Below are 57671 nucleotides of genomic sequence, written 5' to 3' on the forward strand. Positions count from 1 at the left end.
ACTGTCGCCATGTCGTAATTGAGTTTGGTCACTACATTTAACGACTTTCATGGCTATGGGTGAATTTCCTCTATTTTCATGAATGTTTTATGCTTAATTCAATGCCTTCTCCAGGCTTTCTACCAATTTCTTGGACACTGACCTGCTGTTCTGCTCTCTGGCTTCTTTAAAAAGCGTTAAAGCCTGCTCAGATTTTTCGATCAGCCCTACAGGATTGTTATCATTCTTGAAACTTCCCCAGCACCACGTTAGCTCAGCAGCTAAGGTTTCGCCTGCTTTCAACTTGGATAATTTCTGTACCACTTCAGGTACCGTCTTTTCTAATTTCTCAACTTGCATGGTAAATAATGGTTTAATGGTTTTTCAATATTTCGACAAAAATGCAAAAATATTTCTGATTACACAACACAACCCACTCAGTGTTAACAATATCATAATTAAACAGACTATTCATTCTGTTTTCTGAAATCGCAATTTCTCATCCACAGTGATTTGCTACACCCACTTTTCTGCCAGTGTACATTATTTTTTAGCAGGATCTCGACAAGCTCAATACTGAGTTTATCATAGTATGCCGAGCTGAACCATAAATTACTTCTTCACCAGTATCCAAGTAAAAAAATCAGGTTAATGAATTAGAGAAATATCGCTTACAAGATTATTTGACAGTATTTTCAACTGATTCAAAGGCAATTAGCCTAAAAAGGCAAAATTGTTTAAATACAGGCTTGGAAAAAAAGAAGCAAGACTTTACCTTTGTGACACTTTAAGGGAGACCCGAAAGGAACCCGAAGTAAAACTGGCTTATGGTGTAACTGGCAACACGTCTGATTTTGGTTCAGAAGAGTCCAGGTTCGAGCCCTGGTAAGCCAACAAGTTCAAAAAAAAACCGCTGAAATTCAGCGGTTTTTTTATGCCTATATTTTCAGATCCTCAGCCCTTACAAGGCACTTGGGTAAGCAATAGGCAAACCCGTTGCTTTTTCTATTGGCATCTGCGCTTCAGTATCTTTTAGAAGCTTTGTCATCAGGACTGCTAATTGACTAGTCTTATCTGCAAGCTTTACACTCAAATCATTTGTCTCCCCAATATCTTCAGCTAGGTTAAATAATTCCAATTGACCGCTAATATGATGATAAATCAACTTCCAGTCTCCTTGCCGCACGACGGTGTAAGGAGGATTATAATAGGTGTTAGGGTAATGCCATAATAATGCTCGATCAGAATCTGTTTTCCTATACCCCTTCAATAAAGACACGAAACTTCTTCCATCAATACTTTTATTGATATCCTTATTCAATCCAGCCATTTCTAAAAAAGTAGGATACACATCCTCAATGATCACATAGTCCTTAGTGACCGATTCAGGCTTAACAACACCAGGCCACTTGACAATCATAGGCACACGAATCCCTCCTTCATAAGGACTCAGCTTATATCCTCTCAGCGGAAGGTTTTGAGGCACTTGCTTGTGAGCGCCATTATCGGAGGAGAATATAATAATGGTATTCTCTGCCACCCCAAGCCGGTCAAGCTCATCCATAATATCTCCAAGGGATTTATCCATGCCCTCAATCATTGTAGCATAGATGGCTTCACTTTGACTCAAGCCTTCGTCAATATACTTCTGATAGTATCGCTCATCTTTTTCCCAAGGCGCATGAATTGCGTAGTGCGACATATACAAATAAAATGGCTGTTTGTCTTTTACAGCCATTTCTACCGATTTGATAGCTTCTCGGGTCAAAGCCTCCGTTAAATAGATATTTTCCCCATGATATGCCTCTAAGCCCGGAACATCCCATCTATGATCACCAGCAACTCTCCAATCTGCACTATAATCATGAATCCCTAAATAACTCCCTGGTCCACCCGCAGCATGTCCACCAATATTCACATCGAAACCAAAATTCAAAGGATTCTCCCCGGGCGTTCCTGCTGCACCAAAATGAGCCTTCCCAACATGGATGGTTTTGTAGCCTGCCTTTTTCAATAGAGCTGGCAATGTATTCGCATAAACAATAGTGTGTGGAATCCCCGATACTGGACTTAGCCCATTCAAATTCCAATCAGGTGATTTTACTTTAGGATTATCCTCATCAGGAGATACGTTCTTAGTTAATGTCCAGTTGGTTACCCGATGTCTAGCAGCAGTCAAACCAGTCATTAAACTCACTCTAGAGGGAGAACACACTGCACTGGAATATGCTTGCGTAAATTTCATCCCCTCCGAAGCTAGTCGTTCCATATTTGGAGTTCGGTATCTCTTATTGAGCTCTGTCACCTCAGTGTAAAATGGAACAGAAGTGTCCTGCCACCCCATATCGTCTACTAAAAAGAAGACAATATTGGGCCTTGCTTTTTGCAAATCAGCAGAATCACTTTTGACAGAAGCCTTTCCAAAAACTGGGGGAATTAACAGAACAGTCATTACTATTAGTATTCCGCGTTTCATGGTATGCTTGGTTACTTTAATAGGTTATAAAAAAAGAATTGCTGAATTACTACTCTTGCACAGGAATAGTTACGATGTAGGAATCATCACCTTTTTTGATCGCCAAACCCAAGACTCGTATCTCTCCATTTTCTCTAAATACAAATGGCCTTTCCATTCGATCAGGAATAATCGAAGTCCCATCCTTCCTTTTGATTTCCTTAGGCATTATTTCATATTCCTCTGCCTTTTCCCAGTGAATACCATCGGCAGAACTTACTAATCCAATGAAGGTATGTGCATGAAAGATTCCGTAATACTTGTCTCGCTTTTGATCATACCAAAGTGACATATCTTCTGTATCCATATAATCGATTACAGGATCTGGTTGTATGATAAATGGACCGGTAGGGCTATCCCCAATCCCCATAGCCTGATTCCTTACGAAATTAGGTTCATTTGGCTTATCGCCTTTTACAATAAGGTAATATCTTCCGTCTTTACCTTTATCAATCGCTGGGTTGACTGTTAAAGTAGTGATTGGACCCGAAGGTTCAATTAAAGGGTCATCAAATCTTTTCCATGGACCTGTCAGTGAATTTGCCACCGCAACTCCTGTTCTCTGATTAGGTCGTAGGATCTTCCATCGTGGATGGGAATACCCCTCAAGGCTAATTTCCATCAGCTCATCCTCAGTAAAGCTGGAATCTCCCAAATTGCTAGATATATAATACAGGTAATACTTTCCATCGAAATATTTGATCTTAGGATTATGGGCAGTAATAGCATCCCAATACCCAGCGCCCCGACCTTGTAAAACCGTCTCCTTATATTCCCATGGACCACTAGGGTTCTCGGACACCGCATGCGCTACTTCAGAAAAGAGTAGCCAGCCAGTAAATTTCGTGGCTCTTGGCCATCTGGAATAGAAAAGATGATAAAGACCATCCTCTGCTTTAACTATTGAACCTCCCCAGTTAAAATAGTCTGGCGAGCGAAAAATATTATCCTCATCAATCTCCCCAATTTTACCTTCGAACAAAGCTGTCTCAGGTCTTGTTTGCGCAATGGACATTTGGCTAAAGCAGCTAAGTAATAATAGTATCAATCCCGATCTAAGCATTTCTTGGGGCAAGTTTTAAATTCAATTCAGTTATAATCTGCACTTTGAGAAAATCCTCCTGCGGCATCAATTTATCAAGACTCCAAACTCAGCTACAGCGGCATGCTTTTGACCTCCTGCGATCTGAGTAGCTTTTAGCTGTATAAAACGCCCTTTTACTGGAGCAGAAAACTCATGGCGTCTTTGGCTAGGATCATTGATAAGATTGCCAAATTCAAAAGCCTCCACCAATTTCCAATTGCTGCCATTATCGCTCACATAGATCTCTCCTCTTTCGATCATTCCTTCCGAATCGTTTCCAGGAGGAGCGTAAATGAACCCAATGATATTTTGCGAAGTACTCAGGTCAATAGAAATGGATTGCCCAGAGCCATTAGGCTTGGATTTCCAATAAGTTTTGTCATTTGAGTCAAAAGCTTTTTCTGCCTCATGCTTCACTGATTGACTGCTCATTTTATCCAGTTTCCAATCTTTTTTGATCGCGCCAAATTCCCTTGTGCTTACTGCACCTTTATCAGTTTTGCTGAACGCCACAGCTTTCACAGAACCATTCTCTAACGGAAATAAACCTTCGTAGCTAGATGATTCTTTGGTAGGCTCAGAGCCATCTAGCGTATAGGTGATATGCATATCCTTATTCAGATCACCAGCGATGTCCTGCTCATAGGTATTCCATCCAAAATCTTCTTTTTTAGCCGCAATCATCACTTCTCCTTCTTTGTTTCGACTAATCTCCAATTGCGGTGGACGATTTTCAGCATAAAAAGCAGCTACGCGACTAACCGCTACCGGAAAGAATCTAGCCTCAACAACCTTAATTCTAATTTTATCGGTAGTCACTTCAGCAAAGCGCAGAATGTTTTTATATCCGATATTTTTGCCATTGGCTACCATCTTCCATTCGCCATTTACCCAAGCTTCCACTTCAAAAGCTGAAACCCTTTCACTATGACCAAGAATATCCTCCTGAAGCATCAACCTGTTAATCGTAGCTGGCTTGTCAAGCTCAATGACAATTCCTTCTGCTCCTTTTTCTAGCAGTAAATAGCTCTCTTCATCATCTTCCAATACTTCTGAAGGTCCTGAAGCTGAAGCCAGCAAATTATCTCCATAGGTCGCCCTGATTCTTTCCCCAACTTCTTTTAGCACCTTCACATCTCGTTGAGCAAACAAGCCTTCTGTATTTGGCGGTATGTTCAATAGAAAAATAGAATTACCTCCAACAGATCGCTCATAGATATCAAAAACATCGTCAGCTGACCTAACACCTTGCTCATCATCATTCCTGTAAAACCATCCTTCTCGAATAGAAGTATTAGTTTCTGCTGGTTGATAGTGTAAGAAATTAGCTTGGTATAGCTTATCCAAACCTGCGACATTTTCTCCAGTGATATCTGAGAAACGGTTCATCTTATTGGGATCCTCCTCATACGGAATCACATTCCACTCTTCATCACGTGTCATCCCTGCTTCGTTGCCACACCAGCGAATATCCTGGCGACCAAAAATCACCGCTTGAGGAGCCAAAGTTCTAATCAATTCCTTCCAAGCATCATAATCATAGGTCTGCCCTCCTTTTGTTTTGGGATGAGCTCCATCAAACCAAACCTCTTCTATTCTTCCATATTCTGTCAACAATTCAAATAGCTGATTCAAAAAATACTCGTTGTAATCATCGACCACAAAATCAAAACTTGTCTTATTCTCAAATGGAGCACCATCCACAGGCCTTGGGACAGTTCTTGCAGTCTTTTCACTCAGATTACCATACAGTCCGTCTGGACTCTCAATCTGAAACAAATCTGCCGGAGACAAGTAAACACCCAATTTCAATCCATACTTTTCACATGACTCTGAAAGCTCCTTGAGCACATCTCCTTTGCCATCTCGAAAGCCAGTAGACATAACACCATGTTCGGTGTAGCGTGATTGCCAAAGCACAAAGCCATCATGATGCTTCACCGTGAGAATCACCTTTGTCATCCCTGCATCCTTCATGGTCTCACACCACTGATCGGTGTCCAAATTTTCAAGTTCAAAAACAGCAGGATCTTCCATCCCAGAACCCCATTCTTTTGCGGTAAAGGAGTTCGGGCCAAAGTGCACAAAAGCAATAAACTCATCCTTCAGCGCCTGGTATTGATTGGCAGTGGGTACCACATGAGCAGCCTTGATACGAATGCTATCTTCAGTATCGTCTTCGTCCACAGCAATGGTGGAAGCGGTGGGCATGTATTCTTGCTCTATTGGTTTAGCACAGGAAAAACCTAGGATTGCAATGGCAATCAGTAGTTTATTGAATTTCATAACAGGGTATTTGTTCTAATCTCCAATATAGGCAATACCTTAATTTTTATTCAAAAGAGGGGTGATTAATTAAAAAATTTAAGAAACTGCTACTCCCAAATTCTGTGATTAAAAATAACTTTCATTAACCCCATTACAAGGCAAGGAGATTCTATTCTGATATCTAAGTAAAATGGATGAAGTCTAAGTTTTAATTCCTTTTCCAAAACTATCTTCTATTCCTTCCTGCTCATTTCCAATACCTCGATCAATTTCTCAATATCCGCAGCAGTATTAAACACATTCACCGATACACGCAAATTGCCTCCACGATTGGATACTGAAATCTTATTTGCATGTAGATTGCTTTTCAAAAGCTCCGAGTCAAAAGCTTCTGAAAGCTTCAAACCGAAAAGATGCGAAGAGGTAAACTGCTTTTCTTCGAGTAGCACATTCCGGCTTTTCAGATAGTCATAGAGTGGAATAGTGAGTTTATGGCAATAGCTCTCTATTTCTGACACTCTCCATTCATTGATTTGCTTCAAAGCTTCATTCAGCATAGGAAGCAGAATGAAACTGCTCATCTCCCCCACATTATAGCGACCAGAATCCTCTGTGTACTCATGATCGTAATTGGTCAAATTGCCAAAATCTTGTGAATTGGTACGGTTCATCCATGATTCCTCCAGCGGCTGACCTCCGTCAAAGGCAGGCCCGAAATAAGAGATCCCCAACCCATAGGGGCCAAAAAGCCATTTATAACTAGCACAAATCAAGGCATCGATCTTAAAGCGTTTCACGTCCATCTCAGCCGCCCCAACAGACTGAGTTCCATCGACAATGAAAATCGCCCCCACAGATTTACATTTTTGCCCTATGCTTTCCAGATCGAATTTCAATCCATTCATCCAATGCACGGAGGACATCAGCACCACAGCAGTCTCTGAATTGATACTTTCCAGTAAATTCTTGTTCCAGCTTTCTGCAAGAGTCGACGCATCCTTATCAGGACCAACTACTTTCAGCGAAGCATGATTCTCATCACACCAGGATTTCAACGAAAAATATCCGCTAGGAAACTCATCTTCCAACACAATCGCATGCTGGCCTGGATTACAGGAAATATTGCGAAGTGCGGTGGCAAAGCCATAGGAACTTGAGGGTATCAAAGCAACTTGGAATGGATCACAATTCACTAAGTCAGCAAATCGAGCTTTCGCTTCCTTGGGTAAATTGAAAAAATCCTCTGGAGCAATACTCGTAGGATTCCTATCTCGAATGAGTGCTCCAATGGCAGCTTGCTCAGCCGATTTCAAAAGTGGCCCTTTATAGCCACAATTGAGGTAATGAATATCCGGATCAAGGCTAAACAGATGTTTCTGAGAGTCCATAGGTTTGAGTTAATTCGTTTTTTGAAATTGCAACAATCTGCCTTAGCAGCTCATCATTCTAACACACGTAATCTATAAGCGTTCATTGCATACTTACCCAAATGCTCAGTCAAGCGGTAATTTGCAATTGCCCCCACTCCTGCTCCTACGATAGGGATCAACTGAGCCAGTTTCGCGAGATCTATATAATCTCTATAGTCCAATTGAAAAGTCTTCCAATCGAAATCATTGAGGTCAGTGGGTAGGGTATGTCGATACTCATCCCAATTTTCCACCAGACCGATCAACTCATTTCTTCTCTGCTGGGAGGAAAAACTAAGCTGAAAAACATAGAGTAAAAAAAGACGCTCGTGGTAATCCTTGGTATCAAAACCATAAAGAGCAGCTATGTCGAAAAGCATTTTCATCTTGATGCTCAAAAAAGCGGGAAAATCGGCAAAGCCTAACAAAATCCCTCCAGCTCCAGTTACTGCCCCTTCCGCAGAAGCCGTATTTCTATACCATTTGATTCGGCTTCTCACTTTAAACTCGCGCTGCTTGAATGACAGACTTCCATTGGGCCTAGGAACAATCCAACTCGAACCAGTAAGCACAACTTTGACCATATGTTCAACGGCCGTAGTCACGACGGTGTGGACCTTTTCAGGAATCCACTGATTGATTTTGTTCTGGATTCCATGTGTCAGCTTGCCGCCAAGACTTGGTTTCTTCTTCATTCTATACTGCCAAAGCGCGAGTTCAGCATGGGCATAATGTAAATAGGAGTCCATAAAATCAAATTAGTTTACCTTAGTATCAAACGAGATCCTGAGGAATAGTTACTAAGATCAAACACTTTGGCGAATCATTCATCAAAGCCAGGACGAATAAATTGAGCATAATTTGGAACTAAGGCTACCATGAGCTTCCTGGATTTCTCCAAAAGCACCAGCAAATTCAAAATCGAATCCTGCTCAGATTCAAGCAAGTCGAATAATATTTTCCAAGCTTGCATACTTCGCTCAATTGAGATCATCGCAATCTTTGCAGAACCATTACAACTTTTCTCTGATTCTGGATATTCCTCCCAAATGTCATCAGCAAGATCATGCAATACTCGCTTAGACTTTACATGAATAAAAAATAAATACCATTGTATCACTTCAAGAGCTTCTTCAACTTTCGCTTTTTTAGCCTCTGCTTCTGAAATCTCCATCGATCCAAGATTTACTTGACGAGCTAACTCTTCCAAATAGGATTTGATCTTTGGTGACTCTAGCCAATCCTTCCCTTCAAATAAATACTCGTCAGTAATCAGGCTCAAGGGATGCTCATCCAACATTCTATCCTCCTCCTCAATCGAAGTGTCAGCTGCATTATCTTCTGAGATCTGCGAGAGATCAATACCATGCTTTTCTGCCATCGCATGAAGCATGGATAATGTCTCCTTGAAGTTATCAGATAAAGTTTTCCAAAAGTCTTCTGGATTTTCTAAATCTCTTTCTTGCTCCTTCTCAAACACTCTACATCTAGCAGTAAATAAACAGCGCTCACACCAACGATCGCACCAGTTATGAATTCCTGAGATAAAAGTTGAGTTGGTTTCATCCATGATTTATAGGGCTAGGAAGAGCTATGATTTGCATAGGTCTAAGATAAAAATATTTCCAAAATAAGAACTCATCACCGGTCCTGCTTCTGGAGAAGCAGGACAACAGAATAATACAAGCTAAGCTCTAAGCTCCCACTTAAGCCACCGTTCCTCTCATCACGCAAGCCAACAAATACTACTAACTCAACCTTCCTCCCCAACCTAGTCAATGAGCCCACAAAAAAACCGCCTCTCTCAAGGCGGTTTCAAATTTCAAGTAGTCATTCTTATTTATACAAACCATTAAACAGCATCTTAAAAGTGCCATGAGACTGAGCTCTGAAGGTAATCTCCGGCCCGAAAGCATAGAACTTCCCTTTGCCCATTTGAGCTTCAAAAGCCGTCACTCCATTTTTCAGGTACGACTGTCCCCATGCCCATCCACTTCTCAATGGCTCTTCCTCACCAAACCAGGCGATTGGCTTCACTCCATTATTTCCTGCGCTAGGAGCAAGCTTAAATACAGGGCTTCGATTGAACATGATGTAAGCACTTTCGCCCATACCATAATTCATCGGCACAGAATTATCTACATGCATTTCCAACACTGAACCTGGCACATAATATTTCTCACCACTTAGAGATTTGGCTTCTCCATTAGCATCGATTTCTACCAAGGCATCTTCCACCGGCAATCCAAAGTGATACGCAAGTTCAGTAGCTGAACCAACAGAAATCACTTTCCCACCGTTCTCTACAAATGATTTCAAAGCAGGCACTGACTTATCTACGGAGAAGCTCCCTAACATATGTCGGTATTTTTCATCAATTTCGTCAGGATTAGGCTGAGAACGAGAATAGCCTCTAGAACCAGCAGAAGGGATCCCAGAACTGATAAATAGCATCACATCATAGTTATCATTCAGATTACCTGCGTCAATTTCTTGTGGGAATACCAACTGATATTCAAAGTGGAATTGCTCCATCATCCAGCGAACCCATCCAGAAGGCATAGAACCTCCATAGTAGTCATACAGACCAATACGAGCGGGTTGGATTTGAGTGGCTCCTTTTGGCATAGAAGCAGATACAGGATAGACACCGTATTCTTTGGCCGCCAATTCCAATTCTTTTTTTCCTCCACTCACATAGAAGGAACCTGCTGGTAGCCCATCCACCATAGTTGTGGTTCTGTACACTTTCACCTTAGCTTTCAGCAAATCATTCACAGCCATGAAGCTATTGTTATTTCTAACATCAAGTAAATGACCTGAGCCATTTGCCAAGGGTTTGGCAGGAGGAGACTGAATTTCACCATAAGGAATTCTAGTAAATGGACCATCGAAATCTTCCATTACCTTATCCACTTCTACGCCCATTTGTAGCGCCAATGTCCAACCAGCGGCATCATAAGGACGAATCGGAGGTCCTCCAGGGTAAAGAAAATCATTCGGGTGATCCTGCGGCTCAAACATATCCAGCACATGAGGTCTGAAAGCCTGTGCAGTTTTCACGATGAAAGAATTAGCTGGATAGCTTTTGCCATTGACAGTGAAATCAGCTGTTGCTTTTTCTACTAATATCCCCGACTTGATCAAGGCATTCATAAACTTGACAGCCGTTGGGAAATCAGGCTGATCTGCTGACAGCACATAACCCCTAGGATCTCTATTGGCAGGATCTGTGTAAACCGAGTCATAGAACTGAGTTGGGTATCTTGATCTCGAACCATAGTTATTTCCGCCCCCATTACTCCCATTCGTGTTCTTTTGTGATTTTTGGTATGCATCTTCTACCGCTTGCGCATACTTTGGATACATGGTCCAATTATCCTGACTTCCTTTTTCGATAGACTTTCTACCCATCAGGTAGATGTTCAACAGTAATTCATCGCCATGACGCACTGCATGATTTAGTATCGCATAATTCAAGGAAACTGAATAATCAATGGATTGTCTGAAATGCCATTCCTGTGGAGTTACTGGATATGGTGTTCCATTATTTGGAATTAAACGCTCTGGCACCAAAGGAATATTTGTTGGCGTAGGATTACCGATGATTTCAGTAAGAATACCGATGATGTTGTGATAATAAGGAGTCGTTCTCAACCCACCATTCCACCAGGTAGAAAATACCGAGCCATCCAGCCTAGTATAGCCTGGACGATCTTCCTGATTCATTCTATTGATCATCGCTGCTCCTACTGCATCCAAACTCGTGATGATCAGAGGATCAAACACGTGATTGAAAGGATCTCGGTAAGGAGGTCCAGCGACCACAGTTCCCGCAGGACCTGTCTGATGATGATTGTAAATAATCTGTGGAATCCACTCCACGTACTGCTGAAGCGACATATTAGCAGCTTCGCTCATATTATTCATGTAAAAATCACGGTTATTATCGTGCCCCACATACTTCTGATAAAGAATCGGAATATTCTGATCGCGCTCTTCCGGGTTATCTTTTCTCATATACCAGTCAGACATGATTTCCATTCCATCTGGGTTGGCATGCACTAGCAAAATGATCACATCGTCTAGGATTTTCAGCGTTTCCGCATCGTCTCTAGAAGCCAGTTGATAAAGTGTTTCGATCAATTGATGTGGCCCCACTACCTCATTGGCATGCAAACCGCCATCAATCCACACGACCGGCTTTCCAGCTATAGATAGCTTTTCAGCTTCTTCTCTGCTGATTTCAGCATGGGCAAGTTTCTGAGATATTTCTCTGTATTGCTCGAGCTTCGTAAAATTAGCCGGAGCAGTCACGATCATCATAGGCTGAGATCTACCGTACTCGGTTTTACCTATCTCTACCATCTGGACACGATCACTAACCTCAGCTACTTTCTTGAAGTATGCCTCTGTCTGGGTGAAATTGGCAAGTTTGTAATCTTCACCTATATCAAAGCCAAAATGTGATTTTGGCGTTGGTACATTTTGCGCGAAACTGCCAAAAGAAAAGGCAAATAGCAGCAATAGAAAAGTAAATCGTAATCTCATAAGCATAGGGGTTGGTTTATAATCCGACAATGATCAGTCTAAAATAGCATGAAAAAAGAGGCTATCCCTGCGTAATAGCCTCATTTATTGAAATTTTACAGGAATGGAAACTAACATAGCATCTATTACTAACTATGAATCTGAAATCTTCACAAAGTCGGAATAGCGAGCATCATTCTTATTTTGCTTGGATTGAAAGCCTTCGTTATTAAACAGAGCAGGTATTAACTCCCATTTTTTGAAATCAATTTTCAAGGCCCCAGTTGGATAGGCTGTATTAACCATCAAGCCAGCTTTGCCATTCTGACCCTTTAATTCCAAGGATTTCGTTGCCATGAATTTATCCTGAACAACCAAGTTAAATCCCACTCCAGTATCTCTGCCGTTATCGATAAAGTTCTCCGATTTCAGTCCATTTAAAACTATATCGCCGTTTCCCTCTAGGTAAAGGTCAGAACCTAAAACTGAGTTACTCAGGTCAATTTCTTTCCCATCTCGAACTACTACACGACTTAACACAAAAATCTCCGCCTCTCCTGCTTGCTTGTATTGGTACCCGAAATGAATGCCTTTTTTATCAGAAACCACAGGATTCAATAATACTGGAACCACTGATTTCGGATTGATCATGTGTGGGTGATTAGTGATCTCCACCTCTGGCTCAAACCTGTTATCCAAGTTGCTGTACCAGCTAATTCTACCTCCATTGATTTTCACGCGACAGGAATCATTTTTAGTGATCATTTGTCTCAAACGCAATCCTTGTGGCCGATAATCAATGCGCTCTGAATAGCATGGCCTCAAATCTTCCTCTACAAAATTTACGTTTTCAAAGCTTGCTTCTTGGCAAAGAGAATACAAAGCTGTCAGAATTGATTGTGCAGGGAATTCTCCAGAAAGTTTAATTGGTTTTATCAGCAACTTACCTGCATTACCAGAGAAATCAGTGATCAACTCCACCTCTGTCACCAAGCCGGACTCAGGATCTGCCAACTGTAGTTTATCGCCTCTCTTCCAAATAGTAGCACCTAAAGGACCTACGGGAATGGACGAAATATTCCCCGACAATGCTGTGCTGGTCTCAGCCCAAAGTGGCTTAGAAGTACTTCGAATCATTCCGTGAATTCGCACATCCTTCATTATCAGATTGACATTGTAGTCAATGTACATCAAATGACCTGGCGCATCGTTTCCAAAATTCCAAACCGCCGAGCAACCTGAGATCTCCTTTCCATCCAAACAAGCTGTTAAACCTCCTTTTACTACCTGGAATTCCAGCTCAGCTAATGAAGCTGATACCGGCTGATTCAATTCAATCTCTGTATAAGTAATCTTCCTATCTGCTCGTTTTAGTCTCTCTGGAGGGTTAGAATATTGCGCTGCAAACTGCTCCCAAGTCTTCCACTTTCGCTCTGTTTTCTTTACTGTAAAATTCTTTCCTGCATAACTCAACTGGTCACCTTCTTGAATCGCCCAACCCCAAACTTCGAAGTTTGTATCCGAAAGCTTGGCGATCAAACTGTTCTTTTTTATATCCTGAAGATCCTGAGAAATGATATCTCCAGGCTTAGGTATCTTATCGAAAAAACTGAGACGATGTGCAGAAAGCCCTCTTGAGGCTACATCTTCATCTCCATAAACCAGCCAAAAATCCCCATTGGTATTTAAGCCGATGGTCTTACCATTTACTCGAAGACTTGATGCTTCGTACCCTGTACTATTTCCTCCAGTCCATTCCTGAGATGCCAGATGATACCAAGTGAAGTTTGGGTCATCCACCTCAAGGCTAGCATTTGAAAGAAATTTGAATTTCAGTTCATCAAACCTATAAGCTTTCAAAGACTCCATCTCAATGAAATTCCCTGGATTCTCTTTGGACTCGCCTATCCATTCTACGCGCAAGCCACCGCTCGTGCGAGCCTTCATGTTGTTTGGATTCTTTCCGAGCCAATTGCCCTCGAATCTATAAGTGCAGAATTCCTTGATTTCCCTGCCATCATGGATTCCACCCCCATTGCAATAGCCTTGATTTGGCATCGAAAAAGCAACTCCTGGCCTGACAAAGCCAAGTGCTTTTTTCATTGCATCTCTAATTCGAAATTGATTCTTGTTACTCACTCTTTTCAATCCATATTGCTGACTATAGGCCGCCTTATCATAGAAAAAATAACAATCGGGAACTCCGTATTGAACCACTTTTTGGGAATAGGTAGGAGGAATAAACTGCCAATCAAAATCAATAGAAACTTTCCCTTGAGATGGTAAGTCAAAAAACACATAATTTTCACCAAAGGTCTCCTTGAAGCTAATTAGCACCCCTTCACCTTTACCGTCTTTATCTCCATTGAATGCGTCTGACATCATCAGGTGAATTGCTGGTTGCTCAGCACCGCTAATACCTGCAAAATTCAAGGTCGAATCTTGTTTTACATTTATTCTTGGCATTCCAAGACAGGCATAAATCTGCCCAGCATTGGCCTTGAGCACATCCTTTCGCATTGCCGCTCCCGACCAGCTATTAATCGCAAGTTTATTATCAAAGAAAAAAATACCATCCTGATTGGTTGCTGTTTTTGGGCTGGAAGCATTTCCTCCATTGTAGGCAAAATCCACAATCAAATGCTTACCGTCGATGACCTCAATCACTCGTGAGTAAACTACTGCCAAAGCTCCGGGAAAATAATTTCTTCCCGTTTCAGGGAAATCGAGAGCACACTTATGTATACGCGACGGCTCTAGCCACTTACCTACAAAGCTGGCATCAAATACATCTTCTCCACCTTCATAACTTACGGTTGTTTGCGAATCATTCAGTTTGGTATAACTGAGCTTCCCCCAAAACATTCGGTAAAATGAGTTACCTCCAAACTCTTCCAAGGTATTGAAGTCTGCGCTAGGCTGAAGAGGCTTCTGAGCTTGAGTCTGAGGCACGGATTCTACTGGTATTGTATGCTGTCCCTCGGTATTCAACTCAAGGACTTCAGGCACAATAGCGGTGGTAGCTAGAGGTATATCTATGCTAACTTTTTCTTCATCTTCTGTGTCAGGAGAATATTCATCGTCCTGATTTTCAGGAACAAAAACCTGATCATTTATCTGAATTGATTTAATATTAATTGGTGCTCCATCTTCAGATTCAATTTGAATAGAGAGCTTAATTGGTTTCTGCTGGCTCATATAAAAATTATTTATTCGTAAAAATGCTCCTCCACACAAGTTACAAAATACAGAATGCTATTTAAGCTAATTAGATTTTTCTTTAGAGACAGAATAGTTTCTATTTTGAAATTTATCTTCTCAATCAGCCCTTATCAGCCTAGCCATCCATTCAAAAATTACTACTTTTACTGTCAAATCCATTCCAACCCTTTCCCGAAAAAAAACTACTAACCATGTCCGAGGTTAAAATATTTTCAGGCACTAACAGCCAATCACTTGCAGAAAGAGTCGCCAAAAACTATGGCAAAAAGCTAGGTGATCTTACACTTTCCAAATTCAGCGACGGAGAATTGTCGCCAAGTTTCAATGAATCTATCAGAGGATGTACCGTCTTTTTGGTTCAAAGCACAACTCCCCCAAGTGATAACCTTTTGGAGCTTTGTCTGATGATAGATGCTGCCAAAAGAGCCAGTGCATATAAAGTATGTGCTGTGATCCCTTATTTCGGATATGCTAGGCAAGACAGGAAAGATAGGCCTAGAGTATCAATTGCAGCTAAGGCAATTGCAAATATGATCACCTCTGCAGGAGCGGATCGAATCATGACCTGTGACCTTCATGCCGGACAAATTCAAGGTTTTTTTGATATACCTTTGGATCATTTGAATGGATCAGCTATTTTTGTGCCCTATTTGAATTCGCTAAGGCTTCCGAACATGCTTTTTGCAGCTCCAGATGTAGGAGGAGTAGCTAGAGCAAGGGCTTATGCCAAGCATTTTGAAGTAGAAATGGTCGTTTGTGATAAGCACAGAAAAAGAGCCAATGAGATTGCTTCTATGCAAGTAATCGGGGATGTTGAAGGAAAAGATGTAATTCTAGTGGATGATTTGGTAGATACAGCAGGCACGCTCTGCAAAGCCGCTCAGATCGTCATGGAAAAAGGAGCTAATTCAGTAAGAGCCATTGCAACACATGGAGTACTTTCAGGGAAAGCTTATGAAAACATCGAAAACTCCGTTTTGGAAGAATTGGTAATCACAGACACTATTTCCCCAAAACAGCAATCATCCAAAATCAAAGTATTGACAGTGGCTGACCTGTTTGCCAAGGCTATTCATGCCGTAACAGGAAATACCTCTATCAGTTCTTTGTTTATCTAAGAAACAATTTCATTACACATACAGTATGAAATCGAGCAAGGAAACAGCCTCTCAGAATGGGATGCTTTTCCGTAATGCAAGATTCCATATGACAATTAAAAACTAATTAAAAGCATATGAAAACACTAGAGGTTATAGGGTTTAAAAGAGCAAATCTCGACAGTGCCAGTCTTTCTGAATTGAGAGAATCAGGTAATGTTCCCTGTGTGGTTTACGGACCTGGTATCAAAGAGCAGATTCACTTCTACTCTCCAATCATCCTTTTCAGAGACTTGATTTATACTCCAGAGGTTCACTTGGTAGAATTGAACATCGAAGGTACTATCATCAAAGCAATATTGAAGGATGCACAGTTTCACCCAGTAAGTGAAATGCTAATGCATGCTGACTTTGTTGCCTATTCTGACAATAAGGCTATCAAATTCGAAATTCCTGTGAAAGTTGTAGGTAACTCTCCAGGTATCGCTAAAGGTGGTAAATTGGAATTGAAAACAAGAGTATTGAAAGTAAAAGGTCTTGCAAATGACTTCCCTGACTTCATTACTATTGACATTTCAAAACTTGACTTGGGTAAATCTTTCAAAGTTGAAGATTTAGCTGATCAAAAAGGATTTGAAATCTTGACTAGTCCAAACGTTTCCATCGTGACTATTGGTGTACCAAGAGCACTTAGAGGAAAGAAAGGCGAAGAGGAGGAAGTTTAATTTCCTTTTTGAATTCGACATTAATCCTGCCCATAACTGGGCAGGATTTTTTATTTTAAAGCCAGAATACAGTAGAAACAATGAAATACCTGATAATTGGACTGGGAAACATAGGCCCTGAATACGAACTCACCCGCCATAATATTGGCTTCCTGACTGTTGACAGACTTGCGGATGAAAAAGGCTGTACTTGGAAAAGTGATCGACTAGCTTTCAAAACGGAGTTTAAGCACAAAGGAAGAACGATCCACATGATCAAGCCTACTACTTATATGAACCTCAGTGGTAAGGCGATGAATTATTGGATGAAAGATCTTCAAGTAGCCAAAGAAAACACCTTGGTCATCGTAGATGATGTAGCCATTCCATTTGGTAAACTCCGTATGAAACCCAAAGGAAGTGCCGCTGGACACAATGGCCTGAAAAACATCGAAGAACTCACAGGAGGCCAAAATTACCCTAGGCTTAGAATGGGAATTGGCGATGACTTTCCAAAAGGCAGACAGATTGATTTTGTACTAGGCAAATTCACTGCTCAGGAATTTGATGAATTACCTATCACCATGGACAAAGCGATAGAAATGAGCCTAAGTTTTTGCGCTATTGGAATAGACCGAACAATGAACCTATTTAACGATTGATCGAATAAGATTTGGAAATCATCAAATCTCGGTCTTTCTTTGCATCACTTCAGGCAACTGATTTATAAAGAAGAGGCGAGAGATTAGGCTCTATAACCCTCTGGCAACCATCCCGAAACGGAGAACGGTGCCAAATCCTACCCTTTGCGGGAACTATAGATTGGCTTAATTTACAAATAATCCCTTTTTAGTTCGTTCTTCGCCTCTGGGTTTGATTTTCTCAAATCTGCTTGATTAGTAGTATCAAAATCTAAACTGATCAACAAATGAGTACCCATTTCGAAACGAATTCTGTACGGATCGCCCCATCCAAATCCAGTCAACGAGAGCATTCTGCTCCGATCTACCTTACATCTAGCTTTACTTTTGATTCAGCAGAAGAAGCAAGAGCTACTTTTGCAGATGAGATTCAGGGAAACATCTATTCTCGATATGCCAATCCCAATTCCAGCGATTTGATCGAAAAAGTCTGTGCTGCAGAGGGCACGGAAGATGGTTTTGCGACAGCCTCAGGGATGGCCGCGATGTTTGGTAGCATAGCAGCGCTACTTCAGCAGGGAGATCATGTGCTAGCTGCACGCTCACTTTTTGGATCTACTCATCAGTTATTGACACGGGTATTTCCCAAATGGGGTATCAGCTCGACTTACGGTGATATTTCAGATTATTTAAATTGGGACAAACTCGTACTACCGAATACCAAAATGCTTTTTATCGAAACTCCTTCCAACCCTGGCTTGGAGATCATCGATCTAGAATGGGCAGGGAAATTTGCAGCAGCTCATAATCTGATCTTAGTAGTGGACAATTGCTTTGCCTCCCCATATCTACAGCAGCCAGCAAAATGGGGCGCTCATATCGTGACGCACAGTGCCACCAAATACATCGATGGGCAAGGGCGTGTGCTAGGAGGATTAATCTTGGGTAAGGCAGATCTGATGAAAGATGTACATTTTTTCGCCAGACATACTGGGCCTTCTATTTCTCCATTCAATGCTTGGATACTTGCTAAAAGCATGGAAACACTCGGGCTAAGAATGGATAGACATTGTAGCAATGCACTTAAACTAGCGGAGTATTTCGAAGGGAACTCAGAATTGCTTGCAGTAAAGTACCCTTTCTTGAAATCCCATCCGCAGTACGAAATCGCCAAAAAACAAATGAGTCAAGGCGGTGGAGTAATCACCTTGGATTTGAAAGGTGGAGGACAACGTGCTCAGCGATTTATCGATCAGCTGCAAATGATCTCCATCACAGCTAATCTTGGCGATAGCCGAAGTATAATCACTCATCCGGCTTCCACTACCCACAGCAAACTTTCAGCAGAGGAAAGAGCGCAAGTTGGGATATCTGATGGATTGGTGCGATTATCCGTAGGACTGGAACATTATGAAGATATCATCCTAGATGTGGAGAGAGCGATTGAGGGCTCAAAATGAAGCTGAAAGTGCTCTGTTAAGCGTATTATCAGTGATCAGGAAGTAAGAAGGTAGGGGTGAAAAGTAGGATCTGTATGACAAACCGCAATTCCTGCCCCCTCCTAATTCTAGTTCAAGGCTAGGCTAGCAGAGGAAACACAGATTTTAAAAAAATGCCCCCATTAAGATTTTTATCTAATGGGGGCATTCCCTTTTGGGACTCTTTCTTTTACCAAGTAGTATGCTTCATGGTTGGAAATGCCCTGATGATATCACTGAGACTGATTTGTCCCAAAAGCACTCCATCTTTCATCACTGGGAATCTTCGGATTTTGTAGTCCAAAAATCTGGATGCAGCATCGAATATTGATAGATCTGGCGAAAGTGTCAGCACATGCACAGACATATGCTCGCTTACTTTTGCAGGGAATTTCGGTGTATTGGTATATTTCCCCTTAATGATCTCTTTGAGGCAATCCACCTCCGAAATAATTCCAACCAATGCTCCTGAGGCATCAATCACAGGCGCTCCAGAAATCCTTCGTTTTGTGAGCACTTCCATCACCTGATCTATGGTGTCATCTGGTTTGAAAGTAATCAAACTAGTACTCATATATTCTTTGACAAGAATTTGCGGAATCGGGGATTTTTTTGGTTCTGCTTTTCTAACCCCTTGAAAACTTTTTACCATGGTTTAAAAATTAAGGATGAAAGAATAAATTACTGAAAAAACAATACAATAAAAAATTATAGTTTATTAAATATGTTTAATCAGTACTATATTTTTAAAAATACAAGAAGACCGAAATCTTAATTCATTTCGTTTTCTAAGTAAATAAAAGGTGTCCAAGTATTTTTTGCTCCCCTGTAAAGATCCTCAAATTCGAAGGCCCCAACTACCACATCAATGTCACCATCCAAATCAGTGTCACCGGAGGTTATGGTCAGCCAATGTGCTTCAAAACTTTCCACCAACACAAAAGGATCATATCCTCTCTTTTCATTTTGTTGGAAGAATACCAAGTCCTGCTTTGGCAGCTGAGAACCATCAGGAAAGAATGATAGCACAAAGAAATCCTGGTCGCCATCACCATCAAAATCCGCTATTTCTATCCCACTTGCTCCATGCATAGGATAGAACCAAGATTCTTCAAATTCATTTTTCCCATCGTTCAAATAGATATGAACGCCATGGTAATTCTTGAGAACTTGAGACAAATCTGCGTTATCTCCATTCACGATAATGATATCCTTGTGTCCATCCTTATTCAGATCCACAAACCGAAAATCACTCGCGCCAAAAGCAGGCTGAAAACGTAGCGAGGCTTTCTCCTTGAATTGCCCATCACCTTCATTGAGCCAGACATAGACTCCCTCCTGAGCCTGCGCCATCAGGCCAAGCACATCCAAATCTCCATCTTGATCAAAATCAACTGCTAGCGCCCGCCTAGCTCCGGGCTCTGGACGTAAGATTAATTCAGAGGCTCCAGTAGCTCCTGAAAGGTAAATACTCATCTTCCCAAAGTGATCGCCAAATTGAGAAACCACGTGATCCTCCTCTCCATCTCCATTCCAATCTGCTACAGCAAGATTGACAGGACGTATTAGCTTGTTCAAAAGTTCCTCACTTTTCCATTCTCCAGATTCATTCCAAAATTTTGAAACCTTACCCAAGGTATCACTCGCTGGATCCATTCGGCCCATCGTCAGTAATTCGAAGGAATTATCATCCGACCAGACTATATCCACCGGAGCTACTTCAGTTGGAATAGAATCCTTGATAAGAAAACCATTTTTGGAATCTAGGATATAGATCATTTTTAGGCGATCTCCTAGCCACAGGTCACCCGTTTCGGGCTGAACTCTTAGCATGGTAGATAGATTGCCCTTTATTCTATGAAAGTCAGGTCTAGAAATTGCAAAACCAGGAATACCCTTTCTAGGCTCCGGTTTTTTCACCTGTGGCAAAGCAGACTCTGGCGCATTATCTAAATAATATGTGAGGATTTTCTCCCAGTCTGTAGCTCGAATAAATTGTTTCTTGGAATAAACTCCCGGAGGAACGCCGGTATCTTCAGGCAATGCCTGCCCAAAATCCTCTGCCAAAATGAGCCCCATCCGCTTCCTCATATCAGGAAGCACCTTTTCCCTCCAGATAGACTTGTCAAGTATATCGGGTTCAGGCTTGATATGACAGGTTGCACAGTAGGCATTGGCTAGCTGCTCTCCATTTAGATTCAGATCCGTTGCCGCCAGCAATTCCAAACTAGGCGGAGGCTGCTTTCGCTCTGAAATCGGATTGCATGAAAACGATAGCAACAGGACAATTAGCACTATCAAATTTCTCCACATCATTCTCCTATCACTTCCAAAAACTGATTGACTACTTTTTGATCTATTCTAAGGTGATGAGTAAAGGATTTTGGGTCTTCGGAGAATGACAAATCAGGATTGACATATTGATTTAAAGAAGGCTTCAGCGTTTTGCAGGAAGCATGAATTTCTTTTAAGAAACCGGTTTTTCTCAACTCCAATACATGCTCAGGCTTGGAGCCTCCACCTGGCATTACACTGATTCTATCCTGAGCTTTTACAAGCAATTCTTTGAGCAAATCCAGTCCTTCAGTGACAGAATTCCTTCCTCCGGAAGTCAGGATCCGATCAAAACCACAGGAAATGATTTTCTCCAAAGAATCAAAGTAATCTGCAGAAGCATCAAACGCACGGTGAAATGTACAGGGTTTGCCAGAGGCAGTTCTCAGCAGGGATTCACAGGAATCAGTATCTACCAAACCTTGATTATTCAAAGCACCAAACACAAAACCATCCGCTCCCTGAGCACCCAGCAACTCAATATCCCGTTTCATGACCATCAGCTCTTTTTGAGAATAAGAGAAGTCTCCACCTCTAGGTCTAATCATGACAAAAACAGGGATATCAATCTCAGTTTTCAAAAACTTGAGCATTCCTGCGCTTGGCGTTTCACCCCCTTCAGGAAAATTAGCGCATAGCTCCAATCGATCAATCCCAAATTCAGCTGCTTCTAGCGCTGCTTCCACATTGAACACTGGAGATTCTAAAATTATTTTACTCATCCGGTGAATTGTGAGTTTGAATCAATCATCTCATTCTTTTGTAGCGTTGCTTTCGCATAGTTAAAGCCTGGATGAACCGCATAAGCACCCACTTCACCATCTTTATTCATCGCAAGGAAACCTGCCTGAATATCTTTTATATCCTTATTCTTTGCTATCAATCGCTTCACTGCCTCTTCACAAGCTTCCTGCGGAGTACGCCCTTGACGCATTAGTTCTACTATCAAAAAGCTACCGCAGATTCGAATAATTGATTCTCCAAGACCAGTTGCCGTAGCAGCACCAACCTCATTATCTACAAATAGACCAGCGCCAATAATTGGGCTATCTCCAACTCTACCATGCATTTTATAAGAAAGACCACTGGTGGTACAACTTCCGGCCATATTCCCTTTGGCATCCATCCCGATCATGCCAATAGTATCGTGATTCTCAATATTTATGATTGGCTTATACTGGCTAGTCTCCTTCCACTTCAAATATGCCTTTTTCGCATTTGGACTTAGCTCCTCCTTTTCGATAGGAAAACCTTCGGCAATAGCCAATTGTCTGGCTCCTTCTCCTACTATCATCACATGCGGCGTCTTTTCCATTACCACTCTTGCTAGGGAAATAGGATGCTTTACCTGTCTCACAAAAGCTACAGCGCCACAGGAACCATCTCCTGACATAATGGATGCATCCAGAGTAGTAATTCCTTCTCGATCTGGTAAGCCTTGCAATCCTACAGACAAATTACTCAGGTCCAATTCCGTGTCACGAACTCCCGTTTCCACCGCATCTATGATAGTCCCACCAGCTTTGAGCTTTGCCACAGCCGCAGCATTTGCTGGCAATCCATGATTCCATGTTGACAAAATAAGTGGCTTTTCTCCTTTGATAAGAGCGGGGGACTTTGCTTCAGCGATGTTAGAAACTCCTGGTATAAACAGGGCTGAGCCCATGAGGGTTTGCTTTATAAACTTTCTTCTTTGAGACATTAGAGTTAATTTAGAGTCAGGCCTGAAATTATTAAAAATGGGGCTATTTTGACCTACTTTCTTTCATTTCCTTCAAAATCAATTTTGTCTGAGCAGCTTTGAGCTAGGCTAACTAGGAGTAACTTTCAGTTTTGCGAAGCTCATCTCTGTACTCAAAAACAATTATCTACCTATGAAACCTTATTTGCTAGCAGAATCCAACTGGAAAACTCTTAAAAACCACCGATTTGACTTGGCTGTATTGCCTTGGGGAGCAACGGAAGCGCATAATTACCATATGCCGTATGGCACTGACGTGTATGAAGCAAACGCCGTAGCTAGCGAATCAGGTAGGAAAGCATGGGAAAAGGGAGCAAATGTCACCATTATGCCCACCATTCCTTTTGGTGTAAATACTGGGCAGTCCGACATCTATTTGGATATCAACCTAAATCCAAGTACGCAGCTTATGATCCTGCAGGACATCATTACTGTTCTAGATAGGCAAGGAACTAAGAAACTTTTAATCTTAAATAGTCATGGTGGAAATGATTTCAAAACTATGCTCCGAGAGCTGGGCTTGAAGTTCCCGGACATGATGCTTTTTACCTGCAACTGGTTTCAGTCTCTGGATAAGGCTAACTATTTTGAAGAAGCAGGAGATCATGCAGATGAAATGGAAACTTCCATCGTAATGTATTTGCATCCAGAATTGGTGTTGCCACTGGAGCAGGCCGGAGATGGTTCAGAAAAAAAATCTGTCATCACAGGAGTACAAGAAAAATGGGCTTGGGCCGAACGAAAATGGTCTGAAGTATCAGCAGATACAGGTATTGGTAATCCAAAAAAATCCTCCCCAGAAAAAGGGAGGAAATATTTTGAAGATGTCACGAGTAAGGTGGCTGAGCTTATGATTGATATCTGTGAAGCACAGCCTGGAAAACTATATAAGTAATCAATCCAAGGAACTCATATCAACAGCCTTGAAATCACCTTTATAATCTTGTAATTGGATCCCTTTGATTCTCTTAGGCAGGGATATTTCTCTGCCTGATTGGGAAAGGAATCCAGCACCAAGACTAGTTTCTATTCGTTGTTTTTGACCATTTTCCAATTCCAAAATCACAGCCATCACTTCCTGACCCAGCGTAATAGATTGGCTTGCTTGAGCACTTTGCTGTTGAAACGCCAGGAGCTTTCCTCTGTTTTGCGAAGCTACCAGCAATGGTCCTCCTTGTGCTGAAGCTATTTTCACCAAAGCTTTACCATCTCCTGGAACCACAAATCCACTTTCCTGGGGACTCATTGGTGTAAAGTTTCCTTTTCCATCTCCTAATAACACCAAGCCTAAATGAGCGTCAAGGCGACCTACAAAAATCTCATTGCCGTAGTCATTACCAACCATCACTACATCGAGAAAACCGTCTCTATTGACATCCTCTGTGCTAAGCCCATTTACTGGAGCTATCTGTGCCAATGTCGGAAGTCGCTTAACCTGAAACTTCCCGCCACCAAGGTTTTCTATATAGGCAGTTTTGTCATAATTCCCTGTGAGAATCAACGCATCTTTCTTCTCTTCTTCTGAGAAAATACTCGCTTCAGTACTCAAAGCATACAGTTTGTATCGTTCGAACTTCTTTCTAAATAGCGTGCTTTGCCCATATAGATCTCCCCAGAAATGACTTGGGAAGGAGTTATAATTCCCTTCACGATCCTTGTAATAAGCAAAAGTAACTGGATCCACACTGCCGTTATTATCAAAGTCCTTCGCGTAGATTTTTACCGGCCTTTCCGCAGTTGGGTGATGAGAATTGTTTTCACCTAGATTTCCTACCACAAAATCAGTATCTCCATCTTGATCAAAATCACCTGAAACAATGGAGTTCCACCAGCCCAAGTAATTTTCAAGACCTGTGTTTTCCAGCTTTGAAAGTTTGTCTCCAGTATTTTTGAACACGGAAATCTCCATCAATTCGCCTACTACCACCAAGTCTACTAGTCCATCAGCATCTACATCTGACCAGACGGCGTCGGTCACCATTCCAACTTTGCGAAGCTTAGGAGCAATTTCATCTGTTACATCCTGAAGTCGCCCATTTATGTTTTTGAGAAGGAAGCTTCTATCAGGAAAAGGATATTTAGCCACGGGAGTTCTCCCACCAACAAACAAATCCATAAATCCATCTCCATCGAAATCAGCTCCACGCACCGTAGAACCACTTGCTTTTACTGAAGAGAAATCCTTATCAATTGTGAAGTTCCCTCTCCCATCGTTTAAAAATAAGCGATCAGAGTACTCAGTAGCATCTCCTAAAAACTCATTGCTACCTCCAACCAAGTACATATCTAAGTCAGAATCATTGTCTACATCAAACAGTAAGATCCCCATCTCTTCAAAGAAATTACCTTCTTCAGCGATAATATCACTTGCGGAAAATACCCCATCTATATTTTGGGTAAACACCTGCGGAGCAAAGCCAGAAGCTGAGCCCACCACCAAATCTTCCAATCCATCACCATTCACATCTCCAACAGCCAAGCTAGGTCCATACTGACTCAGCTTATGTGGTATTACTCTTTGAATATTGAAATCAACCTTATCCTCTTCCTCATGGGTATATTCCAATCCTTTGGCCGAGGACACCTCTTCAAAAATCACATTGGTCAAATCCGAGTCTACTATCGCAAGCTGATTCTTTCCTGTTTTTGCATCAGCATGGGCAAATTCAAGTTGTTGATTTACTTTCACATTAGTCTGAGAGCTCTCTTTTCCGTCGGGCCAAATCACTCGGATTTCAGGAATCTCAGAAGCCTCTGCTACCCCAAAATGCATCACTTCATCTATGGAGGACATATAGCCTCTTACTACCTGCTGCTCTTGGTAGAGCTGCCCACCATCTGGAAGTGAAATAAGAACTTTGGCTCCCAATCCTTGTGGATTTAAAGTCGGACCATTGAGTTTAAGCCTGATATAATTGTTCTTATTTTCAGCGTTATTGAGCGTATTCTCAAATACAAATGCTGGATCATTGATATTATTTACCACATAGTCTAGGTCGCCATCAGCATCCAAGTCTACGAAAGCGGCCCCATTGGAAAAGGAAGGTTTGTTCAGGCCCCAAGCCTTTCCTTCATCAGCAAAAGTCAAATCACCGTTATTCTTAAAGGCGTAATTTGGGATTTTCACAATTGGAATAGAATCGAGCAACTGCCGAACGGTAGCTATACTCCCTACATCGGCTCTATAGTTAGCAAAATCCTTATCTGTGATATCTCTTGGAAATCCATTGGTCACTAATAAATCTCGGTAGCCATCATTGTCCACATCTCCGAATAAGGGCGCCCAACTCCAATCAGTCTGATATACGCCCGCCATCATCCCGATCTCACTAAATGGCACATCTGTCCCATTATTCATTTGAAGCATATTCCGAACATATTGGTATTCATAGCCCCATTGTTCATTGCTGATGTATACCTGATAGGAGTTGTTGCCAATGGTAGTTTTCTTTCGGTAATTGTCTTCCCCTAGCATATCTAGGGTGATGATATCTGGCTTACTGTCGTTGTTGAAATCAGAGATATCAGCTCCCATCGAAAATTGACTCTGATGTCTCAGCATCTCTTTGGATTGGTTCGAAAAAGTGCCATCCTGATTATTGATATATAGAATATCGTTAGTTACATAGTCATTGCTGACATGAATATCTGGCCAGCCGTCATTATTCAAATCCGAGACTAACACGCCCAAGCCAAAACCTTCAATCGTAATTCCCGCCTCAATAGTCACATCAGTAAAGGAGCAATCCCCATTGTTTCGATAGAACTTATCATTATTAATCGCTGATCCATCCACGATCTTCTCGCGATAATTACTTGGCACCGTTTTACTCTGCTCATTATTGAGCACATACAGATCCAGATCTCCATCTAGATCATAATCTATGAAAGCTGCCCACATGGCATTTCCAGCATCGGCAATACCATAGTCAGCAGCCATCTCCTTGAACGTAATAGTACCTTCAGGATTTTTACCTTGATTGACATAGAGCAGGTTGTTTCGCTCTCCTGGCCCAAGCTTCATAGCAGAAGCTACATAGATATCCATCCAGCCATCGCCATTGATATCTACTGCGACTGTGCCTGTACACCATTGATTAGCCGCAGCTACACCAGCAGTTTCAGTTACATCTTCAAACTTGAAATTTCCAGAATTCAGATATAGTTTATTCGAAACCTGATTTCCAGTAAAAAACAGATCTGGAAAACCATTATTATCAAAATCAGCAACAGCCAATCCTCCACCATTAAAGATGTATTCATCAGTAAGAATATTAAAGGAGTCAGACTCTACAATCGTGTTACTAAAATCAACTCCTGTCTTACTAGCGGGGATAAGTTCGAATAAGGTAGGCTCTTTATTACAGGATGAAAAAGCCAATAGAATCAAAACTACTAGGCTATAATAGGAAAATTTCATAATAGATAGATTGGGTACTTAGGGTGCGTTGAAATTACCATTTTTGAGGCATATGGGAAACTTTAAGCGTTTTAATTGCCTGCTATTTCAAAAAAAAAGGGAGACAAATGCCCCCCTTTTTACTAGTTATAAATCAAGTGTATTAGAATCCAGGATTTTGGATTAGCACATCCGGTCCTAACAAGTCAATTTGTCCTTGAGGAATTGGTAACAATTTATGCTTATCAGTGAATTTAGCTCCAGCCATTTGTGCTGGCAACATTACTCCTTCCAAAGCAAAATATCTATCCATTTCTTCCTGAACAGTATCCCAACGAACTAGATCGTAGAATCTATGACCTTCCATACCAAGCTCTAGCTTACGCTCGAATCTGACAGCCTTTCTGGCCATATCAGAATCAGACCAAGCAGAATTATAAAGACTTACCTTATAATTTGCAGCCATATTACCATTATCTCTCATCAATGCAGAGTTCATAGCTCTTTCTCTAACTCTATTCACATAACCTCTAGCTGCTTCGAGATTTCCTAGTTCTATTTCTGCTTCAGCTGCCATTAGCAGAACATCAGCAAAACGAAGAATCATGATATTGATACCTGTATAACCTGGTGTCCATGAACTGGTATCTAGGAATCCAGCTTCTTCAGACTTCTCATACACGTACTTTTTAGGAGAATAAGGTCCAGCCCAGTCTTGCTTTCTAATCCAAACACTACCCTTATGATCTTCCCAATCAAGGTATGGTAAACCTCTACGTCCTACAGTATGATCTACTCTCGGGTCCAAATTTCCAGTATCAGGAGTAAATGGATCCGCAGAAGTAATATTCATATCATTCTTTACACGATTTCCAGGATCATTGTAGCTATTATCCAAAAGAGGTAGTCCACTTGCATCCGTTCTAAAAGAGTTTACAAATGTAAAACTTGGCGCAAAGAACCCACAACAGTTACCTGGAAGCGTGTTATAAGGGAAGTTCAAGTCAAACTCAGGGTTTGCATTATTTACAGAACCTGTACCGGCAGCAGATTGGTATGCCCATATTGACTCTTCATGGTTTTCATTCCCACCTCTGAACACATCATCATAATATGGCACCAAACCGTACTTTTTACCATTACTCGTCATTCCATCAGCAATAATAGCATCGAACAAAGTTTTTGCTTCCGAGAATTTATCCTGATAAAGATAAGTCTTAGCTAGATAAGTTTTGGCAGCCCATTCGTTCACTCGGCCAACTTGTGACTGAGTACTAGGAAGATTTTCTGCCGCATACATAAAGTCAGCCTCAATGAATGGCCATAGGTCCTGATTATTAACTACATCCTCAATACCATTCTTATAATCAACTGTCTCATCTACATAAGGGGTATTGTTGAAGTTCCTTTTTAACTGGAAGTAGAAATGACCTCTCAAGAACCTTGCTTGTGCTGTAATTCTCACAACATCAGCATCGGTTACATCTGGTCCCTTATCTATCAACAACCTTAGCACATTATTCGCACGGGCTATTCCTTCGTACAAACCTCTCCAGTTTTCAGCTGGATTGACATTAACCGCATCCGTCTCAAATCTTTCAATTGGGTTAATTGTGTTAAAATCACCTGGGTCAGTACCCTTATTGGCATCACCACCTCTGATACTTCCCCATACCCAGTTGGAAGGAGAAGCCATACGAAGGTTTCTACCATTCACTTGAGAATAAACAGCGATCAAAGATTGGTCTATACCTGCCAAAGTAACAAGTTGAGCTTGCCCCAATTGTCCAGTTGGAAGTACCTCTAGATAATCGTCACAGCTCACTGCAAACATCATGATGCATGAAGCTGCAATAACACCTACTTTTATTTTTATACTTTTCATAATTTTTGTCTCAATTATAGTTCTATAATTAGATTGTCTTTTTCGACTACTTAGAATTAAAAGCTAAGATTTACACCGAAGGTATATCCTCTAGTAGTAGGGTAGTTTCCAACATCAACACCAAATGTTAAGTCAGCATTACCACCTACAGCAGGATCCAAACCAGAATAACCTGTAACTGTAAACAAGTTATTCGCAGAAGCAAAAACTCTTAGCTTTTCTAATTTCCATCTCTCAAGAAGAGTAGCTGGCATAGTATAACCTAGCGTTACGTTTTGCAATCTCAAATACGAACCATTTTCAACATAGAATGAGCTACCCACGTTTGATGTTGAAAAGTTTGCAGCCTTCTCTACAATTGGAATCTCTGCACCCAAATTTTGAGGTGTCCAAGCATCTTTCAAACGCTCAGAAATTGCAGCTCCTTCGAATGTAGAGTAGAAATCAGTAAACCATCTTGATTGATTCCATACTTCATTTCCAAGAGAAGTATACCAGTACATAGAGAAGTCAAAGTTTTTGAATCCTAAAGTAAAGTTTACACCACCTGTAAAATCAGGAACTGGAGATCCTAAGTATGTTCTGTCAGCAGTAGTAATTTCACCATCGCCATCTATGTCTCTAAATTTGAATCGACCTGGAGCAGCTCCTTCTTGAGTAGCGTGGCCAGTTACATCTTCATTAGAACTAAATAACCCTTCTACTTCATATCCGAAGAAAGAAGAAAGAGGCCTATTCAGTTGGTTTCTAATTGGCTGAATACCTCTATAACTAGGGTTTGCATTTCCTGATGTGATGTACTGCACATCATCAGCCAAATAAGTGATCTCATTTTTCAAGAATCCACCAGTCACATTTACTTCATAAGTGAATGCACTTGAAAGATTACCTCTAGTCACTACTTGGAAGTCAATACCCTGATTAAGCATCTTACCGATATTCACTGAAGGAGGAGTAGCATTATATCCAGCGGTTTCTGTAACTGGCAATTGGAATAAAAGATCTTTGGTGTCTTTTTTCCAGAAATCCACAATCACATCTAATCGACCGTTGAAGAACGTACCGTCAAAACCAATGTTTACAGTTTCAGCAGTTTCCCATTTTGCATCAGGGTTACCTAATCTTGTTCTTCTAAAACCGATAATAGCTGAAGTTCCGCTACCGTTGATATCATAAGAAGATCCACCGACATCACCACCAAATAATGAATATTGGTTATTAGGATCTACGTTATTGGAGTTACCCATTTGACCCCAACCACCACGGATCTTCAAATCATCCATCCAAGTAGCTCCAGAGAGGAACCCTTCAGAAGAAATTCTCCATGCTGCAGAGAATGCAGGGAATACACCATAACGGTTGTTTTCACCAAATCTAGAAGAACCGTCTCTTCTGACAACACCACTAAATAGGTACTTGTCATTGTAGGCGTAATTTACTCTAGCAAATAGGGATAGGAAGTTAACACCTTTGTATTGACCTGAATTCACCTGTCTAGTGGAAACTGGCAAGTTTGAAATCGTGATGTAATCTGGATCCGTAGAGAATGGATTCTGACCACTAGCACCCATATTTCTACCAGAGCCAGTGTTCAATGATTCCTGGCCTAAAAGAACATCAAAGGAATGTTTATTGAACTGCTTTTTCCAGTTTACAGTATTAGTGAAAGTATATCCAAAGTTGAATCCACCACCTTCATTGTATCCGAATGCAGAGTTGTTCTCCGCATTTTCATATTGAAGTCTTGAATAACCCCAACTGTAGAAGTTAGCATAATTGATACCAATAGATGAACGGAATACCAAATCCTCTATCGGTTCTACTTCAACATAGACATTACCGAAAGCATTTGCACTAAAGTTCCTGTTATCCACCAAGGCATCTCTTTCAGCTACTGGGTTTCTTGGATTATTAAATCCTGATGCCGCTGTACCTGCATATCCTCCAAACTCATCAGTGAGTGGGATTATACTTGGCATTCTGAAGGCACCTAAAATTTGGTTCTCATCCTGAGAAACACCTTGTCCTCCGCTTCCACCACCTTGGCCTAATACCTGACGGTATGTACCTTGGAAGTTTTCACCAATTCTAATTTTGCTGGTCACATCAAATTCAGAGTTAGCTCTGAAAGTCATACGCTTTAAACTATTATTTAAAAGAATACCTTGCTGATCTTGATATCCTAAACCTACATAGAAGCGGCTCGTCTCAGAACCTCCATTGACACCCAATGAATATCTTTGGATTGGTGCAGTTCTAGTTACTGCATCGTACCAATCAGTTCCTTCGCCTGTAGCTGCACGCGTAAGTTGGTAAACATCACCTTTAGTTCTATCCACATTATACCAAGCACTCTGCTGTTCAAGTTCAGCTGCAGATAACGGACCTGGCTGTCCATAAATGTTAGAAAGGTCACCATTAGATGCTTGGGAAATTTGGCTTATATAGTAAGGCATAACTGGTGTAGTCCCATTACCAAACTGAGGATGCGAATAATCAGGAGCTTCATTATCCACAGCTGCTTGGTTTGTTTCAGCCAACCAAGTGTATGTTGCATAATCCTGAGGATTCATCATATCCAAGCCTTTGCCTGGATCAGTAGCACCAAACATAGCATTAACATCAACTCTTAATTTCTGATCGCCTCTTCTTCCTCTTTTGGTAGTGTAAATAATTACACCGTTCGCTGCTCTCGCACCATAAATAGAAGCAGCTGCAGCATCTTTCAATACTGTAGTTGATTCGATATCATCTGGGTTAAGGAAATCAGTTGTTCCTACCGGTACACCGTCCACTACATACAGTGGCTCATTACCTCCAAAGGCTCCGAAACCACGAATACGCACAATAGAAGAAGTACCAGGCTGTCCGTTTGTCACTACAGTCACACCAGACACACGACCTTGAAGCGTCTGCTCGATATTACCAGTAGGTATTACTGACAGATCTTTGGGATCTACGGTGGCAATCGCACCGGTTGTTTCTCTTCGGCTATCAATCGTATAACCAGTTACTACCATCTCAGTAAGAGTCCTTTCGTCAGGAGCCAATTTAACATCGATGATACTTCTGTTTCCTACAGGTTGTTCAACTGCAGAATAACCAATAAAGGAAAAAACTAAAACGGCCTGATCATTCGGCACATTAATAGAGAATTTCCCGTCAATATCCGTGGCTGTACCAGTCGTGGTTCCTTTGACTAGAATAGTCACACCAGGCAATCCAGTATCATACTCGTCCAGCACAGTACCAGTAACGGTTTTTTGCGCAAAGGCAGCCGCACCAGTTAGGACTAAGAGCACTAGTAATGCACTTAGATTTTTGTAAATATTTTTCATAAACATAGATAGATTGGGTAACAAGATTAATTTCAAAAACTTGTCTTTGTAATATGTTGTCGCAATCGATTGCGATCTTGCTCAAAACAACTACAGGGGTTATCTCCTGAACTCCAGGATATTTTTGCAGCTATACCGCGGCTTTTTTAAAAACCAACATTGAGAAACCTTTAGGTTTGAGAGCATCGGAAGATGCCTGGGTGAGGGCGCACTTCTTCTAAGTAGAATAGGTCATAGGCAAATATTTTGGGTTACATAATTGTACTAAAGTATCAATGTTAAAGATTCTAAAACAAAATTCAAACGCAAACGCTAAAATTAAATTTGGAAATTTTTTAGGCTGATTGCACTAATTCGCACCTTTTACATCAATTACAGCATTATATTACTGTTTTTGCTGACTTTACCCCAAAATTGAAATAATCCTATTTTGCAATAATTACTTACCTAATTAGGTGAATTATTAAAAAACTGTTACTTATTTTTCATTATTGGTAACGGAAGGTCTAAATATTTGAAAAAATTCTTCAGAGGATCTGATTTCTTCAAATATCGGATCCACCAAAGCTTTCTGATAAATTAATTCACTCGCGTGGATTGCCTTATCCAATTGCAACAAGGCAACTTCCGTTTGTCCACTCTCTGCAGCTATCATAGCCAAGCCATAAAAGCCATAACCATAATTCCTCCCTACCATTACTGACTCCTCAAAGGACAAGCTAGCATTGCCATAATCATCCGCTAGAAAATAGGCCAATCCTTTATTGAAAAAATCCTTTGGCTCGGAATAAGGGTATTCAAAACGTAAAGTAGCCAGCTTGTAATCACCCCTCATGATATCCAAAGCCCCTCTCAAACTTTCATTGTATTTCAAAAAATCCTGATTCCGTGTCAAGACTGAGGCATCGGAGAGTTTTTTATACGCATCCCAGGTTTTTCCTTGCAACACCAGAATCTGCCCTTGATTATGTAACACATAGGGATCTGTGGCTATTTTGGATGCTTGGTAAAGCAGAGCATTCGCCTCTTTCCAAAGCAAATCCTTTGTCACTTGATCTAGCGTTCGCTGAGCGAGTCGCATCTTTACTACTGCCAAATTATTATAAGGAATCACAGAGCTGAATAACTCGGTCATTTTACTGTATATCTTAGCTTTATCCTCGAGTCTTGGAGATGCCTCACCAGCAATCGCCCAATCAGCTAAATCTAAATCAGAATTTGCCGTATTTTCATTGAGCGCCTTTTGCAACAAAGCAGTTTGCGCTTGGTTAAGACCTGGAAGCGGCTTCGCTACCACTTCAATTTTAGCAGCTCTAAGGTTCGGAAATAAATCATTGGCTACCTGATTGAAACCTGAAATCTTCTTTAATGCTTGGGTTTGGGTCTGATAATCCGATCCGTCTAGCAAGACAGCATAATACTGATCTTTCCGCTGCGTAGAGAGCTTTTCATATTCTCGTAATTGAAGCCGGAAATCAAACCAATCATTCCATCTAGATTTTATTTCAGTTAGGCTATCTCTGAGAGAAACATTGGCCCCTTCCAGCATACGCTTCACTGCTTCCGCCCTATCCATTCCCAGTTTGCTGCTGCGCCCTTCGGAACTTTCAGGAGATTGAGTCCCCGTGATCCTAAAGGACAATACCGTTGAGTTTTCAGTCAAAAATGCTTTCAAGTCTGCAATAGCCTGCTCATTTGCAGCAGTCATCTTTATAGCTGAAGATCCTGTATTAAACTTGATCAAGAACTCTCTGGATCGGGAGAGGTCTGTATCCATGGCTCCTGTAGAAATAAATAGTCCTACTTGCGGGATGGGCTCATCAGGATTAACATTACCAATTTTCGCCAGCAGTGGCGTGGTAATAACCCCTCGGGCAAGAATCTTTTTCTGATGGGGCTCCAGTTGTTCTTTTTTGCCCTGAAAAAACTGAGCTTCCAAATAGGCCCCTTCCATCCAAGGCTCGTATGCTAGAATGAAAGATTGATTGTAAGAATATTCAGCCACATTCTTGGTCAACTCCAGCTCTTCAAAAAGCATAGAATTCTCCGATGACTTTAGAAGTAACTTGACGGTGGGGTTTCTCGGGCTAAAGGCAGATTCGATAGGAATACTGCCTTTCACTTCAAATCGAACCGAATCTCTAAAGAACTCAAGCTTGCCCGGAATCACTTTGGAATCTTTCAAAAAATCAGTTTCGGGCACCATTATTGAACTGCAAAGTAGTGGCAATAAAAGCATTAAAAACAAAACAGGATTTTTCTTAAACAATTGATCTAACATTCTTATTTATTAATTCACGAGACTTTTTTCTTAAATTTACCGCAACGAACTCACCTATTACCATGGAAAAGCTGAAAATATTCTTTGAAGAGAGAGCCTTTGGGGTTTGCTCACGCTTAGGTGAAAAGCTCAACTTCCCTATCGACAGCATTCGTTTATTCTTTATATATGCCTCATTCGTTACGATGGGCTCACCAGTGATCTTATATGTGAGTATGGCAATGACAATGAAAATTAGAAAGTTCTTTAGAAAAAAGAACAACCCAGTACTTTTTGATTAAAGCTGATCATAGCTCTTTTTACCTAATACCTTCCAATTCCAAAAGACTAGTTTCACTTTCCCCTGTCTTTTCACCTCTATTCTTCCATCCAAGTTTGGCTGGAATTTCTCAATAGAATTCTTTTTCAATCTAAAATCTCGATAAGCATCTAGTACTGCTTTCGAAAACTCCTTTTTGCCCTGACTCACAAAACTCATCGCGGCCAGATGCTCTAACAAAGATTTGACCAGAAATATCCTGAAAAACCTTGAGGAAGTCTCATTCTTATAAATCATGCTCAGGCTATTTCGGATATTCAGGTACATTTTCTTAGGACTGGCCCTATCCAAGGTAGCTCCTCCAAGATGATACACCTCCACTGAACCATTATATGCTATTTTCCAGCCTGACTTCCGCATGCGCCAGCAAAGATCTATCTCCTCCATATGCGCAAAAAAATCTGAGTCAAATCCCGACAATTCATGGAAAACTGTAGCTCTTACAACCATACAGGCACCTGAAGCCCAATCCACATCAATCGTATCATTGTAGCTCCCTTGGTCTTTCTCTATGCTATCCCAAATCCTACCTCTACAATAAGGATAGCCGTAAGCATCCAAAAACCCTCCACCAGCACCTGCATAGTCAAATGTGTCTTTGGATTTCCAGGATAGGATTTTGGGTTGAAGAGCTGCATAATCAGGCTGAGCTTCCATCCAATCAATGAGAACCGAATCCCAACCTGCGCTCACCTCCACATCAGAATTCAACAGAATGTAGTAATCGTATTGGCCTTGGATCTGTGCAAGCCCTTCGGTATAACCACCAGCGTATCCAAAATTCTCTGTCAGTTTGATTTGCTGAATCTGAGGATAGTTGGTGTCTAAAAAATCAATCGAAGCATCAGTACTCGCATTATCTACTACCCATAGATCAAACTGACTATGCATACAAACAGAGGGAAGAAATGTCTTTAGCATTTCTTCCCCATTGTAATTCAGTATGACGATGGCACAGGATTTCATGTGATTTTAATTATTCTACGGTCAGATATCTTGCCTCAAACCCATCTTTCTATGACAGACTCGGTCTCAACCAAACATTCCACCCAGATCCATTCCAGGGATATTTGGAATCATGCCTTCCGTAGCGGATTTCATCTCAGCTTTGATTTTTACCTCGATAGCAGTCATCGCAATATTGGTAGCCGCCACGATCAAATCGCTTAGCATCTCCTTATCCTTTGGTGAGAGAAGTGAGTCGTCAAACTCTAAGCTCACCACTTTTCTATCACCATTCACAGTCACTTTCACCATGCCTGCTCCAGATTCACCTGTTGCAGTTAGATACACCAGTTTAGCCTGCGTTTCTTTAATTTTTGCTTGGGCTTCTTTCACTTTGCCCATCATGCCCATTATATCAAACATATTTTTTGTATTAAGATCTTGTCACAGATTATGATTTCCAATTTACTTTAATCGCTCGATTGCTTCCTCCAAACTTAGGCTTTCTTGAGCCCCAGTCTCTAGATTTTTCAAGGCTATTTCATTTGCTTCAATTTCTGAATCACCACAAATCCCAACAAACGGAATAGCTTTCTTGGAAGCAAAGTCAAGTTGCTTTTTCATTTTAGTCAGATCAGGATAAAGCTCTGCCTTGATTCCAGCTGCTCTAAACTTCTTCAATAAACTCAAAGCGTAGACAAATGCTTTCTGATCAAAGTGAGTCAACAAAACTTTGGTGCTTTGGATACTGTCATCTGGAAATAAGTCTAGCTCCTCCAACACATCGTACAAGCGATCTACTCCAAAGGAAAAACCAACTCCAGACATCTTCTCCTTAAGTCCGAAATTTTCAGTCAAATTATCATATCGACCACCACCACTGACGGATCCAATGGAGACATGGTTCACTTTAACCTCGAAAATCGCTCCTGTATAATACGAAAGTCCACGAGCCAGCATGATATCCAAATCTACAAAGTCCAGATTTTCACCCATTCCTGTCAAGATCTCAAATACTTCCTCCAACTCAGTTACTCCCTGAAGTCCAATCTCACTCGTAGCAAGGAATTCCTTCAGGAAACTCAGCTTCCCTGCTTGGTCAGCTTCCAACTTCACAAGCGGAGCTAATTTCTCTATAGAATCAGCCGCAAAGCCTCGCTCGCTCAATTCTTCCTTGACTTTCTCCCAACCTATTTTGTCTAGCTTATCTATAGCTACGCAAAGTGGTGCTTCTTTTCCAGCTTCACCAATTGCCTCAGAAATCCCAGTCAGAATCTTTCGGTTATTCAGTTTGATGCTGTAATCCTTCAGTTTCAATTTTTCAAAAACAGCTCTGATCATCAGGATAATTTCTGCTTCGCAAAGCAAGCTATCCGTCCCTACCACATCTGCATCACATTGATAAAACTCTCGATATCTGCCCTTTTGCGGGCGATCCGCACGCCAGACAGGTTGAATCTGAAAACGCTTGAAAGGAAATGTCAAATCATTTCGATTCATCACGACAAAGCGAGCAAAGGGAACAGTTAGGTCGTAACGGAGGCCTTTTTCAGAGACTTTAGGCAAAGTTTGTTTGTAGCCATTTTGCAGATCCACTTCCCCTACATTCTTCAGGTAATCACCACTATTCAAAATCTTAAAAAGCAGTTGATCTCCCTCATCACCATATTTCCCAGTCAGTGTATTGAGGTTCTCCATCGCAGGAGTCTCTATCTGATTGAAGCCAAAAAGTTGAAAAGTACCTTTGATAGAATCGAGAATATAATTTCTTCTGGCCATCTGAATGGTTCCAAAATCTCTGGTTCCTTTTGGCAGACTTGGCTTTTGCATAGCTTGTTTTTTGGTGATTAGCTGCCAAATTTATTCAAAAAAAAGGAAACGCCCCTTGAAATGGTGGAAGTCAAAGAATTAAATCCCAAATTAATTTAGGCTAAAAAGAAATCTTTATTTACTTTTGCGACTCGTTTCGAAACAATACTATTAAAAATATACGACCATGGCAGTTACTACACTGAAGAGAAAGCTTAAAAGAAAAAGACAAACTCAGACCACACGTGTGATTAAGATCAAGCAATTGTCTGCTCAGCCTGTAATCAGAAACGTGGACGTTGAAGAGCTTAAGAAGTCTTTCGCGAAATAATATTTATTTCAGCAAAAACATAGAAGGCGGTCATTTGATCGCCTTTTTTCGTTTATTTTTTTTTATAACTGCGAGGAGGTCGCAGACTGTTTCGCAGAGAGCGCTGTTCGTTACTACTGAAGTTATTTTAAAACAGGGTAGTTCCCCCTCTTTTAAAGGGTAAGGGGGATTTTGGTTTTTTAGAACAGGAAAAGTAATCAGTAAAACCGGAGTCTCTTACAAAAAGAAATCCTCGTAGTTGTCCTGCTTCTCCAGAAGCTGGACTTTAATTTTATCCCTCGATCTTCGACACCTCTCACTTTTCACTTCTCACTTCTCACTTCTCACTTCTCACCTCTTATAATCAACTAAACTAAAGAACTGCTCACTGCGACTGACCACTGTTGTAGCTGAGACCGATCCCGATACGCATCCAGACTAAGGGCACCTTTAACTTTTCACATCTCACCTCTCACTTCTTACCTCTTACATACATACACTAAGAAAACAGGACACTGTCCTACCAACCACTGCAACTGAAGACTAAGAGCACCTCTCACTTTTCACATCTCACCTCTTACAATCACCTAAACTAGAGAACTGCTCACTGTGACTGTAAACTGTGACTGACCACTGTGACTGTAAACTGAAACCATTTCTCACTTTTCACAACTAACTACTCACAAAACCTTCCCCCTCTTCCCCAATTCCACCACTCGGAGATTTTTTATTTGCCCCGCGTCCAAATCAAAAAGCAACATCGTTCGCATCACATGAAAACCATGCTGACCTATGGCTCCTGGATTCATGTACAGACAGTTTACCGCCTTATCGAATTCCACCTTGCAAATATGTGAGTGCCCACAAATGAAAAGATTAGGAGCAGATTCTTTGATTTTAGCTTTGATGCCCGTAGCGTAGCGGGGAGGTTTGCCCCCGATGTGTGTCATCAGCACCTTCACTCCGTCTAGCATGAATTCCTGCCACTCAGGATAAGATTGCTGCATTGACTTATCATCAATATTCCCAAAAACTGCCCGTACAGGTTTCCCCGCGGGTAAAGCATCCATTACCTCAAAACTCCCAATATCACCTGCATGCCAAATCTCATCTACTTCTTTTAAGTAGGAAAGCGTTTTGCTATCTATATAACTATGAGAATCTGAGATGAGAGCGATCTTGGTAGGCATTTGAACTTAATCTTGCTAAATTTTCATTTCAATATGGATCAGCAATATTTCACATCAAACTCATAAACCATGAAACTTCAAAAATTTCTTTTCATTCTACTAACGCTCGCTTTCTTCAAAATCGACTTTAGCCAGGCTCAAACTTCCGAAGTCAAAGCGCTTAGTGCGGCAGATTTTGAAGGATTAATGAAAAACAAAGGCGCTGTACGAGTAATCGATGTGCGTACCCCAGACGAAATGGCTGATGGACACATTCAAGGCGCGATAAATCTTGATTATAAAAATGACAATTTCAAAACTGAGATTGCCAAGCTACCAAAAAACAGAACCTACCTACTCTATTGCAAAACAGGTATACGTTCTGGAGATGCCTCTGCTGCAATGAAGGCAGCAGGATTTACTCATCTCTATTCTTTGGACGGAGGAATCGAGGCTTGGCAGGAAGCAGGAAAACCCATAGAAAAATGACACTTATCAAATCAATCAACCCATATTCAGGAGAATTACTAGCTGAATTTCATCCATTGACTGGAAAAGAAATTGAGGAAAAGCTAAGCGCAGGATCAGTTGCGCTTTCGATGTGGAAGGAAACAGATTTTGCAAAAAGAGCGGAGTTGATGAACAATGCCGCAAGGGTACTGAAAGACAACCGAGATAAATACGCCCGAATTATTTCTTTGGAGATGGGAAAAGTACTCAAAGAATCTCTCGCCGAGGTAGACAAATGTGCTTGGGTATGCGAATACTATGCAGAGAGGGCCGCAGACTTTCTTAAGGCTGAACCCATAGAATTGCCAGATAGCAAAAAAGCGAAGGTTATCCATCAACCACTTGGAATTATCCTGGCCGTGATGCCTTGGAATTTTCCATTTTGGCAGGTATTCCGCTTCGCTGCCCCGACCTTGATGGCCGGAAACGTAGGCCTGTTGAAACACGCTTCGAATGTCCCTCAGTGCTCCTTGGCAATCGAGGAAGTTTTTACACTCGCGGGTTTTCCTGCGGGAACTTTCCAGAGTCTTTTGATTGATTCAAAAACGACTACCAAACTGATCGAAGACGATAGGATCAAGGCTGTCACACTCACCGGTAGTGAAAAAGCTGGTGCATCAATCGCAGCGGCTGCAGGAAAACAGATAAAAAAATCTTTGCTCGAACTGGGAGGCTCTGATCCATTCATCGTCCTTAAAGATGCTAACATTAAAAAAGCAGCTGAAACAGCCGTGAAATCCAGAATGCTCAACTTCGGTCAAAGCTGTATTGCTGCCAAGAGATTTATCATCGAGGAGGATGTGTATGAGGAATTCCTCGCACTATTTGTTGAGCATTTCAGAAATCTGAAACAAGGAGATCCAATGGATGAAGATTCTGATTTCGCCTGCATGGCAAGAGCGGACTTGGCAGAGGAACTGTACAAACAAGTGGACAAATCTATCAAGGCTGGTGCCACCTTACTTTACGGAGGAGAGAAATCAGAAGAAGGCTCGGCTTTATTTCAACCTGCGATTTTAGCGGACATTCCCACCACAGCTCCAGCTTACTATGAAGAGCTTTTTGGACCTGTAGCAACTATTTTCAAAGTGAAAAACCAGGAGGATGCTATCGCATTAGCCAATGATTCTGAGTTTGGATTAGGCGCATCTATATGGTCCGAAGACAAGGAAAAAGCCGAACACTTGGCAAGCCAAATTGAAAGTGGTGCAGTCTTCATAAACTCCATGGTAGCCTCCAATCCACACCTCCCTTTTGGGGGAGTGAAGAAATCTGGATTCGGCAGAGAATTGAGCAGATATGGGATTTTAGAGTTCGTTAATTCAAAAACAGTGTACTTGGGCTAAACAATCAGGGATTAAACGGCCTTAATTTTTGGTTTTGGCCAATTCCTTTCTATTTTTACGAGCCAAATTTTAGTCATAAACTAATGAGAGAAATACAGTTTCGTGAAGCCCTCCGAGAGGCATTGTCCGAAGAAATGAGACGCGATAAAGACGTTTTTTTGATGGGCGAAGAAGTCGCTGAATACAACGGAGCCTACAAAGTATCCCAAGGGATGCTGGATGAGTTTGGTCCAGACCGTGTATATGACACTCCTATCGCTGAGCTTGGTTTCTCTGGGCTGGCTGTTGGTGCTGCGATGAATGGCCTCAAGCCTATCGTCGAGTTCATGACCTTCAACTTCTCTTTGGTAGCTATTGATCAGATCATCAACTCTGCAGCTAAGATGCTTGCTATGTCTGGTGGAGCATATAGTGTACCTGTAGTTTTCAGAGGTCCGACTGGTAATGCTGGTCAGCTGGGTGCTACGCACTCGTCTAATTTCGAAAACTGGTTTGCTAATACCCCAGGTCTGAAGGTGATCGTTCCTTGCAATCCTTATGATGCTAAAGGCTTATTGAAGGCCGCCATTCGTGACCCTGATCCAGTGATTTTCATGGAATCAGAAGTGATGTATGGTGACAAAGGCGAAGTGCCTGAGGGAGAGTATTTACTTCCTATTGGAGTAGCTGATGTGAAAAGAAAAGGAAAAGACGTTACTGTGATTTCCTTCGGGAAAATGATGAAAGTTGCACTTCAAGCTGCCGAAGAAATGGCAAAAGAAGGCATCGAAGCTGAAGTCATTGATCTTCGTACAGTGAGACCTATCGATTATGCTACATGCGTGGAATCTGTAAAGAAAACCAATCGTGTAGTCATCGTAGAGGAAGCTAACCCAATTGCAGGTATTTCATCTGAATTGACTTATCACTTCCAGCGTTATGCCTTTGATTACCTAGATTCTCCAGTGATACGTGTAAACTCCATGGACATTCCTTTGAGTTACTCTCCTACTTACATTGAAGCTACTTTGCCAAATGTGAAGAGAACCGTAGATGCAATCAAGAAAGTTTGTTATAAAGACTAGTCAAACATATTCTATATTTCAAAGCCCGACTTCATTTATTTGAAGTCGGGCTTTTTTGTTTCTAATTGTAATCGTGCTTCGAACTAAAAAAGGATCGGACGCAGTCAATAAACTACATTAGCTAGGCAATAAGCCTGTTCGCCGACCAGGAAGGTCTTAAGACTTATTCCAAGAAATCAGCTGTTAATCGAAAGGTGCAGCGTGACTTCAACTTCGCTACCAATGACAGATTGATTTGAGGACATCAAAAGCTGGTCAGTTCGAGCACCCGAGAGACGGGAGTCTAGAGGTTCGAGAACCTTTCGATTTCGAGACTCTCGTCTCTCAAGTGCTCAAGGTGACCATGGTTATGGTTCCAAAACAAATTACTGTCATTTCATTTTTGTATGCTCAAAGAATAGTTAATACTCAGTTTGGCAACCTATAAACCAATCCACTACACAAAACGAAGCACCTATACTCATCGCATAGCCTCTTGCTCTCAGTAGGCTTAAAAATCACCGAGCATAAAAAAGCCCGCCCTTAGTGAAGGACGGGTTTTTTCTCTTGTAACCCAATCTACTATTTACTGTCTTTAATTATTTGTTTTGCTGCATTTCAGCGCCTTCGCTTCCACCACCTTTTAAGTCATCGTTATTCACCGATTTCTTCTTTCTGGTTTTCTGGTCAACACTTAGCTTACCGATTCTGTAGCTGAAGTTGATTTTGAAGTTCATATTACGCATGATGTTCGTGCTATTCTGAACGATTGTAGGCGTGATGATTTCATTTTTCATCTTGAACTCCTTGGTAAAGAAGTTATCTGCACCGAATCCAATGGTTCCTCTTTTCTCATCAAACTGCTTGTTAAGGCCAATTCCGTACATGTAGAATCCACCAGAAGTACCTTGCAATTGAACTCTATTACCTCTAGCAAAAGTAAAGGCCTGAACCTGCCAGTCTTTAGGAAGAGTGTAGTTACCAAACATTCTACCACTGACAACAAAACCTTCATTAGAAGCTGCGTACTTTGGATCTGTAAGACCATTGTCCAACATCGCATAGTATGCATCCACACTACCGTTCAAGGAGAATTTATCTCCCAAACTGATATTGGTAAAGATGTTAGTACCTACCGCTCTTTCGTGTCCGATATTATCATAACCAGTATAGATCACGCCATCTTCTGCTACAGTTCTCACGGATTGGATCGAACCTGTCGTGTTTCTAAAGAATCCTGAGAAACTTACCATAGTATTTTTGAAGAAAGTACTATAACCTAACTCATAATTATCAGTGAATTCTGGATCCAAGTCTGGATTACCCTGAGAAACCTGAAGCGGGTTTGAAGCATCAATATTCGGATTCAAATACCTTAGTGATGGACGAGAAATTCTTCTGTTGTAAGAAGCCTTGATCATATTGCCATTACTTAACTTTCTACTCAAATTCAAACTTGGAACTAGTGTTCCGTAGGCAGGAATATCAGCAGTAGTCGTTTCAGTTTTGAAATCGGCATTGATTGTTGTGTATTCGTATCTCAACCCTGGCTTGATAGTATAATTCTTCAAGAGTGTAGCTGTATAAGAAACATAACCTGCTGTCACGTTCTGATCATAGCTAAACTCATTACTCAAGTTTGGATTCATATCCTCTACATAATCACCCTCTGCTCCATCTGCCTGAAAGTAAGCAAAGTCAGAGTATGCTTTTCTCAAAATATTCTTAGCTCCATATTCCAAAATTGATTTACCATCTTTTCCTATAGGCTCTACAAAGTCAAGCTGAATTGTAAACTCTTCGTTCTTGCTAGGGTTGTCATTCTTCAATCTTGAATCAATTGTAGACATATCTTCTTCAAAAAGTGTATTCACAAAAGAATTCTCACCATTGTTACTGCTATACAAGGTCAAAACGGAGATCTCTTTCCCTTTCTTCTCAAAGGTCTTAGTGTAGTTCAGGCTGACATCTACTGAATTTGAATTGTCTTTGGTATTTGTCTCCCTGAGTGCATTTCTCATCAAATTCCCATCTACATAATTCTGAGTCTGGAAGTCATTTTGAGAGTTACTTCTGTTTCTGATTCCAAAATTGACTGCGGCAGTTAAGAAGTTATACTTATTAACCTCGTAATCAACGCCGAAATTATATCTCCCAAAAAGGTAATTACTCTTCGTATCTGCACTTTGAATTACTGAAGATATTGTCCCATCATCATTCGTAGTCATTTGAGTGTTTTCAAAACTTCCGTTGACATTGTAACCTGCTCTACCATACCCACCTAAGGTAAATCCGAATTTACCTTTTCTAGCACTGGCGTTTAATCCAAAATCAGAACCTCTCAAACCAGCTCCTGTACGGATATTGGCAGACATCCCCTGAAGGTTATTCTTTTTAGTAACAATATTGATCACACCAGAAGTACCTTCTGCATCATACTTGGCAGAAGGAGATGTGATTACTTCCACTGCTTTGATTTCGTCTGCAGGGATTTGCTTTAGTGCATCAGTAATGCTGCTTGCCGCAATTGCTGAAGGTCTTCCATCAATCAACACGGTAATATTGCTGGATCCTCTCATGGATACATTGCCGTCCAAATCAACAGAAAGCATCGGTACTCTTCTTAGTACATCTGTACCATCACCACCGGCTGTAGTCTTATCGTTCTCTGCTTTGTAGATCGTACGATCCACACGCTCTTCGATCAAATCTCTCTGACCTTGTACTGTCACCTCCTCTAGTGCTAGTCCTTCATCAGACATTTCAATCTCACCAATATTCACATCACCTGTCTTAGATACTACTTGTATTCCGCTTACAGTTTTTGTTTCATAGCCCAAAAAGCTGATTTTCAAATCATAAGACCCCGGATCCATTCCCGTGATGATGAACTTACCGTCTCCATCGGCTACGGCTCCAGCGACATTAGTGTCACTTCCTGCAGCATAAAGTGCAGCAGTAGCATAAGGAACTGCCTCTCCAGTTTCTACATCTTTGGCTACACCAACGATTTTGGATGGTGAGGTTACTTTCCCTGTCGTCTGCTGGGCCATCAGGCCAGTGGTGCTGATCAGAAAAAGAACTGCGATAATGTTAAATAATTTTTTCATTTGTAGTAGATAGTTTCTCAATTGGATTGGTGATTGAAAGTTGACTTTTGTTTCTCTGAAGCCCCTTCTTGTTCACCTGTTAATTTCGATATATTGGGCCTCGTGCTTATTGATACCCCAAAACAACAGGGTTTGTTTCGCACTTTTTCTGGTAATAGACAGAAGCGGTAGTTTCGTCGACAAACAGCCCTATTCATCGGACAAAAAGGAAATTCTAACCGACGAATGGTTTTATCTGCTGATATAGCCTATTGGTAGTCAAATCTGCCTGATTCGCAGATCATATTTTATATATAACGGTGCATTGCTTTAGTTTGGATACTGAAAATCAGCTATATGATCAATTTAAGTCCCAAAAGAAGCGTATCGATTCTAGTCCACATTCTAGGCTGGTCCATGCTCAGTACAGTCCTATTACTACTCTCCCCACTCTCCTGGAGGGTGGATATACCAGTTGAATTCTGGGTGAGACAAGTATTCATGGCACTACTACTTGTTGGTATATTTTACTTCAACATGCTATGGTTTGTGCCTAAGGTATTATTGAAAGGTAAGCTTGCAGTATATTTTCTAACGACCGTCCTCGGTGTAGTGCTGTTTGTAGGCATCCTTATATATGCAGACAATTTTCTACATCTACCCGAATTGATACACAAGGCTTTCAATCCAGACAAGCCTTTTATTCCCAAGCCTAGACGGATATCTGGAGATATATTCAACATGATGCTATACCTGTTGACTATTGGTATAAGTACCTCCGTGGCTTCTGTGCAGAAATGGCAAAAAGATGAGTCTCTTCGCAGGGAAATGGATCAGCAACGTATCAACACGGAACTTTCTTACCTGAAAGCGCAGATCAACCCTCACTTCTTTTTCAACACACTCAACAATATCTACGCATTGACGAATTTGGATGTAAAAAAAGCTCAGGAAGCTCTTTTGAAACTATCCCGAATGATGCGCTACGTGCTGTATGAAAATCAGAAAAACGAAACCCTTCTAAGTAAAGAAGTCAGTTTTATCAATGATTATATAGAGTTGATGAAAATGAGGTTATCCGAAAAAGTTACACTCAATATTTCGGTAGATGAGCCAAAGGATGATCTGATCATTGCCCCTATGCTTTTACTTCCATTTCTGGAGAATTCCTTCAAACATGGTGTAAGTAGCCAGCAGCAAAGTGAGATTATGATCAAATTGGAAGTGATGGGCAACACGGTGTTTTTCGAAACTCGAAATCATATCTTCCCTGTGCATGCCGAAAGCCCTGAAGCTAAAGAAAATGGCATTGGTTTAGTGAATACTCAAAGAAGATTGAGCCTGCTCTACCCAGACAAACATCGCCTAAAATTTGGTAAAGATGAAGCCAAACAAGAGTATTGGGTAAATCTTACAATAAACCTCGAATAAAATCGAGCCTGACTTAGGCAGACATAAGTCAAGCGTCACAGGCTGAGACATCCCTATTGTTATTGGGAAAGATTTGCTAGATTCCCCATCCAACTGGAGTCAGCCGGGCTGGCATGTGGCAAGTGAAAATCAAATTATATTCACATGAGATCGAGCGTGTCAAATTCGGCACACAGAGGGGTAATTAATCATCGTGCGAGATTCTCCCTAATAAAAATCGGGAAAGTCTAACTGACCATTAAAAAACAAAAACACACTGATGAAACTTAATTGTGTAGCCATAGACGATGAACCACTAGCACTGGAATTACTCAGTAAATTCATAGAGCAGACCGCCTTTCTTAACTTAATCGGCAAGTTTTCAAATGCGATTGAAGCCTTGGGCTTTATCAATCAAAATGAGGTACAGCTTGCATTTATGGACATTCAGATGCCGGACCTCTCTGGTATGGAACTGGCCAGGGTACTGGATGGTAAAAAATCTTCAGACAAAACCAAAATCATCTTTGCCACAGCTTACCATCAGTTTGCGATTGAAGGCTACAAAGTGGAAGCGCTTGATTATCTACTGAAGCCTTACAGTTACGAGGATTTTTTGAATGCTGCGACTAAAGCTTTTTCTTACTTTGAAAAGCAAGCACAAACTAAATCTGAAGCTACTACTAGTATTGATACCGCTGCTCCTGAATATATTTTCCTAAAAGTAGAATATCAGTTAGTGAAAGTGATGCTCAAGGATATTGGGTATGTAGAGGCCTACAAGGATTATGTAAAAGTGCATTTGCTCTCCAAGCCCAATCCCTTACTTTCTTTGACCAGCTTGAAAAGCATGGAGGAATTACTGCCTTCAGATAAATTCATGCGAGTTCACAGATCCTACATTGTGGCGCTGGATCATATCGACTCTGTATCGAAGAACGTGATCCAAATAGGAAAAAACCATATCAGCGTGAGTGATAATTACAAGGATGCTTTCTTGGAGTTTATGAGTCGGTGGATGAATTGAGTTGGTTTTGATCAAAAATAAAGGGCTGTTTTCTAAGTGAAAGCAGCCCTTTATTAGTAGCCTTGGCTTGAATCAATTAGTTTTTAGATAAACCTCTTGGCTCGTGCAAAAAGCATTTGGTGGGCACATGAATGAAAGCTGCGTATAATCCTCTTCAATTGCATAATCCGCAATAAACTCATTCCCATCTGAAAGCGTTAAATCTGCTTTTGGCATGTAATAGATATCAAAGAAATTCATCGTGTATGATTCCTTCCATTCTAAAGTGACTTTTTCATCGACTATTGTATAAGTACCATTGAAATAGGACCTATAGCCTAGTATTTCATCCTTACCTGCTTCAGTGGTATAATTTTCAGCATAAAATGTACCGTCAGATTTTAAATTCAGCGTATTAACTAGATCGAGTTTTCCTCCTGTCATTTCAATTTCAACAGTAGACACATATTTACCTTCTATTCTTGAATTTGGAGATGGCTCCTCCACATCTTTACAGCTGAAAAGAATTAGAAGTAAAGCGATTAATGGCAACAGTTGTGTTTTCATAGTGGCAAGTGATTTAACTAAAGATAAAATTTGCTTAGAATAAAGATAAAGAAAAACGGAATTTTAAACTATACGGAGAGCAATCTATAAACGCTACAGTCAGGTTGTAATTTTTTTTAAAGTATTATTTCAAATCGGCAAAAATCACATCAGCGTAAGTGATAATTACAAAGAGGGATTCTTGGAGTTTATGAGTCGCTGGATGAATTGATAAAAGACTTCATTTTAGTAGCTTGCTTTGCAAATCATTCTTTCAGCTCTCATGACCGAAAAACAAAAGCAATTTATGCAACAAGCGATTGACTTGGCCCAATCAGGCATGGAATCCGGGAACGGCGGACCATTTGGATGTGTGATAGTCAAAGACGATCAAGTGATAGGAAGCGGCAGTAATATGGTCACCAAGACCTTGGATCCAACTGCACATGCAGAAGTGGTAGCTATCCGAAACGCCTGCAAAAACTTAAATCATTTCCAATTGGAGGGCTGTGAATTATATACTTCATGCGAACCATGCCCTATGTGCCTCGGGGCGATCTTTTGGGCTAGGCCAAGTAGAGTTTTTTACGCATGTACTCATGAGGATGCATCAGCTGCATGATTTGACGATTCTTTTATCTATCGAGAAATACAAGTAGCCCCTAATGCTCGCCAGATTCCTATGCAAGGAATGATGCGCGAAGAATCTCAAAAGGTCTTTGAACTCTGGAAGTCCAAAGGAGATAAGATATTGTATTAAGAGACTGATTCTTAGAATTTACGAGTCGGAGGAAGAGTAAAAGAAAAATTTATCTTTTGCTACTCAAATATTCCTCAGCAGTCATCGCAGGCAAATTAGAGTTCTTAAAATCTTTCCCATTTCGAGTAAGGATGATAGAGCTATTAGCTTGTAAAGCCGTGAAATACTGAACAGCATCTTCAAAATCACTGAATTCAGAGTTCAATCCTTTTTCAATTGTTTCCTCATCGACAGCACACACCTCACAAAGTATTTTGAACATTCTAAGCTTCTTCAAAACCGAATCTGACGATTCATATTTGCTGAGTACGTAATCTACAGTGGTAAATGAAAGTGGGGAAACAACTAGGGTGATTTTCTTTTGATCTGCCAAAGTTGCAATCTTAGCAATGGATGCATAAAAAGGATCTCTCTCTCCTAACAGATCCAAGATCACATTGGTGTCTAAAAAAATCCTGCTCATTTGTGTTTTTGATCCAAATAGTCAGCACGGTCCTTTTTATAGTCGTAGTCAGCAGGAATTTTAACACCTGAAGAAAGACTTTTCACAAAGGGAGAAATCTCCAACTCACCCGTAGGTTGGTCAGAAGTTAACGAATTCAGATAATTCTCAATCAATCGAGACAAGCTCAACTTCTTGTCAGAAGCATAGATCTTGGCTTTTTCTATTACCTCCTGATTGAGCTTTAAAGTGAGTTTGGTGTCCATAGTGAAAGTTCAATACGTACTAATATATAAATATTTGTACGTAATTTAAAAGCAATGGATTTGTCTTTTGATTTTACTCCTCATCGGTTACATAATAGGTATCACCAAAATTACCTACAGATCCTGCTGTACCGTTAGGCAAAGCGCTATTTAGGCTGAAATAATAGAGCCGTACCTGACGGCACGGTTGACTTGAATTACAATCATATTTCTACCCTTAGTTCGTCCCTGAAGAGACTTATATACCTCAGGAGAGCGAAATTCTAAACAAAAAAATTAATTAGTGAGAATTACGTCTGACGATCTGAAGCTTTGCTAAGCAGATGATTTAGATGCATAAACATATTGCCAAACATGTACTTGACATAAAACACATAAGCTAATTTATACACTGAAACTGCTTTTTAGCCAAATGCTAGATAGATGCTGCCAGGATTATATAAGCTCTGTAAAATTGACTTCATCATCAATCAAGTTTGCAAAATGAGAGTCTGAAAAAATAAAATACTTTGGATTAAGAAAATTTATAACGCAATGGTCGAAACCTTCACCAATTTTCAAGTTGCCAGTATAAAAGGCGTAATGACAAATGTCGCCTTCCTTAAAATTGTGGGCAATTACACTTATTAGGTCACTTTTATTCTGCTGTGTCATTTTCAATTTAAAGTCTTCGTCTAAAAACCTTTTTATAGAAAGTCCCTTTTTATTATTCGTATTACTCAAGTCATGAAAGTCAACTGGCAAATTAAACGAAAATTCAATTAAAGAATCTGTCTGACAGGCGTCAATTACAGTAAGTGTTTTATTGAGATATTCTTTATCTGTGAATTTCATGTTCAGCATATCAGTCAATTATAGGTGTCAGCAATTTATATCAATTAGCAATTAGCCGATTAAATTAATCATTCTAAAAAGGCTATCAATTAAATGCCTTTGACTTCGCTCCGCCTGACAACTACAAAACTCCAGCGTCCTCCGCGTTTCCCTCTGTGCCCACCGCGGTAAAAAACTCATAAAAAGAAAACCCGATCTCGCGACCGGGTTTCAATTTCTATCTTCTTCCTCCCATACCTGGAGGAAGCATCTTGCCCATGGCGGCTTTGGCACCGCCCATCTTGTTCATCTGCTTCATCATCTTGCGCATATCCGCAAACTGCTTCATAAGGTTATTCACCTCCACGATAGTTCGCCCAGATCCCGCAGCAAGTCTCTTTCTTCTACTTCCATCGATCAGATCTGGATGCTCACGCTCGGCAGGAGTCATGGATCTGATGATCGCTTCGATAGGCTTGAAGGAATCATCGTCTATATCCATTCCTTTCATGGCTTTGCCCATGCCAGGGATCATCCCAAGCAAGTCCTTGATATTACCCATTTTCTTCACCTGCTCCAGCTGAGAAAGGAAATCATCAAAGTTGAAATTATTTGTACGGATCTTCGAATTGATACGCTTGGCTTCATCTTCATCAAAGGACTGCTGTGCTCTTTCCACCAAGGAAATCACATCACCCATTCCTAGGATTCTCTGCGCCATACGATCTGGGTGGAATACATCCAGATCTTCCATTTTCTCTCCTGTAGAGATAAACTTAATCGGCTTATTGACTACATGACGAATGGAGATCGCAGCACCACCTCGTGTATCACCATCGAGTTTGGTCAGTACTACTCCGTCGAAATTCAAACGCTCGTCAAAGGTCTTCGCAGTATTCACCGCATCCTGACCAGTCATGGAATCGACTACAAAAAGTGTCTCAGATGGATTCAAAGCCTTTTTCAAAGCTTCAATCTCATTCATCATCACATCATCCACTGCCAGACGGCCTGCTGTATCGACTACAACTGTTTTCTTACCGGTTTTCTTTGCATAAGCAATCGCATTGTTAGCAATATCCAAAGCATTCTTGTTCTCAGGCTCAGCATATACCTCTACGCCGATCTGCTCGCCCAATACTTTCAGCTGATCTATCGCCGCTGGACGGTAAATATCACAAGCTACAAGCAATACCTGACGACCTTGCTTCTTCAGGTGCGCACCCAGTTTACCCGTAAAAGTGGTTTTACCAGAACCTTGAAGACCTGAGATCAAAATAATTGAAGGATCGCCAGAGATATTGATATCCTCTTTCTTTCCACCCATGAGCTTCGTCAGCTCTTCTTGGGTGATTTTGATCAGCAATTGACCAGGAGAAACAGAGATCAAAACATCTCTACCAAGCGCTTCAGTCTTGATCGTATCAGTGACTTCCTTGGCTACTTTATAGTTAACATCGGCATCGATCAAGGCTCTTCTGATCTCCTTAACGGTCGTTGCGACGTTTATTTCGGTGATTGTCCCGGTTCCTTTCAGTGTTTTGAAGGCCCGGTCTAATTTTAAACTTAAATTATCAAACATTCCTGTAGGTGGCTATTTGCTGCAAAAGTAATGATTTTCATCAGGGATAGAAAGGAGTCTTACATCTATTCTAGCTTGAGACTGCCTATTTTTGTAGATGGGGTTTGCCTATAAATCCCTAATTTGCGTTCCCAACAATTATCCAAAGAAAAACTCTTTTCATGCAGCTGAATTTCAAAAAAGACCTGCTCCCACATTTGGTGGGAATCGCCATTTTCTATGCTATTGTAGTCGTTTATTTCGCTCCTGTAGTACTCCAGGATCAGGTGATCATGCAAGGAGACATTCTAAAATGGGAAGGCTCCGCCAAGGAAACCATGGATTTCCGTGAAGCCACTGGGGAAGAACCATTGTGGACCAATAGTGTTTTCGGGGGGATGCCAGCCTACTTTGTGAGCCTGAAATTTGCCGGAGACATCACCAATGCCTTAGTATCTGTTATCACGCTAGGCCTCCCACATCCCGTCAACAGCCTATTTCTCAGCATGGTCGCCATGTACGTTTTAATGCTGACATTCGGCGTCAGGCCGGTTTTTGCGATCATTGCCAGTGTCGCCTTTGCGATGAGCTCCTACAATCTCCTGAGTTTGGCAGCAGGTCACAATGCCAAAATCTGGGCAATAAGTCTGATGCCAGTGATTTTGCTGGGAATTCACTTGGCATTTAATAAAAAACGATTGCTAGGTGCAGCCATATTAGGCCTTGGACTTCTCCTACAACTGAAGTTTAACCACGTACAGATCACCTATTACACCCTGATTATTTCGATGATTTATGTCATCGTAAGACTAGTCATTGACTGGAAAAAAGAAGGCTTGCCACAACTCGGAAAAACCATTGCTTTTCTAGCATTAGGAGCTGTTTTGGCAGTTGGAGGAAATATAGGTAGACTGGCAACAGCACTGGAATATGCTCCCTACTCCACCCGCGGGGAAGCAACATTGGAATCAGCTTCAGCTGGATTGGACAAGGATTATGCGTTCTCATGGTCTAATGGCAAGCTTGAAACCCTCACCCTTTTGGTTCCCAATTTCTACGGTGGCGGAAGCAGCACGCCTCTTGGCAAAAACACAGCTTCTGAAAAAGCCTTGCGAAGCAATGGACTAGACCCAGGCCAAATCAACGGTTTCTTACAAGGCGCGCCTACTTATTGGGGAGATCAGCCATTCACTGGTGGACCGATATACGGCGGAGTAATCCTGATATTCCTTGCCTTCATTGGAATTTGGGCTGCCCCCAAAGAAAGTCTTTACACCTTTGGAGCTATTATCATTCTTTCTATCCTACTCTCCTGGGGAAAAAACCTGAGTTGGTTCAATTACTTTCTTTTCGACGTACTTCCTGGTTACAATAAATTCCGAGCAGTTTCTATGGCGCTAGGAATGACACTTTTTGCCATTCCGACTTTGGCAGCAATCTCTCTGGAAAGGTTATACCTAAGCAAAGATTTCAAACCTTTATACATCGCTGGAGCATCTATAGGTGGATTATTACTTCTGCTTGCGATCGGTGCTGGTGTATTCAGATTCGAAGGTGCAGCTGATGCTGGCTTACCCGATTGGTTGATCAATGCTATCCGTCAGGACCGTAAAGCCATGCTTTCTGCAAGTGCATGGAGAAGTTTGGCACTAGTAGCTGCTTCATTTGCCCTGATATATTTTGCCCTGAAAAACAGAATCTCAGACATAGCGCTGGGACTTGGGATTTTCGCCTTGGTGACCATAGATCTCTGGACAGTCAACAAACATTACCTGAATGACAATTCTTTCCAAGGGAATCCTAGCAGAGCCTATTTCGCAGAAACTCCCGCAGATCAGGAAGTAGCCAAAGACGATTCATATTTTAGGGTGTTAGACCTTACCGAAGGATTGACCGCAACAGGAAAATCCTCCTATCGCTTCCATAGTCTGGGCGGCTACCATGGTGCTAAAATGCGGAGGTATCAGGATCTATTGGACAATAGATTGAATGCTGAGTTAAGTGAATTTGTGAAAAAAGCGCAAGAAGGAGAGTTTGATTTCGCAGGAATTCAGACAATCAATATGATGAATACGAAATACATCATCGCTGGAACCGCTGCCAATTCAGTGTTCGAAAACCCTGAAAGCAATGGGCCAGCTTGGATCCCTTCACAGGTGGTGAGCGTGCAGACCAATCAAGAGGAAATGGATGAGTTGGGAAGAATAGACACCAAGACCCAAGCAACTGTAAACAGCCGGGAATTTGGCAAAATAGCTGCTGGTGCTGGTCAAATCACCCATACGTCCTATGCTCCCAATGAATTGAAATACCAAGCAGAGATGAGCAAAGAAGGCTTGGCTGTATTCTCAGAAATCTATTATCCTGTAGGCTGGACAGCCAGTATTAATGGAAAAGAAACCGAGATATTACGAACGGATTACCTACTCCGTGGATTGATTGTTCCTGCTGGAACTCATGAGATTGTTTTCAAGTTTGAACCTACAAGCTACACTGCCACCAAAACACCAATGATCATTTTCCAATACCTCATCGTATTGTCACTGATCGCTGGATTGTTTTTCACGATCAAAGAAAAGAATGAAAGAGGATAAGGACAAAGTCGTAAGTTTTTATGACCAGTTTGCCGAAAAACAGGAAAAGACGGGAATAAACTCCCGCCACTTAAATATCCTCGACAAGGTAAAGGCTGCCGGATTGAATGCTAATCACAGCATTCTGGAAGTGGGTTGTGGGATAGGAACAGTGAGTCATTTGCTTGCCAATCAGGTAAAGCAAGGCGATGTGCTGGCAGTGGACATTTCACCAGAAAGCATCACAAAAGCCAGCTTGCTTTGGAAGGATCAGTCCAACCTGAAGTTTGAAGTTTCGGACATGTCCGACTTCGACAAGGAAGGAAAAACCTATGATTTCTTTGTGTTTCCTGATGTACTGGAGCATATCCCTGTAGATCAGCACCAGCGCCTTTTCCGAAATATCCACAAGCATGCTCATCAAGATTCGGTGATATTCATACACATCCCTGCTCCGAGATACTTGCAGTGGATGATAGAAAATGAACCCCAAAAACTCCAAGTAATAGACCAGCCTTTGGACTCCGGAGATCTGATAAAAAGTATCACCTCAAATGGCTTTTACCTTGAAAAGATGGAAACCTACCCGATTTTCTTCGAAGAAAAAGATTATCAATATTTTGTATTTAGAGCTTCCAAGCCATTATTCAAATCTACTCCGAGAAGCAAATGGGAGGTTTTGAAGGAGCGAATTAGCATCAGATTAAAACACGGAATTATTAAATAAGAATATACAATTGAGTATAGCGGGTAGACTCACTTAGAGCTCAGATTATTTATAATACTAGATTTCTCCCAATAGCCCCTATAATCATCGAAGGGATGACCATAAAAAATAAATTTGTAATAGATGAAAATAGCAGAAAACACAGTCGTCGGACTCACATACGAACTCAAAGTAAGCAAAGAGGCTGATGAAATAGAATCAGCTCCATTCAGCGTGGAAACCCGTGATTCGGAAGATCCATTTTATTTCCTTTTCGGCGCAAGTGACTTGCCTGAGAAATTTGAGGAATTACTTCTCGGCAAAGAGCAAGGAGAAGATTTCTCTTTTGTAGTACCCGTGGCAGAAGCCTATGGGGAGATTGATGAGGATTTGATAGTTAATTTACCCAAGTCACAGTTTTCGGGAGAAAATGGCTTTAATCCAGAGATGTTACAAGAAGGAAACTTCCTGCCTTTGATGGACGAAGATGGCTATCCTATGCAAGCCAAAATTCTAAAAGACTTGGGAGAAGAGGTTCTCTTGGATTTCAACCATCCTTTGGTGGGATTTGATTTACATTTCGAAGGAAACATCGAGGAAGTTCGTGAAGCCACCAAAGATGAGCTGGCCCATGGACACGTGCATGGCGCTCACGGAGCACATGACGAAGAGTAGTAATATGTAAACTGTAACTATTGGTAATTGTATTTATAGTAAGAGGTAAGAGGTAAAAAGTTTGACCACTTACCTCTTACTATTTAATTGTGCTACTACTATAAATAATAACCACTCTGAATTGAGAAGAAATCTGATCTTTTTTTTAGTCATCTTTTCAGCATGCACCCAAAAACCGGCTGAGGAAAATATTGACTCTTCTGAGGAAAAAGAGCAAGCCTACATACGGGCAATTGAAGGTGAGGACGAGCAATTAGATCCTGAAATAATCAAAAGAGGCGAAGTTCTCATAGCCTACTCCGACTGTGCTACCTGCCATAAGTCAGATAAAAGAGCAAAGGGACCAGCATTCCAGGACATTGCAAAGAGATATCCAATCAAAGAAATCTACATCGACTTACTTGCAAGAAAGGTGATCTCGGGAGGCACTGGCTCATGGGGAAGTCCTATCATGTCTCCTCATCCAGACCTGAAGGAAGAAGATGCCAAGGCAATGGTGAGCTACATACTTTCCCTGGAAGAATAAGAATTAAGCCTGTTCGTTTTCCTTCTCGTCTTTGACTTTTTCCTGAGCAATATCAGCAATATCTTCTTGCAGCACCCAGCCATGTTCAAGCGCATATTGCGAGGCTTCAAGGGTATTTTTCACCAGCAACATTTCCACGCCAAGCCCTTTCAATTCTTGACTTATTTTCTCAACAAATGCATGCCGCGAGGAATGAACGTCACGGATAAAAATTATCATAATCCTTCCTGGAAACTTCTTAACTACTTGCAAATAAATCCTTGGATCCTCCTGACCACTGTCCCCGATCAGCATAAAGGGAAGCTGGGCGTACGTGGAGAGTATATGGCGGATTTGTTCTAATTTATGTTCAGAATGACTTCCAGAAATAAGCTCTGTTCGAGATAAACCTATATCTCGCAGCATCAATGGCCCTTTGGGAATATGATGAATCTGTAAGAGCTCTTTGAGGAAATCATACAAATTCCAAGGACTGCTAGAGACATAAAAAAAAGGATTACTTTCTATACCATCTGTCCCCTTTTGCAATGCCTTATAAAAAGCTGCTACGCCCGGAAAAGGCACTCTGGTATGTGCATTTTTGGCAAAAGTAGTCTTTAGCATCTCCGTCATCCGCATGGCTCCAGTGGGGATAATGGTATCATCCACATCTGAGATAATACCATAATCTATCTTGCCCACAGGCAGGAACACATCAGCAACAGCCCTGACTTCACCTTGGTTTCTGATCACCTGATCCATCAAGCTCAACTCTATCTGCTGCCAGCGCGAAGGGAATTGTATTGATTTTCGCGGATGTAGCTTAAATTCAAAATAACCTTCCTCATCGGTTGTCACGAAGTATTTCTCTCCTTGAAATTCTGCTTTCACTGCCACTCCAGGAATCACGACAGACATAAACCTCCTGCGCATCTTGCTGATATTCTGCCAGACCGTATCCTC

Annotated in this window: 44 protein-coding genes, 1 tRNA gene, 1 pseudogene and 1 riboswitch (1 of these 47 running past the window's edge); of the genes and pseudogenes, 18 read left to right on the forward strand and 28 right to left on the reverse strand. The window is 41.2% G+C overall.

Translation table 11 applies throughout. The features are described 5' to 3' along the window. Positions 1-93: 93 nt before the first annotated feature. On the reverse strand, positions 94-339 hold the full coding sequence (locus LV85_RS01965) for a hypothetical protein (protein ID WP_111316523.1): 246 nt from the start codon (positions 337-339) through the stop codon (positions 94-96). Positions 340-800: 461 nt separating this feature from the next. On the opposite strand from LV85_RS01965, the gene LV85_RS01970 reads away from it, so the two are divergent. Then, positions 801-873 (forward strand) — tRNA-Gln (locus LV85_RS01970). 67 nt (positions 874-940) lie between these two features. Here the strand turns inward: LV85_RS01970 and LV85_RS01975 are convergent. From LV85_RS01975 to LV85_RS02010, 8 genes are all read right to left on the reverse strand, one after another. Continuing rightward, positions 941-2455: a sulfatase gene (locus LV85_RS01975; protein WP_111316524.1), complete on the reverse strand. Its 1515-nt coding sequence runs from the start codon at positions 2453-2455 to the stop codon at positions 941-943. Positions 2456-2504: 49 nt separating this feature from the next. Then, complete coding sequence (locus LV85_RS01980) at positions 2505-3557, reverse strand: glycoside hydrolase family protein (RefSeq protein ID WP_111316525.1); 1053 nt, start codon at positions 3555-3557, stop codon at positions 2505-2507. 66 nt (positions 3558-3623) lie between these two features. Next, positions 3624-5864 carry an alpha-L-fucosidase gene (locus LV85_RS01985; RefSeq protein ID WP_111316526.1) on the reverse strand — a complete coding sequence of 747 codons (2241 nt, stop codon included), beginning with the start codon at positions 5862-5864 and terminating at the stop codon, positions 3624-3626. A 215-nt stretch (positions 5865-6079) separates the two neighbouring features. Then, positions 6080-7234: an aminotransferase class V-fold PLP-dependent enzyme gene (locus tag LV85_RS01990; protein ID WP_111316527.1), complete on the reverse strand. Its 1155-nt coding sequence runs from the start codon at positions 7232-7234 to the stop codon at positions 6080-6082. 53 nt (positions 7235-7287) lie between these two features. Beyond that, a complete protein-coding gene (locus LV85_RS01995) occupies positions 7288-8004 on the reverse strand; it encodes an EcsC family protein (protein ID WP_111316528.1) in 717 nt (238 codons plus the stop codon). Between the two features lie 74 nt (positions 8005-8078). Further along, the gene (locus tag LV85_RS02000; protein WP_146260409.1) at positions 8079-8825 is read right to left on the reverse strand and encodes a hypothetical protein; all 747 of its coding nucleotides are present in this window, start codon (positions 8823-8825) and stop codon (positions 8079-8081) included. 266 nt (positions 8826-9091) lie between these two features. Continuing rightward, positions 9092-11812, reverse strand: coding sequence for a M14 family metallopeptidase (locus tag LV85_RS02005; protein ID WP_111316530.1), 2721 nt, complete (start codon positions 11810-11812; stop codon positions 9092-9094). 126 nt (positions 11813-11938) lie between these two features. Next, complete coding sequence (locus tag LV85_RS02010; RefSeq protein ID WP_111316531.1) at positions 11939-14983, reverse strand: hypothetical protein; 3045 nt, start codon at positions 14981-14983, stop codon at positions 11939-11941. 215 nt (positions 14984-15198) lie between these two features. Between LV85_RS02010 and LV85_RS02015 the strand changes: the two genes are divergently transcribed. From LV85_RS02015 to LV85_RS02030, 4 genes are all read left to right on the forward strand, one after another. After that, the gene (locus tag LV85_RS02015; protein WP_111316532.1) at positions 15199-16125 is read left to right on the forward strand and encodes a ribose-phosphate pyrophosphokinase; all 927 of its coding nucleotides are present in this window, start codon (positions 15199-15201) and stop codon (positions 16123-16125) included. 116 nt (positions 16126-16241) lie between these two features. After that, on the forward strand, positions 16242-16829 hold the full coding sequence (locus LV85_RS02020; protein ID WP_111316533.1) for a 50S ribosomal protein L25: 588 nt from the start codon (positions 16242-16244) through the stop codon (positions 16827-16829). An 80-nt stretch (positions 16830-16909) separates the two neighbouring features. Further along, entirely contained in the window at positions 16910-17470 is a 561-nt protein-coding gene (gene pth / locus LV85_RS02025; RefSeq protein WP_111316534.1) for an aminoacyl-tRNA hydrolase, read from the forward strand. Between the two features lie 59 nt (positions 17471-17529). Next, a riboswitch (SAM riboswitch) is annotated at positions 17530-17632 on the forward strand. 104 nt (positions 17633-17736) lie between these two features. Then, positions 17737-18909 (forward strand): trans-sulfuration enzyme family protein, encoded by a 1173-nt coding sequence (locus LV85_RS02030; RefSeq protein WP_111316535.1) that lies wholly within the window; start codon positions 17737-17739, stop codon positions 18907-18909. Positions 18910-19117: 208 nt separating this feature from the next. Here LV85_RS02030 and LV85_RS02035 read toward each other — a convergent pair whose 3' ends face one another. The 4 genes from LV85_RS02035 to LV85_RS02050 form a co-directional block, all read right to left on the reverse strand. Further along, on the reverse strand, positions 19118-19579 hold the full coding sequence (locus LV85_RS02035) for a CBS domain-containing protein (protein WP_111316536.1): 462 nt from the start codon (positions 19577-19579) through the stop codon (positions 19118-19120). A 119-nt stretch (positions 19580-19698) separates the two neighbouring features. Then, a complete protein-coding gene (locus LV85_RS02040) occupies positions 19699-21243 on the reverse strand; it encodes an FG-GAP repeat domain-containing protein (protein WP_111316537.1) in 1545 nt (514 codons plus the stop codon). Continuing rightward, positions 21240-21983, reverse strand: a complete 744-nt coding sequence (locus LV85_RS02045; protein ID WP_111316538.1) for a copper homeostasis protein CutC — start codon at positions 21981-21983, stop codon at positions 21240-21242. The genes LV85_RS02040 and LV85_RS02045 overlap by 4 nt, the downstream gene beginning before the upstream one ends. Next, complete coding sequence (locus tag LV85_RS02050) at positions 21980-22963, reverse strand: isoaspartyl peptidase/L-asparaginase family protein (protein ID WP_111316539.1); 984 nt, start codon at positions 22961-22963, stop codon at positions 21980-21982. Before LV85_RS02050 ends, LV85_RS02045 begins: the two co-directional genes overlap by 4 nt. Before the next feature lie 172 nt (positions 22964-23135). On the opposite strand from LV85_RS02050, the gene LV85_RS02055 reads away from it, so the two are divergent. After that, positions 23136-23897 carry a creatininase family protein gene (locus LV85_RS02055; RefSeq protein WP_111316540.1) on the forward strand — a complete coding sequence of 254 codons (762 nt, stop codon included), beginning with the start codon at positions 23136-23138 and terminating at the stop codon, positions 23895-23897. Here the strand turns inward: LV85_RS02055 and LV85_RS02060 are convergent, their stop codons facing one another. From LV85_RS02060 to LV85_RS02075, 4 genes are all read right to left on the reverse strand, one after another. Next, positions 23898-27422 (reverse strand): VCBS repeat-containing protein, encoded by a 3525-nt coding sequence (locus LV85_RS02060; protein ID WP_111316541.1) that lies wholly within the window; start codon positions 27420-27422, stop codon positions 23898-23900. It abuts the gene before it with no gap. Between the two features lie 142 nt (positions 27423-27564). After that, entirely contained in the window at positions 27565-29286 is a 1722-nt protein-coding gene (locus LV85_RS02065) for a RagB/SusD family nutrient uptake outer membrane protein (RefSeq protein ID WP_111316542.1), read from the reverse strand. A gap of 56 nt (positions 29287-29342) precedes the next feature. Next, positions 29343-32630 carry a SusC/RagA family TonB-linked outer membrane protein gene (locus tag LV85_RS02070; protein WP_111316543.1) on the reverse strand — a complete coding sequence of 1096 codons (3288 nt, stop codon included), beginning with the start codon at positions 32628-32630 and terminating at the stop codon, positions 29343-29345. A 472-nt stretch (positions 32631-33102) separates the two neighbouring features. After that, complete coding sequence (locus tag LV85_RS02075) at positions 33103-34863, reverse strand: OmpA family protein (protein ID WP_211318365.1); 1761 nt, start codon at positions 34861-34863, stop codon at positions 33103-33105. A 104-nt stretch (positions 34864-34967) separates the two neighbouring features. Between LV85_RS02075 and LV85_RS02080 the strand changes: the two genes are divergently transcribed. Continuing rightward, the gene (locus LV85_RS02080; RefSeq protein ID WP_091695064.1) at positions 34968-35186 is read left to right on the forward strand and encodes a PspC domain-containing protein; all 219 of its coding nucleotides are present in this window, start codon (positions 34968-34970) and stop codon (positions 35184-35186) included. Here LV85_RS02080 and LV85_RS02085 read toward each other — a convergent pair. The 3 genes from LV85_RS02085 to hisS form a co-directional block, all read right to left on the reverse strand. Further along, positions 35183-36190, reverse strand: a complete 1008-nt coding sequence (locus LV85_RS02085) for a glycosyltransferase family 2 protein (RefSeq protein ID WP_111316545.1) — start codon at positions 36188-36190, stop codon at positions 35183-35185. The genes LV85_RS02080 and LV85_RS02085 overlap by 4 nt on opposite strands. Positions 36191-36256: 66 nt before the next feature. Continuing rightward, complete coding sequence (locus LV85_RS02090; RefSeq protein WP_111316546.1) at positions 36257-36592, reverse strand: YbaB/EbfC family nucleoid-associated protein; 336 nt, start codon at positions 36590-36592, stop codon at positions 36257-36259. A gap of 42 nt (positions 36593-36634) precedes the next feature. Then, positions 36635-37999 (reverse strand): histidine--tRNA ligase, encoded by a 1365-nt coding sequence (gene hisS, locus LV85_RS02095; RefSeq protein WP_111316547.1) that lies wholly within the window; start codon positions 37997-37999, stop codon positions 36635-36637. Between the two features lie 166 nt (positions 38000-38165). Here hisS and LV85_RS22145 point away from each other — a divergent pair, with 166 nt between their 5' ends. Then, positions 38166-38309 carry a hypothetical protein gene (locus LV85_RS22145; RefSeq protein WP_170125596.1) on the forward strand — a complete coding sequence of 48 codons (144 nt, stop codon included), beginning with the start codon at positions 38166-38168 and terminating at the stop codon, positions 38307-38309. Between the two features lie 659 nt (positions 38310-38968). Here LV85_RS22145 and LV85_RS02100 read toward each other — a convergent pair. Then, entirely contained in the window at positions 38969-39478 is a 510-nt protein-coding gene (locus tag LV85_RS02100) for a metallophosphoesterase family protein (protein WP_111316548.1), read from the reverse strand. Positions 39479-39547: 69 nt separating this feature from the next. Here LV85_RS02100 and LV85_RS02105 point away from each other — a divergent pair, with 69 nt between their 5' ends. The 3 genes from LV85_RS02105 to LV85_RS02115 all read left to right on the forward strand — a co-directional run bounded on the left by LV85_RS02105 (position 39548) and on the right by LV85_RS02115 (position 42377). Further along, the gene (locus LV85_RS02105; RefSeq protein ID WP_111316549.1) at positions 39548-39946 is read left to right on the forward strand and encodes a rhodanese-like domain-containing protein; all 399 of its coding nucleotides are present in this window, start codon (positions 39548-39550) and stop codon (positions 39944-39946) included. Then, the gene (locus LV85_RS02110) at positions 39943-41313 is read left to right on the forward strand and encodes an NAD-dependent succinate-semialdehyde dehydrogenase (RefSeq protein WP_111316550.1); all 1371 of its coding nucleotides are present in this window, start codon (positions 39943-39945) and stop codon (positions 41311-41313) included. The genes LV85_RS02105 and LV85_RS02110 overlap by 4 nt, the downstream gene beginning before the upstream one ends. 83 nt (positions 41314-41396) lie before the next feature. Further along, positions 41397-42377 carry a pyruvate dehydrogenase complex E1 component subunit beta gene (locus LV85_RS02115; RefSeq protein WP_111316551.1) on the forward strand — a complete coding sequence of 327 codons (981 nt, stop codon included), beginning with the start codon at positions 41397-41399 and terminating at the stop codon, positions 42375-42377. A gap of 578 nt (positions 42378-42955) precedes the next feature. Here LV85_RS02115 and LV85_RS02120 read toward each other — a convergent pair. Continuing rightward, on the reverse strand, positions 42956-45466 hold the full coding sequence (locus LV85_RS02120; protein ID WP_111316552.1) for a TonB-dependent receptor domain-containing protein: 2511 nt from the start codon (positions 45464-45466) through the stop codon (positions 42956-42958). Positions 45467-45802: 336 nt separating this feature from the next. Here LV85_RS02120 and LV85_RS02125 point away from each other — a divergent pair, with 336 nt between their 5' ends. Both LV85_RS02125 and LV85_RS02130 read left to right on the forward strand, forming a co-directional pair. Next, positions 45803-46876 (forward strand): sensor histidine kinase, encoded by a 1074-nt coding sequence (locus LV85_RS02125; RefSeq protein ID WP_245942107.1) that lies wholly within the window; start codon positions 45803-45805, stop codon positions 46874-46876. Positions 46877-47135: 259 nt separating this feature from the next. Then, complete coding sequence (locus tag LV85_RS02130; protein WP_111316553.1) at positions 47136-47882, forward strand: LytR/AlgR family response regulator transcription factor; 747 nt, start codon at positions 47136-47138, stop codon at positions 47880-47882. A gap of 72 nt (positions 47883-47954) precedes the next feature. Here the strand turns inward: LV85_RS02130 and LV85_RS02135 are convergent, their stop codons facing one another. Then, positions 47955-48428, reverse strand: coding sequence for a hypothetical protein (locus LV85_RS02135; protein ID WP_111316554.1), 474 nt, complete (start codon positions 48426-48428; stop codon positions 47955-47957). 262 nt (positions 48429-48690) lie between these two features. Here LV85_RS02135 and LV85_RS02140 point away from each other — a divergent pair. Continuing rightward, positions 48691-49167, forward strand: a pseudogene (locus LV85_RS02140) (nucleoside deaminase). Positions 49168-49216: 49 nt separating this feature from the next. Here LV85_RS02140 and LV85_RS02145 read toward each other — a convergent pair. The 4 genes from LV85_RS02145 to ffh all read right to left on the reverse strand — a co-directional run bounded on the left by LV85_RS02145 (position 49217) and on the right by ffh (position 52270). Next, positions 49217-49630 carry a type II toxin-antitoxin system VapC family toxin gene (locus LV85_RS02145; protein WP_111316555.1) on the reverse strand — a complete coding sequence of 138 codons (414 nt, stop codon included), beginning with the start codon at positions 49628-49630 and terminating at the stop codon, positions 49217-49219. Next, positions 49627-49875, reverse strand: a complete 249-nt coding sequence (locus LV85_RS02150) for a DUF6364 family protein (protein ID WP_111316556.1) — start codon at positions 49873-49875, stop codon at positions 49627-49629. Before LV85_RS02150 ends, LV85_RS02145 begins: the two co-directional genes overlap by 4 nt. 435 nt (positions 49876-50310) lie before the next feature. Next, complete coding sequence (locus tag LV85_RS02155) at positions 50311-50709, reverse strand: hypothetical protein (protein ID WP_146260410.1); 399 nt, start codon at positions 50707-50709, stop codon at positions 50311-50313. Between the two features lie 217 nt (positions 50710-50926). Then, complete coding sequence (gene ffh, locus LV85_RS02160) at positions 50927-52270, reverse strand: signal recognition particle protein (RefSeq protein ID WP_111316558.1); 1344 nt, start codon at positions 52268-52270, stop codon at positions 50927-50929. A gap of 161 nt (positions 52271-52431) precedes the next feature. Between ffh and LV85_RS02165 the strand changes: the two genes are divergently transcribed. From LV85_RS02165 to LV85_RS02180, 4 genes are all read left to right on the forward strand, one after another. Further along, on the forward strand, positions 52432-54843 hold the full coding sequence (locus tag LV85_RS02165; RefSeq protein ID WP_111316559.1) for a glycosyltransferase family protein: 2412 nt from the start codon (positions 52432-52434) through the stop codon (positions 54841-54843). Beyond that, positions 54830-55549 (forward strand): class I SAM-dependent methyltransferase, encoded by a 720-nt coding sequence (locus tag LV85_RS02170; RefSeq protein WP_111316560.1) that lies wholly within the window; start codon positions 54830-54832, stop codon positions 55547-55549. Before LV85_RS02165 ends, LV85_RS02170 begins: the two co-directional genes overlap by 14 nt. A gap of 123 nt (positions 55550-55672) precedes the next feature. Then, entirely contained in the window at positions 55673-56203 is a 531-nt protein-coding gene (locus tag LV85_RS02175; RefSeq protein ID WP_111316561.1) for an FKBP-type peptidyl-prolyl cis-trans isomerase, read from the forward strand. A gap of 121 nt (positions 56204-56324) precedes the next feature. Next, positions 56325-56729 (forward strand): c-type cytochrome, encoded by a 405-nt coding sequence (locus tag LV85_RS02180; RefSeq protein ID WP_245942108.1) that lies wholly within the window; start codon positions 56325-56327, stop codon positions 56727-56729. A 3-nt stretch (positions 56730-56732) separates the two neighbouring features. Here LV85_RS02180 and LV85_RS02185 read toward each other — a convergent pair whose 3' ends face one another. Further along, positions 56733-57671, reverse strand: the 3' portion of a protein-coding gene (locus LV85_RS02185; protein ID WP_111316562.1) for an App1 family protein. The gene runs 201 nt beyond the window's last position; 939 of the gene's 1140 nt are visible here — the last part of the coding sequence; the start codon falls outside the window, past its right edge; the stop codon is at positions 56733-56735.

Origin of the sequence: Algoriphagus chordae (assembly GCF_003254055.1) — a bacterium.
Lineage (GTDB): Bacteria > Bacteroidota > Bacteroidia > Cytophagales > Cyclobacteriaceae > Algoriphagus > Algoriphagus chordae.

Excerpts from the sequence above, each read along its gene's own strand:
- LV85_RS01965 (WP_111316523.1), bottom strand. The coding sequence starts at position 339 with ATGCAAGTTGAGAAATTAGAAAAGACGGTACCTGAAGTGGTACAGAAA.
- LV85_RS01975 (WP_111316524.1), bottom strand. The coding sequence starts at position 2,455 with ATGAAACGCGGAATACTAATAGTAATGACTGTTCTGTTAATTCCCCCA.
- LV85_RS01980 (WP_111316525.1), bottom strand. The coding sequence starts at position 3,557 with ATGCTTAGATCGGGATTGATACTATTATTACTTAGCTGCTTTAGCCAA.
- LV85_RS01985 (WP_111316526.1), bottom strand. The coding sequence starts at position 5,864 with ATGAAATTCAATAAACTACTGATTGCCATTGCAATCCTAGGTTTTTCC.
- LV85_RS01990 (WP_111316527.1), bottom strand. The coding sequence starts at position 7,234 with ATGGACTCTCAGAAACATCTGTTTAGCCTTGATCCGGATATTCATTAC.
- LV85_RS01995 (WP_111316528.1), bottom strand. The coding sequence starts at position 8,004 with ATGGACTCCTATTTACATTATGCCCATGCTGAACTCGCGCTTTGGCAG.
- LV85_RS02000 (WP_146260409.1), bottom strand. The coding sequence starts at position 8,825 with ATGGATGAAACCAACTCAACTTTTATCTCAGGAATTCATAACTGGTGC.
- LV85_RS02005 (WP_111316530.1), bottom strand. The coding sequence starts at position 11,812 with ATGCTTATGAGATTACGATTTACTTTTCTATTGCTGCTATTTGCCTTT.
- LV85_RS02010 (WP_111316531.1), bottom strand. The coding sequence starts at position 14,983 with ATGAGCCAGCAGAAACCAATTAAGCTCTCTATTCAAATTGAATCTGAA.
- LV85_RS02015 (WP_111316532.1), top strand. The coding sequence starts at position 15,199 with ATGTCCGAGGTTAAAATATTTTCAGGCACTAACAGCCAATCACTTGCA.
- LV85_RS02020 (WP_111316533.1), top strand. The coding sequence starts at position 16,242 with ATGAAAACACTAGAGGTTATAGGGTTTAAAAGAGCAAATCTCGACAGT.
- pth (WP_111316534.1), top strand. The coding sequence starts at position 16,910 with ATGAAATACCTGATAATTGGACTGGGAAACATAGGCCCTGAATACGAA.
- LV85_RS02030 (WP_111316535.1), top strand. The coding sequence starts at position 17,737 with ATGAGTACCCATTTCGAAACGAATTCTGTACGGATCGCCCCATCCAAA.
- LV85_RS02035 (WP_111316536.1), bottom strand. The coding sequence starts at position 19,579 with ATGGTAAAAAGTTTTCAAGGGGTTAGAAAAGCAGAACCAAAAAAATCC.
- LV85_RS02040 (WP_111316537.1), bottom strand. The coding sequence starts at position 21,243 with ATGATGTGGAGAAATTTGATAGTGCTAATTGTCCTGTTGCTATCGTTT.
- LV85_RS02045 (WP_111316538.1), bottom strand. The coding sequence starts at position 21,983 with ATGAGTAAAATAATTTTAGAATCTCCAGTGTTCAATGTGGAAGCAGCG.
- LV85_RS02050 (WP_111316539.1), bottom strand. The coding sequence starts at position 22,963 with ATGTCTCAAAGAAGAAAGTTTATAAAGCAAACCCTCATGGGCTCAGCC.
- LV85_RS02055 (WP_111316540.1), top strand. The coding sequence starts at position 23,136 with ATGAAACCTTATTTGCTAGCAGAATCCAACTGGAAAACTCTTAAAAAC.
- LV85_RS02060 (WP_111316541.1), bottom strand. The coding sequence starts at position 27,422 with ATGAAATTTTCCTATTATAGCCTAGTAGTTTTGATTCTATTGGCTTTT.
- LV85_RS02065 (WP_111316542.1), bottom strand. The coding sequence starts at position 29,286 with ATGAAAAGTATAAAAATAAAAGTAGGTGTTATTGCAGCTTCATGCATC.
- LV85_RS02070 (WP_111316543.1), bottom strand. The coding sequence starts at position 32,630 with ATGTTTATGAAAAATATTTACAAAAATCTAAGTGCATTACTAGTGCTC.
- LV85_RS02075 (WP_211318365.1), bottom strand. The coding sequence starts at position 34,863 with ATGCTTTTATTGCCACTACTTTGCAGTTCAATAATGGTGCCCGAAACT.
- LV85_RS02080 (WP_091695064.1), top strand. The coding sequence starts at position 34,968 with ATGGAAAAGCTGAAAATATTCTTTGAAGAGAGAGCCTTTGGGGTTTGC.
- LV85_RS02085 (WP_111316545.1), bottom strand. The coding sequence starts at position 36,190 with ATGAAATCCTGTGCCATCGTCATACTGAATTACAATGGGGAAGAAATG.
- LV85_RS02090 (WP_111316546.1), bottom strand. The coding sequence starts at position 36,592 with ATGTTTGATATAATGGGCATGATGGGCAAAGTGAAAGAAGCCCAAGCA.
- hisS (WP_111316547.1), bottom strand. The coding sequence starts at position 37,999 with ATGCAAAAGCCAAGTCTGCCAAAAGGAACCAGAGATTTTGGAACCATT.
- LV85_RS22145 (WP_170125596.1), top strand. The coding sequence starts at position 38,166 with ATGGCAGTTACTACACTGAAGAGAAAGCTTAAAAGAAAAAGACAAACT.
- LV85_RS02100 (WP_111316548.1), bottom strand. The coding sequence starts at position 39,478 with ATGCCTACCAAGATCGCTCTCATCTCAGATTCTCATAGTTATATAGAT.
- LV85_RS02105 (WP_111316549.1), top strand. The coding sequence starts at position 39,548 with ATGAAACTTCAAAAATTTCTTTTCATTCTACTAACGCTCGCTTTCTTC.
- LV85_RS02110 (WP_111316550.1), top strand. The coding sequence starts at position 39,943 with ATGACACTTATCAAATCAATCAACCCATATTCAGGAGAATTACTAGCT.
- LV85_RS02115 (WP_111316551.1), top strand. The coding sequence starts at position 41,397 with ATGAGAGAAATACAGTTTCGTGAAGCCCTCCGAGAGGCATTGTCCGAA.
- LV85_RS02120 (WP_111316552.1), bottom strand. The coding sequence starts at position 45,466 with ATGAAAAAATTATTTAACATTATCGCAGTTCTTTTTCTGATCAGCACC.
- LV85_RS02125 (WP_245942107.1), top strand. The coding sequence starts at position 45,803 with ATGATCAATTTAAGTCCCAAAAGAAGCGTATCGATTCTAGTCCACATT.
- LV85_RS02130 (WP_111316553.1), top strand. The coding sequence starts at position 47,136 with ATGAAACTTAATTGTGTAGCCATAGACGATGAACCACTAGCACTGGAA.
- LV85_RS02135 (WP_111316554.1), bottom strand. The coding sequence starts at position 48,428 with ATGAAAACACAACTGTTGCCATTAATCGCTTTACTTCTAATTCTTTTC.
- LV85_RS02145 (WP_111316555.1), bottom strand. The coding sequence starts at position 49,630 with ATGAGCAGGATTTTTTTAGACACCAATGTGATCTTGGATCTGTTAGGA.
- LV85_RS02150 (WP_111316556.1), bottom strand. The coding sequence starts at position 49,875 with ATGGACACCAAACTCACTTTAAAGCTCAATCAGGAGGTAATAGAAAAA.
- LV85_RS02155 (WP_146260410.1), bottom strand. The coding sequence starts at position 50,709 with ATGAAATTCACAGATAAAGAATATCTCAATAAAACACTTACTGTAATT.
- ffh (WP_111316558.1), bottom strand. The coding sequence starts at position 52,270 with ATGTTTGATAATTTAAGTTTAAAATTAGACCGGGCCTTCAAAACACTG.
- LV85_RS02165 (WP_111316559.1), top strand. The coding sequence starts at position 52,432 with ATGCAGCTGAATTTCAAAAAAGACCTGCTCCCACATTTGGTGGGAATC.
- LV85_RS02170 (WP_111316560.1), top strand. The coding sequence starts at position 54,830 with ATGAAAGAGGATAAGGACAAAGTCGTAAGTTTTTATGACCAGTTTGCC.
- LV85_RS02175 (WP_111316561.1), top strand. The coding sequence starts at position 55,673 with ATGAAAATAGCAGAAAACACAGTCGTCGGACTCACATACGAACTCAAA.